Origin of the sequence: Flavobacterium sp. LS1R10 (assembly GCF_003968825.1) — a bacterium.
In the GTDB taxonomy this organism is placed as follows: Bacteria; Bacteroidota; Bacteroidia; order Flavobacteriales; family Flavobacteriaceae; genus Flavobacterium.
The window spans coordinates 51,736-109,406 of sequence record NZ_RYDH01000001.1 but is presented as its reverse complement, the minus strand read 5'-3'; the positions used below and the strand labels follow the sequence as shown (position 1 = coordinate 109,406).

General features: G+C 35.0%; 49 protein-coding genes, 1 pseudogene and 1 riboswitch (1 of these 51 running past the window's edge). Of the genes and pseudogenes, 22 read left to right on the top strand and 28 right to left on the bottom strand.

Going from position 1 to position 57,671, the window contains the following annotated elements; genetic code table 11:
• The 3 genes in view from EKL96_RS00490 to EKL96_RS00480 are tightly spaced (at most 45 nt apart) and all read left to right on the top strand, a layout consistent with a single transcriptional unit that may run on beyond the window.
• A protein-coding gene (locus EKL96_RS00490) for a peptide MFS transporter (protein WP_126457472.1) crosses the window boundary here: on the top strand, positions 1–61 show its final stretch. It extends 1,484 nt beyond the left edge of the window; only the last 61 of its 1,545 coding nucleotides appear in the window; its start codon lies beyond the left edge, outside the window; it ends in the stop codon at positions 59–61.
• 4 nt (positions 62–65) lie between these two features.
• The gene (locus EKL96_RS00485; protein ID WP_126452919.1) at positions 66–1,871 is read left to right on the top strand and encodes a peptide MFS transporter; all 1,806 of its coding nucleotides are present in this window, start codon (positions 66–68) and stop codon (positions 1,869–1,871) included.
• 45 nt (positions 1,872–1,916) lie between these two features.
• Positions 1,917–2,375 carry a thioredoxin family protein gene (locus tag EKL96_RS00480; RefSeq protein ID WP_126457471.1) on the top strand — a complete coding sequence of 153 codons (459 nt, stop codon included), beginning with the start codon at positions 1,917–1,919 and terminating at the stop codon, positions 2,373–2,375.
• 4 nt (positions 2,376–2,379) lie between these two features.
• Here the strand turns inward: EKL96_RS00480 and EKL96_RS00475 are convergent, their stop codons facing one another.
• The 5 genes from EKL96_RS00475 to surE all read right to left on the bottom strand — a co-directional run bounded on the left by EKL96_RS00475 (position 2,380) and on the right by surE (position 7,338).
• The gene (locus tag EKL96_RS00475) at positions 2,380–4,416 is read right to left on the bottom strand and encodes a ComEC/Rec2 family competence protein (RefSeq protein ID WP_126457470.1); all 2,037 of its coding nucleotides are present in this window, start codon (positions 4,414–4,416) and stop codon (positions 2,380–2,382) included.
• A 95-nt stretch (positions 4,417–4,511) separates the two neighbouring features.
• On the bottom strand, positions 4,512–5,030 hold the full coding sequence (locus tag EKL96_RS00470) for a C40 family peptidase (RefSeq protein WP_126457469.1): 519 nt from the start codon (positions 5,028–5,030) through the stop codon (positions 4,512–4,514).
• A gap of 49 nt (positions 5,031–5,079) precedes the next feature.
• The gene (lpxB, locus tag EKL96_RS00465) at positions 5,080–6,192 is read right to left on the bottom strand and encodes a lipid-A-disaccharide synthase (RefSeq protein WP_126457468.1); all 1,113 of its coding nucleotides are present in this window, start codon (positions 6,190–6,192) and stop codon (positions 5,080–5,082) included.
• 101 nt (positions 6,193–6,293) lie between these two features.
• Positions 6,294–6,566 (bottom strand): hypothetical protein, encoded by a 273-nt coding sequence (locus EKL96_RS00460; protein ID WP_126453152.1) that lies wholly within the window; start codon positions 6,564–6,566, stop codon positions 6,294–6,296.
• Positions 6,559–7,338 (bottom strand): 5'/3'-nucleotidase SurE, encoded by a 780-nt coding sequence (gene surE, locus EKL96_RS00455; protein ID WP_126457467.1) that lies wholly within the window; start codon positions 7,336–7,338, stop codon positions 6,559–6,561. Before surE ends, EKL96_RS00460 begins: the two co-directional genes overlap by 8 nt.
• 206 nt (positions 7,339–7,544) lie before the next feature.
• Between surE and EKL96_RS00450 the strand changes: the two genes are divergently transcribed.
• A complete protein-coding gene (locus EKL96_RS00450; protein WP_126457466.1) occupies positions 7,545–9,803 on the top strand; it encodes a carboxy terminal-processing peptidase in 2,259 nt (752 codons plus the stop codon).
• Positions 9,804–10,159: 356 nt separating this feature from the next.
• Here EKL96_RS00450 and rodA read toward each other — a convergent pair whose 3' ends face one another.
• From rodA to purH, 6 genes are all read right to left on the bottom strand, one after another.
• Complete coding sequence (gene rodA / locus EKL96_RS00445; protein WP_126457465.1) at positions 10,160–11,395, bottom strand: rod shape-determining protein RodA; 1,236 nt, start codon at positions 11,393–11,395, stop codon at positions 10,160–10,162.
• A gap of 5 nt (positions 11,396–11,400) precedes the next feature.
• A complete protein-coding gene (gene mrdA, locus EKL96_RS00440; RefSeq protein ID WP_126457464.1) occupies positions 11,401–13,350 on the bottom strand; it encodes a penicillin-binding protein 2 in 1,950 nt (649 codons plus the stop codon).
• Positions 13,347–13,853: a rod shape-determining protein MreD gene (locus tag EKL96_RS00435; protein ID WP_126457463.1), complete on the bottom strand. Its 507-nt coding sequence runs from the start codon at positions 13,851–13,853 to the stop codon at positions 13,347–13,349. Before EKL96_RS00435 ends, mrdA begins: the two co-directional genes overlap by 4 nt.
• Positions 13,846–14,670 carry a rod shape-determining protein MreC gene (mreC, locus tag EKL96_RS00430; RefSeq protein WP_126457462.1) on the bottom strand — a complete coding sequence of 275 codons (825 nt, stop codon included), beginning with the start codon at positions 14,668–14,670 and terminating at the stop codon, positions 13,846–13,848. Before mreC ends, EKL96_RS00435 begins: the two co-directional genes overlap by 8 nt.
• A gap of 106 nt (positions 14,671–14,776) precedes the next feature.
• Complete coding sequence (locus EKL96_RS00425) at positions 14,777–15,805, bottom strand: rod shape-determining protein (protein WP_126452939.1); 1,029 nt, start codon at positions 15,803–15,805, stop codon at positions 14,777–14,779.
• 53 nt (positions 15,806–15,858) lie between these two features.
• Positions 15,859–17,385 carry a bifunctional phosphoribosylaminoimidazolecarboxamide formyltransferase/IMP cyclohydrolase gene (purH, locus tag EKL96_RS00420; protein WP_126457461.1) on the bottom strand — a complete coding sequence of 509 codons (1,527 nt, stop codon included), beginning with the start codon at positions 17,383–17,385 and terminating at the stop codon, positions 15,859–15,861.
• Between the two features lie 197 nt (positions 17,386–17,582).
• Here purH and EKL96_RS00415 point away from each other — a divergent pair, with 197 nt between their 5' ends.
• Positions 17,583–18,833 carry an ABC transporter permease gene (locus EKL96_RS00415; protein WP_126457460.1) on the top strand — a complete coding sequence of 417 codons (1,251 nt, stop codon included), beginning with the start codon at positions 17,583–17,585 and terminating at the stop codon, positions 18,831–18,833.
• Between the two features lie 155 nt (positions 18,834–18,988).
• Here the strand turns inward: EKL96_RS00415 and accD are convergent, their stop codons facing one another.
• The 3 genes from accD to EKL96_RS00400 form a co-directional block, all read right to left on the bottom strand.
• Positions 18,989–19,843: an acetyl-CoA carboxylase, carboxyltransferase subunit beta gene (gene accD / locus EKL96_RS00410; RefSeq protein WP_126457459.1), complete on the bottom strand. Its 855-nt coding sequence runs from the start codon at positions 19,841–19,843 to the stop codon at positions 18,989–18,991.
• Between the two features lie 108 nt (positions 19,844–19,951).
• Positions 19,952–21,019 carry a class II fructose-bisphosphate aldolase gene (gene fbaA, locus EKL96_RS00405; RefSeq protein WP_126457458.1) on the bottom strand — a complete coding sequence of 356 codons (1,068 nt, stop codon included), beginning with the start codon at positions 21,017–21,019 and terminating at the stop codon, positions 19,952–19,954.
• A 59-nt stretch (positions 21,020–21,078) separates the two neighbouring features.
• Positions 21,079–23,646 carry a BamA/TamA family outer membrane protein gene (locus tag EKL96_RS00400; protein WP_126457457.1) on the bottom strand — a complete coding sequence of 856 codons (2,568 nt, stop codon included), beginning with the start codon at positions 23,644–23,646 and terminating at the stop codon, positions 21,079–21,081.
• A gap of 37 nt (positions 23,647–23,683) precedes the next feature.
• Between EKL96_RS00400 and EKL96_RS00395 the strand changes: the two genes are divergently transcribed.
• Entirely contained in the window at positions 23,684–24,409 is a 726-nt protein-coding gene (locus tag EKL96_RS00395; protein WP_126457456.1) for a TrmH family RNA methyltransferase, read from the top strand.
• Between the two features lie 53 nt (positions 24,410–24,462).
• On the opposite strand, the gene EKL96_RS00390 is transcribed toward EKL96_RS00395, so the two are convergent.
• From EKL96_RS00390 to EKL96_RS00370, 4 genes are all read right to left on the bottom strand, one after another.
• The gene (locus EKL96_RS00390) at positions 24,463–25,167 is read right to left on the bottom strand and encodes a porin family protein (RefSeq protein ID WP_126457455.1); all 705 of its coding nucleotides are present in this window, start codon (positions 25,165–25,167) and stop codon (positions 24,463–24,465) included.
• A gap of 1 nt (position 25,168) precedes the next feature.
• On the bottom strand, positions 25,169–25,900 hold the full coding sequence (ubiE, locus tag EKL96_RS00385; protein WP_126457454.1) for a bifunctional demethylmenaquinone methyltransferase/2-methoxy-6-polyprenyl-1,4-benzoquinol methylase UbiE: 732 nt from the start codon (positions 25,898–25,900) through the stop codon (positions 25,169–25,171).
• Positions 25,901–26,497: 597 nt separating this feature from the next.
• A complete protein-coding gene (locus tag EKL96_RS00375; RefSeq protein ID WP_126457453.1) occupies positions 26,498–26,980 on the bottom strand; it encodes a dihydrofolate reductase in 483 nt (160 codons plus the stop codon).
• Positions 26,981–26,982: 2 nt separating this feature from the next.
• Positions 26,983–27,315, bottom strand: a complete 333-nt coding sequence (locus EKL96_RS00370) for a 2TM domain-containing protein (RefSeq protein ID WP_126457452.1) — start codon at positions 27,313–27,315, stop codon at positions 26,983–26,985.
• Between the two features lie 238 nt (positions 27,316–27,553).
• Between EKL96_RS00370 and EKL96_RS00365 the strand changes: the two genes are divergently transcribed.
• Positions 27,554–27,850, top strand: a complete 297-nt coding sequence (locus tag EKL96_RS00365; protein ID WP_126457451.1) for an isoamylase early set domain-containing protein — start codon at positions 27,554–27,556, stop codon at positions 27,848–27,850.
• 22 nt (positions 27,851–27,872) lie between these two features.
• Here the strand turns inward: EKL96_RS00365 and EKL96_RS00360 are convergent, their stop codons facing one another.
• The 5 genes from EKL96_RS00360 to EKL96_RS00340 all read right to left on the bottom strand — a co-directional run bounded on the left by EKL96_RS00360 (position 27,873) and on the right by EKL96_RS00340 (position 32,765).
• Positions 27,873–28,697, bottom strand: coding sequence for a thymidylate synthase (locus EKL96_RS00360; RefSeq protein ID WP_126457450.1), 825 nt, complete (start codon positions 28,695–28,697; stop codon positions 27,873–27,875).
• A 12-nt stretch (positions 28,698–28,709) separates the two neighbouring features.
• Positions 28,710–30,014, bottom strand: a complete 1,305-nt coding sequence (locus tag EKL96_RS00355) for a metal-dependent hydrolase family protein (protein WP_126457449.1) — start codon at positions 30,012–30,014, stop codon at positions 28,710–28,712.
• A 153-nt stretch (positions 30,015–30,167) separates the two neighbouring features.
• Entirely contained in the window at positions 30,168–30,797 is a 630-nt protein-coding gene (locus tag EKL96_RS00350) for a bifunctional nuclease family protein (RefSeq protein ID WP_126452972.1), read from the bottom strand.
• 138 nt (positions 30,798–30,935) lie between these two features.
• A complete protein-coding gene (locus EKL96_RS00345; protein ID WP_126457448.1) occupies positions 30,936–31,916 on the bottom strand; it encodes an electron transfer flavoprotein subunit alpha/FixB family protein in 981 nt (326 codons plus the stop codon).
• Between the two features lie 102 nt (positions 31,917–32,018).
• Positions 32,019–32,765 (bottom strand): electron transfer flavoprotein subunit beta/FixA family protein, encoded by a 747-nt coding sequence (locus tag EKL96_RS00340; RefSeq protein WP_126452978.1) that lies wholly within the window; start codon positions 32,763–32,765, stop codon positions 32,019–32,021.
• Positions 32,766–33,075: 310 nt separating this feature from the next.
• Between EKL96_RS00340 and EKL96_RS00335 the strand changes: the two genes are divergently transcribed.
• The 5 genes from EKL96_RS00335 (at position 33,076) to EKL96_RS00315 (ending at position 40,676) form a co-directional block, all read left to right on the top strand.
• Positions 33,076–34,056 carry a pyruvate dehydrogenase complex E1 component subunit beta gene (locus EKL96_RS00335; protein ID WP_091255586.1) on the top strand — a complete coding sequence of 327 codons (981 nt, stop codon included), beginning with the start codon at positions 33,076–33,078 and terminating at the stop codon, positions 34,054–34,056.
• Positions 34,057–34,277: 221 nt separating this feature from the next.
• Positions 34,278–36,764: a DUF5686 and carboxypeptidase-like regulatory domain-containing protein gene (locus EKL96_RS00330; protein WP_126457447.1), complete on the top strand. Its 2,487-nt coding sequence runs from the start codon at positions 34,278–34,280 to the stop codon at positions 36,762–36,764.
• A gap of 99 nt (positions 36,765–36,863) precedes the next feature.
• Entirely contained in the window at positions 36,864–37,466 is a 603-nt protein-coding gene (locus EKL96_RS00325) for a DNA-3-methyladenine glycosylase family protein (RefSeq protein ID WP_126457446.1), read from the top strand.
• A gap of 107 nt (positions 37,467–37,573) precedes the next feature.
• The gene (locus tag EKL96_RS00320) at positions 37,574–38,104 is read left to right on the top strand and encodes an inorganic diphosphatase (protein WP_126452987.1); all 531 of its coding nucleotides are present in this window, start codon (positions 37,574–37,576) and stop codon (positions 38,102–38,104) included.
• Between the two features lie 112 nt (positions 38,105–38,216).
• Positions 38,217–40,676, top strand: a complete 2,460-nt coding sequence (locus EKL96_RS00315) for a sodium-translocating pyrophosphatase (protein ID WP_126457445.1) — start codon at positions 38,217–38,219, stop codon at positions 40,674–40,676.
• 118 nt (positions 40,677–40,794) lie between these two features.
• On the opposite strand, the gene EKL96_RS00310 is transcribed toward EKL96_RS00315, so the two are convergent.
• Entirely contained in the window at positions 40,795–41,409 is a 615-nt protein-coding gene (locus tag EKL96_RS00310) for a deoxynucleoside kinase (RefSeq protein WP_126452993.1), read from the bottom strand.
• The gene (locus tag EKL96_RS00305) at positions 41,409–42,200 is read right to left on the bottom strand and encodes a hypothetical protein (protein WP_126457444.1); all 792 of its coding nucleotides are present in this window, start codon (positions 42,198–42,200) and stop codon (positions 41,409–41,411) included. Before EKL96_RS00305 ends, EKL96_RS00310 begins: the two co-directional genes overlap by 1 nt.
• A 114-nt stretch (positions 42,201–42,314) precedes the next feature.
• Here EKL96_RS00305 and EKL96_RS00300 point away from each other — a divergent pair, with 114 nt between their 5' ends.
• Complete coding sequence (locus EKL96_RS00300; protein WP_126457443.1) at positions 42,315–43,223, top strand: GLPGLI family protein; 909 nt, start codon at positions 42,315–42,317, stop codon at positions 43,221–43,223.
• Positions 43,224–43,230: 7 nt separating this feature from the next.
• On the opposite strand, the gene EKL96_RS00295 is transcribed toward EKL96_RS00300, so the two are convergent.
• Together EKL96_RS00295 and EKL96_RS00290 are read right to left on the bottom strand one after the other, a co-directional pair.
• Entirely contained in the window at positions 43,231–43,911 is a 681-nt protein-coding gene (locus tag EKL96_RS00295; protein WP_126457442.1) for a response regulator transcription factor, read from the bottom strand.
• A complete protein-coding gene (locus tag EKL96_RS00290; RefSeq protein WP_126457441.1) occupies positions 43,904–45,493 on the bottom strand; it encodes a sensor histidine kinase in 1,590 nt (529 codons plus the stop codon). Before EKL96_RS00290 ends, EKL96_RS00295 begins: the two co-directional genes overlap by 8 nt.
• 117 nt (positions 45,494–45,610) lie before the next feature.
• Here EKL96_RS00290 and EKL96_RS00285 point away from each other — a divergent pair, with 117 nt between their 5' ends.
• On the top strand, positions 45,611–46,459 hold the full coding sequence (locus tag EKL96_RS00285; RefSeq protein WP_126457440.1) for a GLPGLI family protein: 849 nt from the start codon (positions 45,611–45,613) through the stop codon (positions 46,457–46,459).
• A 62-nt stretch (positions 46,460–46,521) separates the two neighbouring features.
• A complete protein-coding gene (locus EKL96_RS00280) occupies positions 46,522–49,272 on the top strand; it encodes a carboxypeptidase-like regulatory domain-containing protein (RefSeq protein WP_126457439.1) in 2,751 nt (916 codons plus the stop codon).
• Positions 49,273–49,333: 61 nt separating this feature from the next.
• Here EKL96_RS00280 and metK read toward each other — a convergent pair whose 3' ends face one another.
• Positions 49,334–50,584, bottom strand: coding sequence for a methionine adenosyltransferase (gene metK, locus EKL96_RS00275; protein ID WP_126457438.1), 1,251 nt, complete (start codon positions 50,582–50,584; stop codon positions 49,334–49,336).
• 749 nt (positions 50,585–51,333) lie between these two features.
• Between metK and EKL96_RS00270 the strand changes: the two genes are divergently transcribed.
• From EKL96_RS00270 to EKL96_RS00245, 7 genes and pseudogenes are all read left to right on the top strand, one after another.
• Positions 51,334–51,543: a hypothetical protein gene (locus EKL96_RS00270; protein ID WP_126453002.1), complete on the top strand. Its 210-nt coding sequence runs from the start codon at positions 51,334–51,336 to the stop codon at positions 51,541–51,543.
• A gap of 232 nt (positions 51,544–51,775) precedes the next feature.
• A riboswitch (SAM riboswitch) is annotated at positions 51,776–51,883 on the top strand.
• A gap of 78 nt (positions 51,884–51,961) precedes the next feature.
• Positions 51,962–52,924, top strand: a complete 963-nt coding sequence (locus tag EKL96_RS14370) for an alpha/beta fold hydrolase (RefSeq protein ID WP_233579242.1) — start codon at positions 51,962–51,964, stop codon at positions 52,922–52,924.
• 18 nt (positions 52,925–52,942) lie between these two features.
• Entirely contained in the window at positions 52,943–55,357 is a 2,415-nt protein-coding gene (thrA, locus tag EKL96_RS00265) for a bifunctional aspartate kinase/homoserine dehydrogenase I (protein WP_126554984.1), read from the top strand.
• Positions 55,358–55,550: 193 nt separating this feature from the next.
• On the top strand, positions 55,551–55,979 hold the full coding sequence (locus EKL96_RS00260; RefSeq protein ID WP_126457437.1) for an OsmC family protein: 429 nt from the start codon (positions 55,551–55,553) through the stop codon (positions 55,977–55,979).
• A 142-nt stretch (positions 55,980–56,121) separates the two neighbouring features.
• Positions 56,122–57,294: a trans-sulfuration enzyme family protein gene (locus EKL96_RS00255; RefSeq protein ID WP_126457436.1), complete on the top strand. Its 1,173-nt coding sequence runs from the start codon at positions 56,122–56,124 to the stop codon at positions 57,292–57,294.
• Between the two features lie 66 nt (positions 57,295–57,360).
• Positions 57,361–57,462, top strand: a pseudogene (locus EKL96_RS00250) (PLP-dependent transferase); the annotation flags it as partial.
• A 72-nt stretch (positions 57,463–57,534) separates the two neighbouring features.
• Positions 57,535–57,630, top strand: coding sequence for a PLP-dependent transferase (locus tag EKL96_RS00245; protein ID WP_126453017.1), 96 nt, complete (start codon positions 57,535–57,537; stop codon positions 57,628–57,630).
• Positions 57,631–57,671 lie beyond the last annotated feature (41 nt).

Here is a 57,671-nt window from a genome sequence, read left to right as displayed (position 1 = left end):
GCTGCTTTCACCAGTAATCAAAAAATTAATGCACGGAGTTGATAAGGAATTAAACAATTAATAGGATGAGTGAAAATACAACAGATCAATTTTTTAAGAATACCGTTTTAGGACATCCTGCGGGATTGTTCGTTTTGTTTTTCACAGAAATGTGGGAACGATTTTCATTCTACGGAATGCGTTCTTTGTTGATATTATTTTTAACCGCTTCCTTTACAGATGGTGGTTGGGAATGGACTCGCGAAAATGCTTCTGCCTTATTTGGATCCTATGTAGGATTGGTTTATTTGTCCACAATGTTAGGGGGGTATTTTGCGGATAAAGTAATTGGTTTTAGATGGGCTGTTGTTGTTGGGGCAAGCTTAATGACTTTGGGGCATGCTTCTATGGCTGTTGAAACAGAATTTTCTATTTATTTAGGATTAGTATTGTTGGTTTTTGGGAATGGTTTTTTTAAACCCAACATGACCTCTATCGTATCTGAAATGTACAAAGACCGTCCTGAAAAGAAAGATGGCGCGTATACTTTGTTTTATATGGGAGTTAATGCCGGAGCGTTCTTTGGGATTTTACTTTGCGGTTATTTAGGAGAAAAAGTGGGTTGGACTTACGGTTTTGGTTTAGCCGGAATTTTTATGTTCTTTGGAATGTTGCAGTTTTGGCTGTCTCAGGATATCTTTGGAGATATTGGTTTAAAACCAAATAAAGAAAGCAAAGCGAAAGCAGAAGCATTAGATACTGACAAAAGAAATCCTTTTTCGCCAATACAATTGGCAGCAATAGCCTTCTCTTCTATATTAGCATTATTATGGCTTATAAATGATCCTGCTTCAAAAATATCCGGGGGCAAAATAAATATTTTTTCTTTCTTAGGTCCTAATGGAAATGCGATTGCAATTGCTTCAGCTCTACTTGTATTTATTGTATTGTTAATCTATAGATTTACTCAATATTCTAAAATTACTAAAGAAAAATTAATAGCGGTTACCTTTTTTGCCTTTCTTACCATTTTCTTTTGGGCAATTTTTGAGCAGTCACCAAACAGTTTGACCATTTTTGCTAGTGATTATACGGATCGTGTTTTAACAGGCAATTGGAGTGTGGTATTTTTAGTGATTAATTCGTTAATTACTATTTTACCGTTGGTTATTATTACCGGGGTTTTAATTTTATTATTTAAGCAAACATTTAAACTTTATGCTGTTGCAAATATGATCCTTAGTGTCAGTTTTATAATTATTTGGGGAATAGCACTATGGATGTTGACTAAAGATTATTACACTGCTGGTTATCTTACTTTATCAGATTCAACATTGCAAGCATTGAAAATTGATAAAGTAACTACTGCATTGACAGAAGTTCCTGCCACTTGGTTTTCTACTTTAAACTCGTTATTCATTATCTCTTTGGCTCCATTGTTTTCAAAATGGTGGGAAAGTAAATACAATCCTTCTGCAAATTTAAAATACGGAATCGGAATGGCATTACTAGCGCTAGGTATGGCTTGTGTCGCTTTTGGGGCAAGCGGAATCGAAGCGGGTGCAAAAACAGCTTCAGTAAGTATGATATGGTTGATTTTAGTCTATCTTTTCCATACAATGGCTGAGCTGTGTATCTCACCGGTAGGATTGTCGTATGTAAGTAAATTAGTTCCTGCCCGTATGATTGCCTTTATGTTTGGAGTTTGGTACTTAGCAGTAGCAATTGGTATGAAAGGTGCAGGTATGTTTGGTGAAAATATAGATAAAATCGCCAATGAACACGGATTGAGTTACTTCTTTTGGATGTTGACTATTATCTCTATTGTAGTTGCTTTGTTCTCTGTTTTGATGACTCCAATAATTAAGAAATTAATGCATGGTGTTCGATAAATTTTAGGCATCATTTTTGATTTGTCCACCGTAAATAATATAGATATGAAGAAAGGTATAATAACGTTGTTATTGTTAGTTGGTTCATTTGCTGCTGAAGCACAAGAATTAGTGTGGGAGACTAATGTCAATAAGGCTCTTGAAGTTTCAGCCTTAACTAAAAAACCATTATTAATGTTTTTTACCGGAAGCGATTGGTGTGGTTGGTGCATCCGGTTGCAAAAAGAGGTCTTGAAGACCCCTGAATTTGCAGCTTGGGCAAAAGAAAATGTCGTTTTGGTCGAATTAGATTATCCAAGACGAGTACCACAGACTGAAGAGGTAAAAAAGCAGAATAATGAATTACAACAAATTTTTGGCATACAAGGGTTTCCAACTATTATACTCGCAAACGGTACTACAAAAGAAGGGAAAGTCAATTTTGAAGGTATTGGCAGTACGGGGTATGTAGCCGGCGGTCCAGCAGCCTGGTTAGCAGTTGCAAATGGTTTTTTGAAAAAATAAAATATTAATTCAATTTATAAAATCCCTTTTCGCCTGTTGCGTGAAAAGGGATTTTCTGTTTCTCGCAACTGGCTTTCCATTGTTTTTGTATGGATTTAAAGTTGGACGCATCAGCCACAACTAATTTTGGCTTCATTATTTGGAGTAGGCGGTCCATATTTATTTTAGAGGATTGTGTCAATACAATAACATCCGGATTGATGTTTTTGGGATACACTCCGGAATGGTCTACAACAAATATTTTTTCTCCTTTAAAATACAGGAAATTTCGGAGTTCTTTTTTCTGTCGTAAAGTGCTCAGGTTTCCAATGCGATAGGATTTTATAAGACTGTTTTCTTGTGCCGTTTTTAAAAGACTGTCATTGGCGTAAACAATGATATTTGCTCCATTTCGTTCAGTGATCAAGGTATTCTTTCGGCTGTTGAAAACAATAAATTCCTGCTCGTTTTGCACGTTCCAATGGGTTGTAAAACAAGAAAATTGCACAACTATAATACAAGTTAAAGCGATTGCTAATTTGAGGAAAGTAGGTTTTTTAAACCAAATGATAAGGCTTATTAGAGCTAAATAACTGCTGAGTAACAGGTATAAATTAAGCGGAATATCTTGAATTATAAACTGTTCTATCGAAGCTATTGCGTTGATAATCTTGTTTAAATAGTAAATACTGGTTTCCAGCAGGTGGGAGAGAAAAACCGGAATAAGGTCAAATGCGGCCAAAATCATTACCAAAACGCCTACTATCATTATGAAACTCAGTACTGGAATAATGATTAGATTGGTCACAAAAAACAAACCCGGAAACTGATGAAAATAATAAATACTCAGGGGTAAAGTACCTATTTGCGCCGCCAAGGAAACGGTGAGAATGTTCCAGACGTATTTTGAAGCTTTGTTTTCTGGTTGCCACACAGAGGCCAAAAGAGGTTGCAGCCAAATAATGAAAAACAAAGCAATGTAACTCAACTGAAAACCAACGTCAAATAGAAACGAAGGCTCAAAAAACAAAATCAATAACACAGAAACTAATAAAGTATGGTAAATATTGACGCTTCTGCGCAGATGATTCCCAATAGCCACAAAGGAAAACATAGTCACCGAGCGAACTACTGATGGTGCTAAACCTGCAATTATACCAAAAATAGACAAAGATGCCAGAATAAGGAGTAGTTTAAGGAACGAGCCCTTTTTTGTATTTGGAATCGGCTTTAGAATATAAGTTACAAAAAGCAAAATGAAGCCAATATGCAGTCCTGAAACGGATAAAATATGTACGGCTCCCGCATACTGGTAATCCCGTATGATATCAGGTGAAATATCTTGTTGTTGCCCCATGATCAGAGCAATGGCAACATTCAATTCCGTTTTATTGAAGTTGTTTTTTTCTAAATTCCGAATAATTCGCGTTCTCAATTTTGAAGAATAGTACCAGATATTTTTCGCTGTTTTATTTCCAATTTTTATTTCATCACCAGCAGCAAACAGTTGTGCATAGATTTGTTTGTTTTCAAGGTATTTGCCGTAGTCAAATTGATTCGGATTCATAGGTTGTTTATTCCTTGACAACGTGCCTTTGATTAGCAAAGGGGTTCCTGCTGCAAATACGGGGTTTAAATGATTTTTTTGAACGTTAAGGAGTAATCGGCCAGACTGTTCTTTTTCATTAATATGGTTGACAAGGACTATATAACGGTCGCTAAATAAGGAGCTTTTCAGCTTTTCTCTAACAACAACAGAAATAGAATGAGGCTGCTCAAAAGCATTTGTATTGTGGGTGTAGTTGTCCTTTTGAAAATAATCCGTGTGGGTTACTTGTGTAGTGGTTCCAATGATAAAAGACAAAAAATAAGTGGCAATACCAAAATAAGCGTTACGGGTGTTGCTTTTTTTGGATAAAAAAAACAACACCCCAAAGAGACTCATAGCGGTTAAAAGTATAACAATGACTGCTGCTAATGGAGGATGAAGGTAAAAAGCGAAAAGAAGTCCTGAAACAAACCCAATTGTTATTCTTGCCAAAGGAAATTGTAGTACTTTCATGACTCTAAAGTACATATTTTTAGTACGTAACGAATTTATTTTTTTTGAAAATAGGTAGAAATAGAAACACAGGGATTAGTAATGAAGAACTCGAGCTATAAAACCCTGTTGAGTTGAGCAAATCTGGTTTTGTAATACACTTCTTTTGTGGAGGAAATCATAACGCCTCTTGAGGTCGACGCATGAATGAATTTTATCTCGTCTTCATTGACTTCAATGACTATTCCTACGTGGTTTATTTGTCGGTTTCTATTGGTTTTAAAGAATATCAGATCCCCTTTTTTAGCTTTTTCTTGTTCATGATCTAAAATAATACCGTGTTTTGATTGTTGAATCGAGGTGCGAGGTAGACTTATTTCATTTGAATCAAAGATGTTGACCATCAAGCCGGAACAGTCAAAACCTGATTTTGTTGTCCCGCCATACCTGTATTTCACACCAATATTTTCAGCAGCGGCATCGATTAATTGTTCGACCAGACGTTGTGCTTTCCTTTTTTCGGATTGAATGGATTGCTCTTTTGGGTCTGCTTTTTTCGAGTTGGTTATCGGGGAAGTTGATTTACAAGCCGTAAAAAAGGTAAGAACCAATACAAGAAATAGAAAATGTTTCAAAAGAGTGTAATTTTTTTGTAAAGGGAGCTATTTATAAATAAGAGATAATCTACAGTAAATCAGACACGATGAGTTTTGCTGTTTTTTCACTAGCGCCAATGCCACCTAATTGCTGTTCTAATAACGCATATTTTTCTAAAAGAGTATTGCGGTGGTTGATTTCTAATATTTTTTTGAGTTCTTCTCGAATGCGTTTTGGATTGCATTGCTCTTGAATTAGTTCGGTCACCACCTCCTCATCCATAATTAAGTTGACTAATGAGATGTATTTCAGGGTAATAATTCGTTTAGCAATTTGGTAGGAAGCCCAGCTGCCTTTGTAGCAAACTACTTCCGGCACTTTGAAAAGCGCTGTTTCCAGTGTTGCCGTTCCTGAGGTTACTAATGCAGCTGTTGCATTACGCAGTAAATCATAGGTTTTATTAGAAATGAATTTAATGTTTTCTTGAGTGATGAATTCTTTATAGAAAGAAAATTCCTGACTTGGCGCCCCTGCAATCACGAACTGATAGTCTGGAAAATCATTTGCCACACTGAGCATGACTGATAACATTTTAGTTATTTCCTGTTTTCGGCTACCGGGTAAAATTGCAATTATCGGTTTGTCGTTTAATTGGTTTTCTGTTCTAAAAAGGATTGAATCAACTTCGGGTTGGTTGTGGATGGCATCAATCAGTGGATGCCCGACAAATTCTACCGGAAAATGGTGTTTGTCTTCATAGAATTTTTTTTCGAAAGGCAAAATCACATACATTTTATCAATATCACGCTTGATAGCTGTAATTCTGCTTTCTTTCCAAGCCCAAATTTGTGGAGAAATGTAGTAGTGCGTTTTCATTCCTAACGCTTTTGCCCATTTTGCAATCCGTAAATTAAAACCAGGATAATCAATGAAAATAAGAATGTCCGGCTGAAATTCAAGAATGTCTTTTTTGCAGACTTTGATGTTGCTTAAAATAGTTTTCAAATTAAAAATTACCTCAATAAAGCCCATAAAAGCTAATTCTCGGTAATGTTTTACTAAGGTTCCGCCTGTTGTATTCATTAAATCGCCTCCCCAAAACCGAATGTCAGCTTTAGGATCTTTTTTATAAAGTGCTTTCATTAAATTGGAACCATGCAAATCGCCTGAAGCTTCCCCTGCTATAATGTAGTATTTCATGTTTGTTGGATTAGAAAGGTATAAATTCAGCATTTAAATTTATAAATTCAGGTCTGTTATAAATGGTATGTCAATTTACAAAGGTAAACTAATAAGCCTTCTTAAATAAACAAAGTGAGTACTGTCATTAGTATGATGGCCAATACGACACCACGCGCCATCATTTCTTTATTCATTTTTAGCAGAATGCCAAAGGCTATCAACGTAAGGATGGATCCCAGTGTGATGATTTTTCCTAAATTTCCCTGCGCTTTTATGATCTGAATTCCAATGATAAACTGGAAGTCAGTAAAAAAGGTAATAAAGAGATAGCAACCAACTAGTGTAGTGAGAAATCCTACCAAAATCCCCCAGACTAAATCGTTCTTATTCATTCCATTTCCAGGTATTAAGTTGCTGTATGGCATGATGTGCTGTCAAGTCAAATTGAACTGGAACAACTGATATGTATCCATTTTCGAGCGCCCATTCGTCTGTGTCTTCGCCTTTGTCCTGATTGACAAATTCTCCTGCCAGCCAATAGTAATCCCTTCCTTGCGGTGTTTTTCTTTTATCAAATTTTTCTACCCAAAGTGCTTTGGCTTGGCGACAAATACGAATTCCTTTGATGTCCTTTTCGTTTAATTTTGGGAAATTAACATTTAAAACGACCCCTTCTGGAAGTCCATTTTCTAAAACTTCTAAAGAGATTTTGCGTATAAAGGTTTTGATCGTTTCAAAATTGGCGTTCCAGTCATAATCTAAAAGAGAGAAGCCTATAGCTGGAATTCCCTCTATTCCTGCCTCGACTGCCGCACTCATGGTTCCGGAGTAAATTACATTTATGGATGAATTTGAACCATGATTGACACCGGAAACACATAAATCTGGTTTTCTTTTTAGGATTTCATTTACAGCCAGTTTCACACAGTCCACTGGAGTTCCGGAGCAGCTGTACTCTAAAAATGGATCACTATCTTTAGAGATTTTATTCAAATACAACATGCTGTTTATGGTAATGGCATGCCCCATGGCACTTTGTGGATTGTCAGGAGCAACCACGACGATTTCGCCTATTTCTGCCATAACGGCAATTAAGGCTCGAAGTCCCGGTGCCGAAATTCCGTCGTCATTCGTTATTAGAATTAAAGGTCTTGTTTTTTTCATTATATCTGTTTGTAAAAAGATTGATTATTTTTGATTTTCGGAGTATATGTAATCCCCCTGAATGAAATCACTAAACAAAATATAAAAATAGGTTATGTTGGTTGATTTAACTTAAAATAATAAAAACAATTTATATCTTTAACAAAAATTTATGGGGCTACTGCTGCGGTTGGCATAGTTTTTACCATAATTTAGATTAAAAATTCATGAATACAATTCTTAGCTTTATGAAAAGAAATTATAAAATCATACTTGTTGTTGTATGCCTTTCGTTAACATTGTTTGCTTTTAAATATAATGCATCAAAAGAGAACGACCCTGAAAAAGATAAATTGCTCTTAGAGTTATTGACTTTTGTAATCCAGAAGGGACATTACAGTCCTGCCGATATTAACGATACTTTTTCAAAAGGAATCTATAAAGATTATATTGAGGCTTTAGATCCATCTAAACGTTTTTTCCTGCAATCCGATATCGATGAATTTTCGAAATTTGAGTTGTTGTTAGACGATCAGTTGTTGAATAAAGACTTGTCTTTTTTTAATCTTACCTATGATCGTTTGATGAAAAGAATGGAAGAGAGTAAAAAGATTTATAAGGATGTCTTGAGTGAGCCTTTTGATTATTCTGTTGATGAAAGCTTTAATATAGATTATGAAAAGGCTCCCTATGCTAAGAGTGCAAATGAATTAAAGGATAAATGGCGCAAGCAAATTAAATTATCAACTCTTTCTTCTCTAGTAGATCGTTTGGCTTTACAAGAAAACAAGACTAATGAGGCAAAACTGGATGCTGCAATACTGAAAAAAGAGGAAAAATTAAAAGAAGAACTTTCTAAAGAAACAGCAAAGGACAGCACGGTAACCCCAGATAAACCAAAGACTTTTGAAGAATTAGAAAAAGAAACCAGAAGAAATTCTGGAAAATCATTAGATGAATATTTTGGGTTTATAAAAGATTTGGATAGAAATGATTGGTTTTCTGTGTATATAAATTCTATTACGGCTCGTTTTGATCCGCACACGAATTATTTTGCTGCCGAAGAAAAAGAACGATTTGATGTAAGTATAAGCGGAAAGTTAGAGGGAATTGGTGCCCGTCTCCAAAAGAAAAATGATTTAACTGAGATTTCGGAACTTATTTCCGGTGGTCCCGCATGGAGAGGGAAACAACTGGAAGCAGGAGATTTAATAATGAAAGTAGGGCAGGGCTCCGGAGTTTCAGTTGATGTTGTTGGGATGCGGCTTGATGATGTGGTAAAGAAAATTAAAGGACCAAAAGGTTCGGAAGTCCGACTTACAGTTAAAAAAGTAGACGGAACAATCAAGATTATTTCTATTATCAGAGATATTGTTGAAATTGAGGAAACGTACGCCAAGTCAAGTATCGTGAATAAAAACGGGATGAAATATGGGATAATTTATTTGCCTAAATTCTATATTGATTTTGAAAATAAAGACGGTAGAGATGCCGGTAAAGATGTTGCTATTGAAGTCGAGCGACTGAAACAATCCGGTGTTGATGGAATTGTTCTTGATGTTCGTGATGACGGAGGCGGATCATTATCCACGGTTGTAGATATTGCAGGCTTATTTATTGAGCAGGGTCCCATTGTTCAAATTAAATCAGCAGGAAGAAAAAAAGAAGTGTTGTACGATCGAGATAAAAAAATAGAATGGGATGGCCCTTTAGTAATTATGGTGAATAGTTTTTCTGCCTCAGCTTCTGAGATCTTAGCCGCTGCAATTCAAGATTACAAAAGAGGAATTATAATTGGGAGCAAACAAACGTACGGTAAAGGAACCGTTCAAAATGTGATTGACCTGAACCAGTTTGTGCGCAGTAGCTCCGTTGGGGATTTAGGTGCTATTAAGACCACCACACAAAAATTTTATAGAATCAACGGTGGTTCTACTCAACTAGATGGTGTACGAAGTGATATCGTTATGCCGGATCGTTATGCCTACTTGAAAATGGGAGAGCGCGATATGGATAATGCAATGCCTTGGGACAAAATTGATCGGGCTGACTACAGTGTTTGGACTAATAATGACAACTTTAATCAGGCGATAACAAATAGCAAAAACCGTATTAGTAAAAATGCACAGTTTCAATTAATTGAAGAGAATGCGAAGTGGATTGATAGTAGAAGCGAGGAGAATGTGTATAGTTTGAATATTGATACATTTAAAATCGCACAATCTGAAATTGAAGAAAAAGCTAAAAAATACAAACCAATTGTAGATTACAAAAATCTACTTACGTTTACTTCACTGCCTCATGAAGCAGATGCAATTAATAAAGACGCTTCTTTAAAAGAAAAAAGAGAAAGATGGCATGAAGCTTTAGCAAAAGATATTTATGTTGAGGAAGCACTGAATGTATTAGAAGATTTGCAATCAAAAGCAATTTCTAAAAAAAGCATTCCTGTTAAAATTAAAAAAGATAAATTAGCGAAATCTTAGGTATTTTTTTAACAAGTTTCAGTCAATAATAATAGAAAAACCCTGTACATTCTTAAGAACGTACAGGGTTTTTCTATTTGGGTAATTGTTTTTTCGAGTTTTGTAACTCAGTGAAGGAGACTAGATAAGTAAATCAATGCTGTTTATCTATCAATTTAGTGTGCTAAAATGTTACTGAAAAAGACCGGATTTATTGCAAATTACCATCTGAATTTTGGTATTAACGTATAACTTTAGGATTCAATTCAATGTAACAATAAGATAAATATATTTATTGTTTAGGTCTTTGATTCAAAAACAAAGAGTAATAATCCATAGTGAGGTTCGTGGATTACTTTTGTCTTAAATTTGTCAAATTACCATTCATTTACTTTATTGGCATCCATTTTTATAAATATAAAAAGCAATATTGTAAATCCCCAAAGACCGGAACCTCCGTAGGAAAAGAAAGGCAAGGGTACGCCAATGGTGGGGAAAATACCGGCTACCATGGCTATGTTTACAAAGAAATGAGTAAAAAGTACGCCTGCAACACAGTAACCATATACTCTGCTAAACTTTGTTTTTTGTCTTTCGGCAAGGTATATTATTCGAAGAAGTAAACAGGCAAAAAGGGCGATTACAGCCAGAGAACCCAGAAATCCCCATTCTTCGCCTACAGTTGTGAAGATGTAATCCGTGTGTTGTTCCGGTACAAAACCACCTTTGGTTTGTGTTCCTTCTAGGAATCCCTTTCCAAACCAGCCTCCAGATCCTATGGCTATTTCGGATTGATTGGTGTTGTATCCAATTCCTTTGAGGTCAACAGTTTTTCCTAAAAGAATATTAAAACGATCTCGGTGATGTTGTTTGAACAGGTTGTCAAATACATAATCTACAGATAGCACAAATCCAGAAATCAGGGCAAAGATAATACTGCTCAAAACAATATTTCGGTCTGCCAGTCTTGATTTGAAATGAACCAATATTATAATTGCTAATCCAATAAGTATTACATATTCTGGTTCTAATAATAAGGTAAACACAAATAAAAGAATTGTAATAAATCCAGTCCAAACATACCAAGCCGGAAGTCCTTCACGATACAAAACAATGATGAATATGCTGTATATCAATGCGCTTCCAGGGTCTGGCTGAGGCAAAATGAGTAGCACAGGTAGGAAGATTATGGCAAGAGCCTGTATTTGTCTATTGACTTCTTTTAAATTAATTTGTGTGTCACTCAAATATTTGGCTAATGCTAATGAAGTGGCTGCTTTTGCAAATTCAGAAGGCTGGATCGTGAAGCTTCCAATAGCATACCAGCAACGTTGACCAGCAATTGTTTTGCCAAATAAAAACAGCCCGGCTAATGTGAGTAGTGATACTCCAAAGATGATACTCGCATATTTCTCATAAAATTTCCCGTCAACCGAGAGTATTATGAATATTAATGGAATGGTCAATACGATGAAGATCAGTTGTTTTTCATAGGTGTCTTGCATCGATGACATCGAGGAGGAATAGATATTTAACCAGCCCAAAATAACTAATACCGCATAGATGATTATGCTTATCCAATCAATATTATTTGTGATACTTTGGTTTTTCATTGCAATTAAATAACTTGTTTTTTTACTTTTGAGGTATCTGTTTTAATCCTTACGGCAGGAATTGTCTTTTTATTTAAAAGCGAGTCACTAATGCGTAATTGCAATTTGACTGCGTCAGAAAGTCCACCTAATTTGGCATATTGACTTTGTAAGCTGGTTGCAAGTATTCTTTTTTCCAGATCTATCCTTGTGATTTTTTGTCTTAGGTATTTTTCAATCATCAAACTGGCAATTGGTCCCGCTATTGTTGATCCAAAGCCCCCATTTTCAACCATGATAGCAATGGCAATTTTCGGATTGTCTTTTGGTGCAAAAGCTACAAATATGGAATGATCTTTAAGTTGAATTCTTTTGCCTCCAATTTTAGCAAAATTTTCAGCTGTACCGGTTTTACCACAAATATCTATTCCTTCGACTTTAAGTGCGCTAGCAGTCCCCATGTTGTACACATCAAACAAACCGCTAATTATGGGTTTGAAGTGTTTTTTGTCGATGGTAGTGGTGTGTTTTGTCGTGAATTTTTTATCAATTTTGTGGCCTTCAATTTTTTTGATGATGTGAGGGGTGTAATAATAACCTTCATTTGCAACAGTTGCCATCATGTTAGCAAGTTGTATGGGTGTCATTAGAACTTCGCCCTGTCCTATTGAATTAGAAACGATCGTGGTACTTCTCCACCCTCCATTTGGATAGATGCGTTTGTATGTTTTAGAATCCGGAATATTTCCTCTTTTACCTGTTGGTAAGTCATATCCCATAAATTGTCCCAGTCCAAAGCTTTTTATGTGGTTGCTCCAAACATCAACAGCTGTGGCCGGTTTTGTATATTTGTTTATTGTCTTCATATACGCTGTGGCAAAATAGGAATTGCAAGATTCATATATACCTCTGTGCAGCTGAAGAGAACCTCCTCTACAATGGCATCTCATAAATCGACCTCTTGCATAACTAAAACCATTATTGCAGGATACGCTTGTGTTTTCATCTATTACACCTTCTTGTAGAGCAACTAAGCCAGTTAAAATTTTAAACGGTGATCCTGGCGGATATTCAGCTAGTAATCCTCTGTCATACAGTGGCTTTGCTATTGAATCATGGTATAGTTGGGTGTAGTTTTTAGAGCGTTGTCTTCCTACCAATATTCCTGGATCATAAGAAGGAGCGGTTACCAGTGCTAGTATTTCGCCAGTGCGAGGTTCTATAGCAACAATTCCGCCTCTTTTATTAATCATCAATTCCTCTCCGTATTTTTGAAGTTCGGCGTCAATAGTAAGATTTATATCTTCTCCTTGCACGGCTATAGTGTCGTATTTCCCTTCTTTATAGGAGCCAATTTCCCTATTGTATTTGTCTTTTTGAATGTATTTAACCCCTTTTACCCCGCGTAAAAGATCTTCATAGCTTTCTTCAACTCCCTGTCTTCCAATTAAATCACCGCTATTGTAATATGGATTTTTGGCTACTAGTTTTTCATTTACCTGAGTGATGCCCCCAAAAACATTGGCTCCAAAATTTACTTCATAATCACGAAGGGAACGTTTTTGAAAATAAAAACCTTCATATTTTCTTATTTTTTCTTGAAAAGCTGCAAATTCACTTTTATTCAATTGTGATAAAAAAACAGAGGGTAACCGCGGACTATATATTCTAGCTTTTTCAATTCTTTTAATGAAATCTTCTTTTGAAATTTTCAACAATTGACAAAGTTCTAAAGTATCTGTGTTTTTTAATTCTCTAGGAATGACCATAATGTCATAAGATGCTTGGTTCGCAACCATTAATACGCCTTTACGGTCATAGATGTAGCCTCTTTCAGGATATTCATATTTTTTTTTAATTGCGTTATTTTCAGATTTTAACTTTAAGGTGTCATCCACTATTTGCAAATAAAAAATACGCAATATTAGTAAAGAAGTAGCAAGAATGATTAGGGAAGGCAATAGTGCTTTTCTCATCTTTTATTAGGCTTAATAAGGTATATTATAATTATGCAAATAAGGAGTGTGAATATGGTACTCAATAAAGTTCGTAATACGACATCTAAAATAAAGCTAAATTGAAAAGCTTCCAGCAAAAACATCGTAAAATGATGAATGGTAACCGATAGTAATAAAAAAGAAAATCTTTCTGGGGTTAATACATCATTCAGTTTTATAGTTTGGTATTCATAACTTAACCCAAAGGAGAACTTAAAAACAGAAGGTCTAAAGTAGGCTAATACTAAGCAAGCGGTCGCATGTGTTCCTCCAGAATTACTGAACATATCCATGATAAGGCCTAGTAAAAAACTAGCAATTAGTAGTCCTGATTTATTTCCATTTACGGGATAAAGTATGATAAATAACACATAAGGAAATGGGCTTATATACCCAAAAAAATTCATGTTATTAAATATGATAATCTGAATTGCTAATAACAAAAGGAATCGGGAAATATTGACTAATAGTGCGCTATTCATCCTTATTTCTTTTTTCTAAATTAATAATTTCTTCACGATCTTTACGCGTTATAATATAAACGTGACCTAGATTTGTCATATCGTTAAATAATTTAACATTTATGGTGTAATAATTAGTCTGATTGTCTATTTCTATTTTGTCAATAGTTCCTATGTTGATGTTTTCTGGAAATATTACAGATTGCCCCCCTGTTACAATGGTATCTCCTTTTCTAATAGCGGCTAATCTAGGAACATCTATCAATTGTACAAAGCCAGTACTTTTTCCGTTCCATATCAAAGATCCAAAATGATTGGATTTTTTGATTTTAGCATTAATTTGAAATTTCTTATTTAAAATGCTAATCACAGTGGCATAATTAGGGGAGGTATTTTCTATGATTCCTATAATTCCTAAGCTGTTTATAACGCCCATGTCTGGTTTCACACCTTCTAGTTCTCCTGAATTTAAGGTTAAATAATTTTCGTGAGTACTATAAGAATTGTGTATTACCTTAGATACTAATATATCTCCTGATTCGATCCCTTTTAGACTGTCTAGTTTTTTTATTGCAGTGGTATCTTTTTTGTTAAATATAAGACTCTTTAATTTTGCGTTTTCAAGCGCGAGTGCTTCATTTTCAGTTTTTAAATTCAAATATTCATTAAGGTTGTTTACCTTTTCATAGACACCTCCGCTTAGAAAATTTGCAGAACTAATTATTTTACTTCTGTGAAAGGAGTGGGATTGAATGGTAAGGGATAATGAAATACCCAAAAGCAGCAAAAACAGTAACCGATTACTGTTTTTAAAAATAAAATTAAATATTTGCTGCATTTTCTAACGGTATAATATAAATAGCTGTCTGTTTTATTTTGGAATCTAATAGTTGTTGCTGGATGCTATCTCAGTCCTGTAAATTGACAAGAGTAGCTATAACAAATTACTTGATTAAAATACTTTTAAATTTAGCAATGTTTTTTAGTGCCATTCCTGTCCCTCTTACTACAGCTCTTAACGGATCTTCTGCAATGTAAACTGGTAAATCAGTTTTTTGTGAAATTCGCTTGTCAAGACCTCTTAACATGGAGCCTCCACCGGCAAGGTAGATTCCTGTGTTGTATATATCGGCAGCTAGTTCTGGGGGAGTTTGTGATAACGTTTCCATAACGGCATCTTCAATTCTTTGAATTGATTTGTCTAATGCTTTTGCAATTTCTCGGTACGATACTTCTACCTGTTTTGGTTTACCAGTAAGTAAATCTCTACCTTGAACGGACATGTCTTCAGGAGGTGTTTCTAAATCTTCTATTGCTGCGCCAATTTGAATTTTTATTTTTTCAGCTGTACTTTCTCCAACAAAAAGATTGTGTTGGGTACGCATATAATATACGATATCATTTGTGAATACATCACCAGCTATTTTTACTGATTTGTCACAAACAATACCACCTAAGGCGATTACGGCAATTTCAGTTGTTCCACCACCTATATCTACAATCATGTTTCCTTTTGGTTGCATAATATCAATACCAATACCTATTGCTGCTGCCATAGGTTCGTGTATTAGGTATACTTCTTTACCGTTTACTCTTTCACAAGACTCTTTTACGGCTCTCATCTCCACTTCGGTAATGCCAGAGGGAATACAAACGACCATTCTTAACGCAGGAGTAAACATTCTTTTCTTTAGCGCGGGTATGCTTTTGATAAACATACTTATCATTTTTTCTGAAGCATCAAAATCAGCAATTACACCATCTTTCAAAGGGCGTATTGTCTTAATGTTTTCATGTGTTTTACCTTGCATCAAGTTGGCTTCTTTGCCCACAGCAATGATTTTACCAGAAACTCTGTCTCTGGCAACAATTGATGGACTGTCTATTACAACTTTATCATTATGTATGATTAAAGTATTAGCGGTACCAAGGTCTATCGCGATATCCTCAGTCATGAAATCAAAAAATCCCATAAATTTTTTGGGGTTAAAATGTTATAAATTTGAAACGCACAAAGTTAAACAAATTAATGTTTAAAATGACGCGTTCCCGTAAATACCATTGCAAGTTTATTTTCATTGCAATAGTCAATGCTCAAATTGTCTTTGATGGATCCGCCTGGCTGAATTACCGCAGTAATACCTGCTTTTTTAGCTATTTCAACACAGTCTGGGAAAGGGAAAAATGCATCACTTGCCATTGAGGCTCCATGTAAGTCAAATCCAAAATTTTTAGCTTTTTCTATCGCCTGTACTAAGGCATCAACTCTGGATGTTTGTCCTGTACCGGATGCAATAAGTGTTCCGTTTTTAGCAAAAACAATCGTGTTTGATTTGGTGTTTTTACAAATTTTGGAAGCGAAAATTAAATCCTGAATTTCCTGTTCAGTAGGAGCTGTTATGGTAACGGTTTTTAAGGCTTCTTTATTGTCAGTTACCGTATTTCTTTCTTGAATTAAAAGTCCGTTCAAGCAGGTTCGTGCCGTTTTTTGGGGTAACGCAACCTCGTTCTGAACTAATAGGATTCGGTTTTTCTTTTCTTGTAAAATAGTCAGGGCCTCAGTATCATATTCGGGGGCAATGACCACCTCACAAAATAATTTGTTTATCTCTGTTGCAGTCGCTGCATCAATTTTAGTATTGGAAATTAAAACACCTCCAAATGCAGATGTCGGGTCACAAGCTAATGCGGCTAAATAGGCCTCAGTAATAGTTGTTCGTGTCGCTAAACCACAAGCGTTGTTGTGTTTTAATATGGCAAATGTAGGGCCGTCATTGTTGAATTCAGCTATCAAATTTACAGCCGCATCTACATCCAACAAATTATTGTATGATAATTCTTTTCCGTGCACTTTGTTGAACATGGCCTCAAAATCTCCAAAGAAAAATCCTTTTTGATGTGGGTTTTCACCGTATCTCAGCACTTGACCGTTAGGAATACTTTCTTTGTAAATGGTTTCGTCAGTATTAAAATAATTGAAAATTGCAGTGTCATAATGCGATGAAACATGAAATGCTTTTGTTGCCAATAATTTTCGGTCTTCCAATGTTGTGGCGCCATTTTGATCGATAATTAAATCTAAAAGCAAGCCGTATTGATCTACCGAAGCCACAATTACGGTATCCTTGAAGTTTTTTGCAGCAGCACGAATTAAAGAAATACCACCAATATCTATTTTTTCAATGATGTCTGCTTCACTTGCTCCTGAAGCAACCGTTTTTTCAAAAGGATATAAGTCAACAATGACTAAATCAATTTGTGGAATGTTGAATTCTAGCATTTGTTGTGCATCACTCTCATTATCTTGGCGATTTAGTATTCCACCAAAGACTTTTGGGTGTAATGTTTTTACTCTTCCACCCAAAATAGAAGGGTAAGAGGTCACATCTTCAACGGGTATTACGGGAATTCCTAAATTTTTTATAAAATCCTCAGTCCCTCCAGTAGAATAAAGTGTAACATTTTGACTGTTTAGTTGTCTTACTATAGGTTCTAATCCTTCTTTTGAAAAGACGGAGATTAATGCAGATTGAATTGTTTTAGTTGTGCTCATTATGTAGTTATAGTTATAAAATGCAAAAATAGTTTTTTAATGTCAAAATTAAGCCATTTGAAATTGAGATAATTGTAATTTTTACGGCTATTGCAACGGGAAACATAAAAATAGCGCTTTCACAATGTAACGAAACGATTTTTCATTAGGTTTCTGATTAATATTTATAGAATTTTACTTAACACTAAATAGATTGTATGTTAGTTTACCTTCGATTATTAAAAGAGAGTTTTAGCTTTGCGATGAATGCATTGCGCAACAATAAGTTACGAACGCTGCTTTCTTTGTTAGGCGTTACTATTGGGATTTTTTCTATTATAGCGGTACTCGCTGCTGTAGATTCTTTGGACAGAAAAATCACTAAAGATTTGAGTAGTTTAGATAAAAATACGATTTATTTGATGAAATTTTCTTTCGGGCCTTCGGAAATTCCACAATGGAAAAGAGAACAGTTTCCTAATGTGAAGTATGATGAATACACCTATATGAAAGGTGCAATGACTAACACGGATCAAATGGCCTATCAAATATTTATCAGAAGAGAATCTATTAAATTTGATTCAAAAACAGTTAGTGATGTCAATATAGTTCCTGTTTCTCAGGAGTTTATAGATATTCAGGGTCTTGAGTTTGAAAGCGGACGATTTTACAATGAATCCGAAGCCAATTCCGGAGCTACAGTTGTTGTTTTGGGGAATGAAATTGCAAAATCACTTTTTGATGATGCAGAACCCATTGGAAAAAACGTGCGGTTGTATGGAAATCGTTTTACGGTCATTGGGGTTTTGAAGAAACAAGGAGCGGGTTTGTTTGGGGATAGTAATGACACCTCAGCTTATATTCCAGTCAATTTTGTGCGACAACTATACGGGGATAATAATACTGCTTTGACAAATGTTATTATTTTTAAACCTGAAAATGGAGCTGACATGGCAGCTTATAAAGAAGAAATAGCACAAAAATTAAGAAGCTTTAGGGGATTGAAAGCAGGTGAAATAGATAATTTTTTCATTAATGTTTTTTCTGGATTTACTGACCTTATTGATGGTATCCTTGGGCAAATGAATCTTGTAGGATGGGTTATCAGTGGCTTTTCTCTGCTTGTAGGTGGTTTTGGAATTGCTAATATTATGTTTGTTTCTGTAAAAGAGCGTACGAATTTGATTGGGATCCAAAAATCATTGGGAGCCAAAAACAAGTTTATATTATTTCAGTTTTTATTTGAAGCGATAATATTATCAGTTATTGGTGGTTTGATAGGATTGCTCTTAGTTTGGATTATTGCGCTTATTGTAACAAAAGCCTTAGACTTTGAGTTTGTCTTAAGTATGGGTAATATTGTCCTAGGAACAGGATTAGCGGCTATAATTGGTCTAATATCCGGAATTCTACCCGCAATTGCAGCTTCTAAATTAGATCCGGTGGAGGCTATTCGTACCGGGATATAAAAAACTCAGGTTTGTGTAATCCTTTTTTGTAAACACTTAATTTTAAATATAATGGCATAACAAAAAACAGCTTCCAATATTTTTTTGGAAGCTGTTTTGTTTGGTATAAAGAGAATGTAGCGCAAATATAAAATCCCAATTGCTTGGGATTTTATTTATCGAATATCATTGTTCTGAATCAAATCAATGTACAAGTTGATCTTGTCTTTCAATTCTTTTCTTGGTGTGATAAAGTCTAAGAAGCCATGTTCGAGTAAAAACTCAGCAGTCTGAAAACCTTCTGGTAAATCTTTACCAGTTGTGTCTCGTACTACCCTTGGGCCAGCAAATCCTATTAATGCGCCTGGTTCAGATATGTTGATGTCACCTAGCATCGCGTAGGAAGCAGTTGTTCCTCCAGTTGTTGGATCTGTGCATAACGAAATATAAGGCAGTTTTGCTTCGGCAAGTTGTGCTAACTTAACAGATGTTTTGGCTAATTGCATTAAAGAATAGGCAGCTTCCATCATTCTGGCTCCACCTGATTTTGAAATCATCACAAAGGGCATGTTGTTTTTGATGGCGTGATCAATTCCTCTCGCTATTTTTTCACCTACAACTGCACCCATAGAACCACCAATGAAGGCAAAATCCATACAGCAAATAACTAAATCTTTACCTTTTGATTTTCCAACTCCCGTGCGTACTGCATCCTTGAGTTTGGTTTTTTCCATTACATCTTTCAAACGATCTGCATATTTCTTGGTATCAACAAAGTGCAAAGGATCTTTAGATGTCATATTCTTGTCTAATTCAACAAATTCATTGTTGTCAAATAAGATTTGAAAATATTCAGCACTTCCAATTCTGACATGAAAACCATCTTCGGGACTCACAAATAAGTTGCGAGCTAGTTCATCGGCATCAATGATTTTTCCGGTTGGAGATTTGTACCAAAGTCCTTTTGGAATATCCATTTTGTCTTCGGTAGCGGTAGTAATCCCTTTTTCTTTTCTTTTAAACCAAGCCATTTCTTTAGTATTCAGTGTTCAGTAATCAGGTATTCAGTGTTTTGTAATCAGTTTTAGTGTTCCATTATCAGCATTTGAGATCTGAACACTAAAAACGGACCACTATTTTTATAATGTATTCACATTGTTCAAGTCAGCAAATGCTTGCTCAAGTCTTGTGTTGAAAGTAACTTCACTTTCACGCAACCATTTTCTTGGGTCGTAATGTTTTTTGTTTGGAACATCAGCGCCTTCTGGGTTTCCAATTTGAGTTTTCAAATAGTCAATATTTTTAACCATGTAATCACGAATTCCTTCTGTAAATGCAAATTGCAAATCAGTATCGATATTCATTTTTATTACCCCGTAGCTGATCCCTTCTCTTATTTCTTCTAATGTAGAACCAGAACCACCGTGGAAAACGAAATCTACTGGATTAGATCCTGTATTGAATTTATTTTGAACAAAATCCTGAGAATTTTTCAAGATTTTTGGAGTCAATTTTACATTTCCGGGTTTGTACACTCCATGTACGTTTCCAAAAGCAGCAGCAATTGTAAATCTTGGGCTTACTTTTGAAAGTTCTTCGTATGCGTAAGCAACTTCTTCCGGTTGTGTATATAATTTAGAACTATCAACATCAGAGTTGTCTACACCATCTTCTTCACCACCTGTGATTCCAAGTTCGATCTCTAATGTCATTCCCATTTTACTCATTCGTTCTAAATAGCCTTTGCAAATTTCGATGTTTTCTTCGATAGGCTCTTCAGATAAATCAATCATGTGAGACGAAAACAATGGTTTTCCGGTTTTAGCAAAATGTGCTTCGGAAGCATCTAATAGGCCGTCTATCCAAGGTAATAATTTTTTCGCACAATGATCCGTGTGCAGTATTACGGTTGCTCCGTAAGCTTCCGCCAAAGTATGAATATGTAATGCACCAGCAATTCCGCCAGCTATAGCTGCTTTTTCACCAACATTCGAAAGTCCTTTACCTGCATTAAATTGTGCTCCTCCATTAGAAAACTGAATGATAACAGGAGCATTAAGTTTTGCTGCAGTTTCAAGGACACCATTGATTGTATTTGATCCAGTAACGTTTACTGCCGGAAGTGCAAATCCTTTTTCTTTTGCGTAATTGAAAATTTCTTGTACTTGATCTCCTGTAGCTACGCCCGGTTTAATAGTATGTGCCATTGTGTTTTTTTTAGTTATTTTTTAGTTTTTAGTTTTGCAAAAATAAGAATTATTTAGCATTAGAACGGGTAATTTATTCCAAAATTTAAAACAGAGTTTCCAAAATTATATTCTTGAAACCATCTTTTACGGGTTTCGTTGGCAGGATTATAGGTTTTAAATCCTAAATCAAAACGAATTACAAAAAAACTCAGGTCATATCGAAGGCCGAATCCCGTGCCTAATGCAATGTCTTTTAAGTCGCTGAAACTGGTAAATGTTGATTTCTCATCCACCACATTATCCAATACGTTCCAAATGTTCCCGGCATCAGCAAAAAGGGCCCCTTTTAAATTGCCTAATATTTTAAATCTAAATTCACCACTAATGGCAATTTTCATGTTGGCTTCATTAAAATCATCTACAGCTCCGCTACTCCCGGGACCTAAGCTGTATGGTTGCCAGGCTCGGTTGTCATTTGAGCCCCCAGAAAAATAACTCCTTGAAAAAGGAATGTAATTTGAATTGCCAAATGGGACTGCAATACCAAAAAAGGATCGAAAGGCAAAGATCTTTTCTTTAGATAAATCCCAATGTTTGATGTATTCAAATTCTGTTTTTAGGTATTCAGAGTATTCTAAATTAAATATCTCATAATTACCGGTGACATTTTCTTTTTGATTTGTCGTTTTTGCAAAAGCTGACAATAGTGTTCCCGCTGATTCTATTTTTGTTCTAAAGAGATAAAAATCATTGTCTAATAAGTCTTTCTTTGTTGTTTTTGAAAACGTAAAACTTGTAGCGAGTATAAAATCGTTTTCCGTAAGTCGGAGTCTTCTTTCCTCAATGCTTTTTACACTTTCTATATCAGCACTTTCTAATGGTTTTAAGAAACTCGCATTGCCTGATAAGACATCACGGGTAAATCCAGTTGTGCCTCTTTCAATGACTAAATTCCTATCGATATCATTGTTGTAGTAGTTAGGGTTGGTGTTGTATTGCTTCCCTATGGCATTCAATGCTCTGTAAGAAGAGTTGTAAACAAAGAAATAATTATTGGGATTTAGATTGCGAACAAACTGGGTGTTGAACAGGTCAAATCGGGCAGTATGGTTTCTTTTTGGAGTCCAATTGTACGATAGTGCTCCCGTGAAATTTTCTTTGTCTAACCCCAGATTTCTTTGTTTTGCAAAACCGACTGTGATTAGTGTGGAGGGAATCATGCTTTTTGGAATGATTTTTTCAGTGCTAAAGGGAATGAAAATTCTAGGAATATTTAATTTTAAATCCAACCCGTACTCGGATACATTAAAAAAATTATTATTTGGATTGGCAAGATCTTGTGAGGAACCTATATTGCCACGGGCTGCAATTTCCAGTGTTTCAGCACCATTAAAAACATTTCTGATTGTTTCTGAAACACTCAATCCGATACCAAAATCCTGAATGTTTGAATGAGTAACATCTAGTGTAGTCCCAAAACTATATTTTTTGCGGGGAGTCAGGTATACTTTAGCGATCAGCGATTGTGCAGTACTGTCTCTTTTGTCAACTTCATATTGTATGGAGGGGTAGTTGAATACTTTGAGGTTGTTCAGGTAGCGTGTGGTCAAGACTGTTTTGTAATCAGCATACAAACCTCCCTTTGTAATGAATATGGCGTTAGTTATCGCGCGAGGTTTGTATTTTAATTTTTGATGGCTGTATAAATTGAAGTTTTTGTAGGTTGTACTATCTGTAATAGTCCGGTTGTTATTCTCTGAGGAATAGTCCGTATAAATATTTACATCACTTATTTTATAAATTTTAAAAGGCACCGTTTTGCTAGAATCCTGATCTTGGTACGAATAATTATTAATGACCAGGTTTATATTTGCTTGATTTACTTTTTTAATCGTGTCAATATCAAAAGTAACGTAGTTGGACTGAAAATAATAGGCTCCGTTATTTCTGAAATGAGTGGTAATTCGGTTTTTTTCATTCTCAAAATCTTCTGTTTTGTATTGATTGCCTGATTTTAGAAAGGTATTGGATTTATTGGTTTGGTATAAAGAGTCTAATGCTGGAGTTAAAATAGTGGTTTTTAAAGTATCTAGGAAAAAGGCATTTCCGGGCGTTATGGCGTATTTTATTTTAGCTTTTTTAAGGCTCAGGGTGTCTATGTTGTAATTTGCATTTACATTAAAATAGCCATTGTTGAAATAGTAATATTTCAATCGCAATACTGATTTGTCAGCTCTTTCTTTGTCGATAATTACAGGAGGCTCTCCTGTTTTTTTTAAAAAATTATGGATGCCATAATATAAAAAAGACTTTCCGAGTCTGTTGACTTGTTTTTCAGACAGCCATTTGGATTGTCTTTTGTATTTTTCGGGATTGTTAGCAAACTTAGCCTGATAGGTTGAATCTGGATTTAGATTGGCAAGATTGTAAAGGTTCAAGCGCAAACGATAGCCCAGCAAGGTACTGTTTGGTTTTTGATACAACTGATTAAAAATAGTTTCCTCCTTAATGGATTTGCCATTGGCCTCGATTTCATTTTTTGTAAGCAGCAATTTCCCGTCAGGAACTCTTTTTACAGCGTCACAAGCGCAAATTAGTATTGCAATTACAATAAATGCAGTTATTTTTGTAGAAATTTTTTTCAAGTGTTCTAAAATATTTAATTCAAAAGTACATTATTTTATGGTTAGTAAAAACCAAATAAAGCTTATAACGAGTTTGCAGCAAAAAAAATATAGGATAGCCAATAAATTATTTTTTGCCGAAGGTGTCAAAGGAATTGAGGAACTATTGGATTCTAATTTTGAATTGGAACATTTGTTTACCACCCAAAATGATTTTGATTCGGTAAGCCAAGAAAAAAAAACCATTATTTCAGAAAATGATTTAAAAAAAGTTACAGCATTGGCTACTCCGAATACGTGTTTAGCCGTTTTTAAGATGCCAGTAGAAAAATCAATTACTGAAACCGGTTTGATTCTAGCGCTTGATTCTATTCGGGATCCTGGAAATTTAGGGACTATATTGCGTTTGTGTGACTGGTTTGGGATACAACAAGTCTTGTGTTCAAAGGAAACGGTGGATCTGTATAATCCAAAAGTGGTTCAAGCAACCATGGGTTCCATTGCCCGGGTGAATGTTAATTATGTTGATTTGAATGTTTTTTTAGCGCAGACAAAACTTCCAATTTTTGGGACCTTCATGGATGGAGAAAATATTTATAAAGCAACTCTTCCTCAACAGGGAATTATTATCATGGGGAATGAAGCTAATGGAATTTCTCCGGCTCTTGAAAATGAGGTCCACAACCGACTCACAATTCCTCGTTTTGGGAATCTTCAAAAAACGGAAAGTCTGAATGTGGCTGCAGCAACAGCAATTGTCTTAAGTGAGTTTTGTAGAGGCTGATAGCAACGCGCAGTCATAGTTTACGGGAGAACTTAAAACGGCCAAACTACTTTTTAATGGAAAGTAAAATTAATTAAAATGGCTCTGGTCTTTAAGGCTTCAATGTTTCCTGTCCAAGGACTGCTGGGGTCATTGTCTCTAATTAGTTCGTCATTAAGTCCAAAAACACCTCTTATGGAAGGCGAAAATATAAAATATTCGGAAAAAAGGTCAATTCCAAAGCCTAATTCATAATTAGTAGTCCATGATTTAACTCGAAAGCGTTCCTGCAAATTATCATCCATCAACTTAGAGTTGCTGGATAAGTTTAAAGTAGCTGACAATCCTCCCACTAAATAGGGGCGAATATTGCCCGTTCTTAGGGAGGAAAATTTCAACAATAAAGGAAAATGAATGTACGTGCTGTTCACTTCTCTAAGCGCATCGCCACTGTTTGAAAAATTAGGGTAATACAAGTCTCTTTTTGTGTAATACAATCCAGGTTCAAATCGCAAGTTAATGTATTCCTGTAATTTTACATCACCAATAATTCCCACATTGAAACCGGTTGTTTTTTTGACCAGTATATCAGGGCCTTTCATTTTATAATCAATTTTAAAATCATAGGAATTGAATCCTAAGTAAAAGCCATAATAAACTTTCTTTTTTTGAAAATTTTCCAAATTAACAATGGGATCTTTGCTGAAAATAGTTCGAGACTTTTGGGCGTATCCGTTTAGAATAAAAGCAAAAAAGAGTAAGGCAATTATTTTTTTCATGTTATTTTTTAGAAGCTGAGTAAATGGTGGCCACACCAAAGGTTTGCGGTAATGCTACAACATCTATAAACCCAATTTCTCTTAAAATATTGTTTAACGCCTCACCATAAGGAAAAGCGGCAGCTGATTCAGATAAATAACCGTAGGCAACGTTATCCTTAGAGAATAATTTACCTATCAAAGGCAGGATGTTTTGACTGTAAAAAGTATAGCCTTGTTTGTAAGGCGTTTGGTCTGGCACTGACGTTTCTAAAATTACAAATACACCATTTGGTTTTAAAACTCTTAAAATTTCAGCTAATCCTTTTTCCAGCGTTTCAAAATTTCGAACACCAAAAGCAACGGTAATCGCATCAAAATAATTGTCTTCAAAAGGCATGTTTTCTGAGTCGCCCAAAATCATTTCAATAGTAGCAGTAAGGTTTTTGGCAGCAATTTTTTGGACGCCAACTTCCAGCATTCCGGCAGATATGTCTAAGCCAATGATTTTTTCAGCATTGGTTTGTGCCATTAAAATCGCTAAATCTCCGGTGCCCGTAGCAATATCCAGGATTATTTTTGGATTGGATTTCGCAACCATCTGCAAAACTTTTTTACGCCATTTTATATCAATTCCAAAAGAAATGACACGATTCAATTTATCATAGTTGCCTGAAATGGTGTCAAACATTTGAGCAACCTGTTCTTTTTTACCTAAGGCAGAACCTTTATAAGGAGTTATCTTTTCTGACATTTTTTTTATGCAAATATAATACAAACGGGATGAACTAAAAACGAGTTCTTTAAATTAGAAGCAAGTTTTGTTTTATGTGCCGGAATGATTTTTTGCGTATTAAATAAGACTAAGTCCGTTAAAATAAGAAACATTTTTTTATTTGAAATATCACTAAAAGTGGGTATTGTATCTCCGATTTTTATTGCGCAAATTTGGTATTCAAGAAAGAACCATATTAAATGATTAAAAAAGAGTCAGTGAACCTAATCAAATGGATATTTTTAGCGCTATTTATCTCATTTGTTCTTGTTAGCTGTTTTGAAAATGCTGTTTTACAAGGCAGTATTGTAGTTAAAGCGCATCATACGTTCTTAGGATTAAATTTGTTTTTGGAAATTTTAATTTTTTTCGTCTTTAGTACCTTCGTGGTATTTGGTATTAAAGGCTTTTTTGAGATGTATTCTCAAAAAACATCAAACATTATAATCTTCGTTTCTGGAGTGTTACTAGTGTTTGTAATTTTTATATTAGTTTATCAAATACTGTTTCAAGACTAGGTCATTGCTCTTAATCAATGGTTAAAAAAAAACATCCCCAAAAGGATGTTTTTTTATTTTATTTCCTAACGAATGTCTGGTAGGAATAATCGTAAAGATGCTTTTCATCCTTCTCATTAAATTCCGAAACTATTATTTTCCATTCGGACTCATTAATCGCAGGGAATCTGGCATCGCCTTCAAAGGAGTGATGTACCCGTGTGATTTCTATTTTATCAGTAAAAGGAAGTCCCAAAGTATAAATTTCGCCGCCACCAATTATAAAGGTGTCTTGGTCTTTTGGACAAACTTCTAGTGCTTTTTCAATACTATCAACAATTATGCATCCTTCAGCGTGATACTCTTTTTGTCGGGTGATTATGATGTGGGTTCTGTTTGGTAATGGTTTGGGAAAACTTTCAAATGTTTTTCTCCCCATTATGATATGATGCCCGGAAGTAAGTGATTTGAATCTTTTAAAATCGTTGGGCAAATGCCAGATTAATTCATTGTTTTTTCCTAGCGTATTATTCTCGGCTACGGCCGCAATCATTACTATCATAATTATTTAGGGTCGTCGTTAGATACTTGCGTCTGTAATTGGTCTATTTTCTTTTTTTGCAAAGCGACCAGGCGGTCTATTTGTTCTCTTTCCCAATCTTTATTCATAAATCGATCCGTGATGAAAATTTTTATAAAATGCAAAATAAAAAGGAATAGCCATATTGTAATAACCCAAAGATACCAATACGAGACTACCGTACTATCAAGGAAATTATGAGCAACAAATAGCAATAAACTTCCCAATACAAAAAGAACAAAATGAAAATACAATCGTTTCTTTTGTTTTATTCTTCGTCTTGCATATTCATATTGTTCGTGTAATTCTTTTTCCATCGCTCTGATTTTAGTTTATAAAGGTAAAATTTATTTTGCAAAGTCACTATTTTGCCTCAGGATTATTTCAACAGAAAACGTATTCTGATTTTTGAATAGTAAATTTACGATCCTTTAAATTATTGAATTTATCAAAAATTAACATAGTTTACGGCATTCCATTAAAACTTCACAGGAGCCATTGAAACTTCAATATATTACATTTACTTTGTTTTATAAACCTATAAATGAATATGTTATGCCGATTAAAAAACAATTTGTAAAAACAAAGCCAGTTTGTAAAGTTACTTTTTCGGTAGCGGCAAAGGCAGCAAGTCATGCTTCTGTTGTGGGTGATTTCAACAATTGGAATGTTGTTGAAGGGGTTTTAAGCAAATTAAAAAATGGAACTTTCAAGGGGGTATTTGATGTGGCCAAAGACGCCGCTTACGAATTCAAATACGTTATCGATGGTGTATTTGTCAATGAGCCAGAGGCAGATTCTTTCAAATGGAATGCGTTTGCAGGAAATGAAAACGGTGTTTTAGTAGTATAGCTAAACACCGTTTTTTATTGTTTTATACCGCAACACTTCCTTTTATCGCGGCATGAGGTTCATAGCCTTCAAGGGTAAAATCTTCAAAACCAAACGCGAAGATGTCTTTTATATTGGGATTTAAAATCATTTTTGGTAATGGTTTTGGCTCACGGGTCAATTGCAATTCCAGTTGTTCAAAATGGTTGTTATAGATATGTGCATCGCCAAAAGTGTGAATGAATTCACCAGGTTCTAGATCACAAACCTGTGCAATCATCATGGTGAGTAACGCATACGAAGCGATATTAAAAGGAACTCCTAAAAAAATATCAGCGCTTCGCTGGTACAACTGACAAGATAGCTTACCCTCAGAAACATAAAACTGAAAGAACGCATGACAAGGCGGCAAGGCGGCTTTATTGTTGCTTACATTTTCGTCAAATGATTTTGTCGTGTCAGGCAGAACCGAAGGATTCCATGCTGAAACCAGCATTCTACGGCTGTTAGGATTCGTTTTTAACTCTTTAATTAATTCCGATATTTGATCAATTTCTTCACTATTCCAATTGCGCCATTGGTGGCCGTAAACAGGTCCTAAATTTCCATTGGCATCAGCCCAAGCATCCCAAATTTTAACGCCGTTTTCTTGAAGATACTTAATATTTGTGTCTCCTTTTAAGAACCAAAGCAATTCGTAGATAATGGATTTTAGGTGTAGTTTTTTAGTAGTGACCATCGGGAAACCTTCATTTAAGTCAAAACGCATTTGGTAACCAAAGACACTTTTTGTCCCGGTTCCCGTACGATCTCCTTTTTGACAACCGTTTTTCATTACGTGTTGTACTAAATCTAAATATTGCTTCATTGTCTCTTGATTCTATTGTGCGGTAAGCGGTTGTTCGTTTTTATATACTTTTCCGTCTTTCATTACAAATACGACCTTTTCCAGAGTTTTGATCGCATTCAAAGGATTTTCATCCACTGCAATGATGTCTGCCAAAAAGTTTTCTTTGATTTGACCTGCTTCATTTTCAAGCCCTAATAACATAGCATTCGTAATCGTTGCTGATTGTATCGCGGCTAATGCAGGCATTCCGGCTTCAACCATATATCCAAATTCTTTTGCATTTGTACCATGAGCAAAAACGCCGGCATCAGTTCCAAAAGCAATTTGGACTCCTTTTTTATACGCCTTGGCAAAAGTAGCTTTCAGTTGTGGGCCAACTTCTCTGGCCTTTGGAACTACGATGTCAGGATAAAAACCAGTAATTTCTGCATTTTTTTCTACTTCTTTTCCAGCCGTTAAGGTAGGAACTAAATAAGCATCGTATTTTTTCATTAATTCCATTGTCTCTTCACTCATAAAGGTGCCGTGCTCAATGGTTTTTATACCGCCCAATATGGCTCTTTGCATTCCTTCGTCGCCATGGGCATGGGCAGCGGTGAGCATGTTGTAATCTTTGGCTGTTGTGGTGATGGCTTTAATTTCCTCTAGAGAGAACTGCGGATTTTTACCGCTTTTTGCCACGCTCAAAACACCACCTGTAGCTGTAATTTTAATAACATCAGCTCCTTCTTTATAACGCTCTCTCACTGCTTTTACTCCTTCTTCTGGAGAATTGATTACGCCTTCATGTGGACCTGGATCGCCTACCAGTTTTCGGTTGCTTCCGTTAGTAGGATCTGCATGACCGCCTGTTGTAGCAATTGATTTTCCGGCAGTAAAAATTCGAGGACCTTTTACGATTCCTTTATTGATGGCATTTCTTATGGAGATATTTACTCCGGTTCCACCTAAATCCCTCACCGTAGTGAATCCGGCTAGAAGAGTGATTTCGGCACATCGAACGGCTTGAAATGCAACATCAGCTTCGTTGTCTATATATTTTGACATGTAGCTCTTAGTGTCATGTTCGCCTTCTATGTGAACATGTAAGTCAATAAGACCCGGTAAAACATATTTGTTTTTCAGGTTGATCTCAATGTCTTCAGGCTTGACTTTAGCGATAAAACCCTCTTGTACTTTTGTAATTTTGTTTTTAGAAACAAGGATCGTTTGGTTTGTTAATTCTTTACCTGATAGTGTATTTAAAATTTTTCCACAATGCAGATAATAGTCTTGGGATGAGGCAGCTGAACAAATAAATAATGTTGAGAGAAGTAGGAAGTGGTTTTTTTTCATAGCTTATTTTTATCAATTTTATAAAAGAAACATGGTACTAAGTGTTTTTGGTGAATTTAAGTGTATTTATTCAAAAACAAGCGATTCAATCCTTTGAAATTTAGTAACAATCTGATTTCATTTCAATCCTACGGAAAGTAAAAATGGGTACAATTACAATTCTCTCTTTGAGATTTCATCTCTAATTTTTGCGGCTTTCTCATAATCTTCGTGCGACACGGCTTGATCTAACAATTCATTTAATTCCGGCAGACTGTGTTTAGAATAGGTTTCTCCGGATTGATTGCTTTCTTCTTCACGACCAAAAGTGTCCGGATTAGAAAGTACATCGTCAATTTCCTGCGAGTCTTTATTAGGATCTAAAGGATTTGATTTTAAATAAATTCCGGCTTTGTCCAGAATGTTTTTGTAAGTGAATATAGGTGCGTTAAAACGCAATGCTAACGCAATGGCGTCTGAAGTTCGGGCATCAATAATTTCTTCAATTTTATCCCTTTCGCAAATGATACTCGAATAAAAAACACCGTCCACAAGTTTGTGAATAATGACTTGTTTGACTACAATGTCAAATCGTTCTGCGAAGTTTTTGAACAAATCATGGGTCAGAGGACGTGGTGGTTTTATTTCTTTTTCCAATGCTATAGCGATGGATTGGGCTTCAAAAGCACCAATGACAATGGGTAATTTTCGTTCTCCGTCAACCTCATTCAAGATTAATGCGTAGGCTCCGTTTTGAGTTTGACTGTATGAAATTCCTTTTATAGATAGTTTAACTAAGCTCATAATTGATGTAATGGGAAAGTACGAGGTACTTTTTTTAATAAAAATTAAGCAGCAATTATAAAAAAGAAATGCTACTTAAAAGCAAAGATACAAATATCTTGTTTTTAAGTAGCATTTAAATTAATGGGATGCTATAATTTATGAATTGTGAGCTTTGAAAGCTTTAAATTTTTCAATTAATTGTGGTACGATTTCAAACGCGTCACCTACAATTCCGTAATCCGCTACTTTGAAAAAAGGCGCTTCGGGATCACTGTTGATGACCACTTTTACTTTAGAAGAGTTGATTCCCGCAATGTGTTGAATCGCTCCTGAAATTCCAATTGCAATATAAAGGTTTGTAGCTACCGGTTTTCCTGTTTGTCCAACGTGTTCTCCGTGAGGTCTCCATCCTAAATCAGAAACTGGTTTTGAACAAGCAGTTGCAGCGCCAAGAACAGTTGCTAACTCCTCTACCATTCCCCAGTTTTCCGGACCTTTCAATCCGCGTCCAGCCGACACTACAATATCCGCATCAGCGATTGAAACTTTTCCAGAAACTTTTTCAACTGATTCTACTTTTACACCAAAATCAGCTTCTCCAATATTTGGGTTAAAATCTTCCTCGGTTAATGTTGAAGGTGTTTCAAAAACCCCATACGAGTTTTTGGCAAGCCCAAGTACTTTTACGTCTGTGGCAATTTCAGTGATATTGAACGCTTTGTTTGAAAAAGCATTTCTTTTTACTTGAAAAGGCGACGTTGAAACTGGTAATCCAACCACATTTGACGCATAACCGGCTTCTAAAGCTACTGCAACAAGTGAGGAAAGATAAATACTGTCTGTAGTGGATGAAAGTAAAACTAACTTTACGTTTTCTTTTTGAGCGGCTTGTTTGATCACATCAGCGTATGCTTTTGCAGTAAACCCGGATAATTTATCGTTGGTTACTTTTAATACTTTGTCTACTCCGTATTTTGATAATTCCGAAACATCTCCAGCATTTACGGTTACAGCCGTAACAGTGGTTCCTAGACTTTCGGCTACTTTTTTTGCATAGGAAGCCAATTCGAATGCTACTTTTTTAAATTTTCCTCCCGAAGCGTCGGGAGCGTATTCCGCGTATATTAATATTGACATGATTTTTTTATTTTAGTCTTAAAGTTTAAAAGTCTAAAGTCGAAAAGGGAAATTAGTGTAAACTTCTATTCATTTGACTTTTGACATTCCGCTTTATGACAGTTAGATTACTTTTGCTTCGTTGTGTAATAAATTGATTAATTCATCTAAATTGTCAGCAGCAATCAATTTTACGGCTGATTTAGGAGCTGGTTTTTCAAATTTTACTGCTTTTGTATTCACAGCAGCGTCAACAGGCTCCAGTATTGTTAATGCTTTTGTTCTTGCAGTCATGATTCCTCTCATGTTTGGAATACGCAAATCTTTTTCTTCCACCAATCCTTTTTGTCCTCCAATGATTAATGGTAAAGTTGTAGCAACGGTTTCTTTTCCACCATCAATTTCACGAACTGCTTTTACATTAGTTCCATCAACAGTAAGACTTGTACAAGAATTAAGGAAGTTGTATCCTAAAATCCCGGCTATCATTCCAGGAACCATTCCGCCATTATAGTCTAAAGACTCTTTTCCGGCAATGATTACATCGTAACTTCCGTTTTTAATTACTTCAGCAAGTTGTTTGGCTACGAAAAATCCGTCAGTAGGAGTTGCGTTCACACGAATGGCTTCGTTAGCGCCTATTGCCAGCGCTTTTCTTAAAGTAGGTTCGGTTTCTGGACCTCCAACATTTACAACAGTAACCGTTGCGCCTTGTTGTTCTTGGAACCAAATAGCGCGTGTCAAACCAAATTCGTCATTTGGATTGATTACATATTGAACTCCATTGGTGTCAAATTCAGAATCGCCGTTGACAAAGTTAATTTTTGAAGTAGTATCAGGAACGTGACTGATGCAAACTAATATTTTCATACTTATATTTTTTATTATTCGTAATTTCTTTTACAAATTTAAAATATTAATTTGAATAATATACTATGCACGCATAATATTTTACTTAACTACTACGTTTTCGTAGCCCGGATAGCAGCGGCATCCTTCTTGTGGCTCCTTTAGCCACAGGAAGATACAGCGGAGAGCCGGAAATAGCTCCTGAAAATTATCGCTATAAATCCTGAATTAATTTAGAGTAATTTATGCTTTTAAATGATATTAAATATTTATTTTTGCTTTTCGAAAATTATCCTTCGACTGCGCTCAGGAGGACAAAATATAAAAAAATATGAGAACGATACAATTTAGAGAGGCCATTTGTGAAGCGATGAGTGAAGAAATGCGTCACGATGAGTCCATATACTTAATGGGTGAAGAAGTTGCAGAATATAATGGTGCCTACAAAGCATCTAAAGGTATGCTAGCTGAATTTGGCGAGAAAAGAGTCATTGATACTCCTATCGCAGAGCTTGGTTTTACTGGTATTGCAGTAGGATCAGCCATGAATGGATGCAGACCGATTGTGGAATACATGACGTTCAATTTTTGTTTAGTAGGTATTGACCAAATTATAAATAATGCTGCCAAAATGCGTCAGATGACGGGTGGACAATTTAATGTGCCAATCGTTTTTCGTGGTCCAACAGCTTCGGCAGGACAATTAGGAGCAACGCACTCACAAGCGTTAGAAAACTGGTTTGCGAATACTCCGGGTCTTAAAGTGGTAGTTCCCTCTACGGTTTATGATGCCAAAGGTTTGTTGAAAGCGGCTATTCGTGATAACGATCCTGTGATTTTCATGGAATCTGAACAAATGTATGGCGATAAAGGTGAAGTTCCAGATGGCGAATATGTAATTCCGTTAGGAGTTGCTGATATCAAGCGTGAAGGTACGGATGTGACAATTGTTTCTTTTGGAAAAATTATCAAAGAGGCGCATATTGCCGCTGACGAATTAGCCAAAGAAGGAATTTCTTGTGAAATTATCGATTTGCGAACTGTACGTCCTATGGATTATGAGACGATTTTAACATCGGTTAAAAAAACAAATAGATTAGTAGTTCTTGAGGAAGCATGGCCTTTTGCAAGTGTGGCTTCTGAAATTACCTATATTGTTCAAGAACGTGCTTTTGATTTCTTGGATGCGCCTATTCAACGTATTACGACTGCAGATACGCCAGCGCCGTACTCTCCGGTTTTATTGAAAGAATGGTTGCCTAATGCTGGTGATGTAGTAAAAGCGGTTAAAAAAGTACTGTATAAAAAATAGTCAGTTGGAATCGTTTGATTTGGAATAAGGGCTAATAACCCGTTTTTTAATAATCAATTAATCCTGCGGTCTTAATTAACTATATTTGAAACTTCATCAATTCTTTAATTTGATGAAGTTTTTTTTTGAATGACTATGAAATCGCCATGACAGAAGCTGTCTCAAACACCAATTAAGATCTGGCGATACCATATTCCTACAAAAACAAATATTATCTACATATGAAAAAGAATCTCTTATTGTTTCTGCTTTTGTTGTTGGTCTCAGCAACTACTAGTTTTGCGCAAACAAAAGTGAGTGGTGTTGTGGTTGATAAATCCAACCTGCCCATTCCATTTGCCAATGTAGTTTTCAAAGGTTCCAGTGAAGGAATTGTGACTAATGAGGACGGTAAGTTTTACCTGGAATCCAAAAAAACATATACTACTTTACTCATATCCTCCGTTGGGTTTTCTGAAAAAGAAATTTACTTAGATAAACCGGTAAATTATAATTTCAAAATTCAGTTGAATGAAGCCGAAAGCTTAAACGAAGTAGTGGTTTTTGCCGGAAAAACATCAAAAAAGGACAATCCTGCGCTCGATATTCTGAGGAAAATCTGGGAAAGAAAACGTAAAAACGGGTTGTATCAGTTTGACCAATACCAGATGGAAAAGTACGAGAAAATAGAATTTGATATGAATTCTATTGACAGTGCTTTTATGAAAAGCAAACTTTTTAAAGGGATGGAATTTATATTCGATCAAATGGATACGTCCCGAGTAACCGGGAAAACCTATTTGCCTATTTTTATAAATGAATCACTCCATGATGTTTATGGAGACAACAAATTAAAGAAGGTAAAAGAAAAAATAAAAGCCAATAAAACGTCCGGATTTGATGGGAATCAACAGATTTTATCTTTTGTAAAAGACTTGTATTCAGATTATAATATCTACAATAATTACTTGACTTTTTTTGACAAAAGCTTTACCAGTCCGCTGTCTAAAACAGGGATTGATGTCTACAATTATGTACTAAAAGACAGTTCGTATATTGATGATAAATGGTGCTATAATATTGTCTTTTATCCAAGACGAAAAAACGAATTGACTTTCAAAGGAGATTTTTGGGTGAATGATTCCACATTTGCCATCAAGAAAATCAATATGGCAGTGACCAAAAGTGCCAATATCAACTGGGTAAAAGATATTTACTTAGAGCAGGAATTTGAAGTAGTCAGTGACTCGGTTTTCTTGTTGACCAAGGATTATTTGATGTCTGACTTTGCTTTGAACAAAAAAGAAAATTCGAAAGGTGTTTATGGAAAAAGAACTAGTTTTTACCGGAACCATCAGTTCAATACAGAATTGCCTGTTGCTTTTTATAAAGCCGAAGTCAATTATATGGATGACGAAGTCTACAATAAATCCGAGGAATATTGGAATGAAAACCGTTTTGAAAACTTAAGCAAGGATGAATTGGGCGTTTATAAAATGCTTGATACCCTGCAAACCGTAAATAAATTCAAACAATTGTACAGCTTAGTATCCATACTAGGAAGTGGTTATGTGGAGTTTAATAACTTTGATTATGGACCTGTTTTTTCTACATTTGGATACAATGAAGTAGAGGGTGTACGGTTGCGAGTAGGAGGAAGAACCTATTTTGGTCCTAACGATCCTTGGCGCATTCAGGCGTATACTGCGTATGGGTTTGATGATGATAAATTTAAATACGGACTTTCCGGAAAATGGATGGTCGACAAGAAAAATAGGATCATTTTATCCGGCGGAAATAGGCGAGACATTGAACAAATAGGAGCCAGTTTAACTACTACAAATGATGTTTTAGGCCGAAGTTTTGCTTCGTCGTCCGTATTCTCATCTGGCAGTAACGGGAAGTTAACCAACATCAATTTGACTAATGTTGCCATAGAAATGGAGCCAGTAAAAAACTTGACTTTTCAGGCTGGGATTTCGTATCGTACGCTGGAGTCTGCATCGCCTACTTTTAGCCTGGATTATTATACCAACATAGCCAATTTAGCTACTAAAAGTGATGTAAAACAATCCGAAGCGAACATTCAGATCGAGTATTCTCCAAAGCGAAAAACGATTGGTTTTGGGGTTGAAAGAAGCAATGTTGACAGTCCTTTTAGTCGTTTTTTTATTAATTACAGCCATGGATTCAAAGGGCTTTTGAACAGTAATTTCAAATATGACAAAGTACAATTATATTACAAACAGCCTATAGTTATTGGTCCATTGGGGCGAACCAATATTATTATGGAAGTAGGAAAAACTTTTGGAACAGTTCCGTTAGGATTGATAAATGTGATTCCGGGAAATCAAACTTTTTTCACGATTGAAAACACCTTCAGTAATCTTAATTTCTATGAATTTGTATCGGATCAATATGCTACTTTACAGTGGAATCACAATTTCAACGGGCGTCTTTTTTCCAGAATACCGTTCATGCGCAAACTCAATTGGAGAGAAATTATATCCGTAAAAGGGGTTTATGGAAGCATCTCTGATGAAAACAGAGCTATTAATGCTTCGGGTTTAATTTACAATGCACCTGAAAAAGGCTATTGGGAATACAGTGCTGGTATTGGAAATATCTTCAAAGTATTCCGTATTGATTTCGCCTGGCGAGGCAATTATCTCAACGTGCCGGAAACGAATCGTTTTACTGTAAAAGGGTCGTTTGGGTTCAGTTTTTAGGAGCTATTCCGGCTGTACACTATATCTTTTTATAAGGCGAATAAAAATCGCCTTATAAAAAGGATGCCGTTTCCATCCGGGCTAAAAAAACATCAGATTATGCAAGAAGCCATCGACTACCTTTTAGAAAAAGATGCTATTTTCAAAGCAATCATTGAACAATACGGAATGCCTGTTATTCCCAAAAGACCGCAAGGTTTTGAGACTCTGGTATTGTTGGTTTTAGAGCAACAAGTATCGATAGAGTCCGCTAAAGCTACTTTTTTGAAAATAAAAACTACTCTAAAAACGGTAACACCGGAAATTCTTGTTCTCATATCGGATGCTGAGTTTAGGAATCTTGGCGTAAGCCGTCAAAAAACGTCTTATATCAAAGCTTTGGCGACAGCCTTAATAAATAAAGAACTTGATTTAGAAAGTTTGCCAGCCAAAACGGCTCTGCAAGTGCGCGAAGAACTCATCAAAATCAAAGGGATAGGAAACTGGACCATCGATATTTATTTAATGTTTTGTCTGCAAGAGCCTGATTTATTGCCATTAGGCGATATTGCCGTTGTACACACAATCAAGGAATTACTGGATATTCACGACAAAAATGAGATGCAAGTTCATACGTTGAAATGGAGTCCGTATCGCTCTTTTGCAACCTATCTTTTATGGCATCATTATTTAAAGAAAAGAAATAGAACCGTTTTTTACTAAAGTGCTGTTTCTTAAAATTTAATCAACAGATAACATAGATTTTTCATTGTTGAAAGGGATTCTTTACTTATTTTTGCAACCATAAAATATAGAAAAGAAAAACTAAAATGACTGCAGACAAATTAACAACTTTCGATGTTTTAATCGAAATACCAAGAGGAAGTAGAAATAAATACGAATATGATTTCGAAATAAAAAGAATGCGTTTTGACAGAATGTTATTCTCGTCAATGATGTATCCTGCGGATTACGGATTTATTCCGGAAACATTAGCCTTAGACGGCGATCCATTAGATGTATTGGTTTTGGTAAACGAACCTACTTTTCCCGGTTGTGTTATGGAAGTAAAACCCATTGGTGTTTTCCACATGGCGGATGATAAAGGACCGGATGAAAAAGTTATCTGTGTACCGGTTTCAGATCCAATCTGGAATTCATTGAATGATCTGTCAGACATGAATCCACATTTATTAAAAGAAATTGAACACTTTTTTCAAGTGTACAAAGATCTTGAAAACAAGAAAGTAGATGTAGGCGGCTGGGGAGATGTAAATGAAGCCTATGCAATTATCGCAGAGTGTACGGAGCGATTTAATCAAATTGAAAATAAACCAGAGGGATTGTTTAGTATTAAATAATTTTACGTCATAATTTTTACAAAAAAAGCAACATTCTGTTAAGAGTGTTGCTTTTTTTGTTTAAATTCGTTTTGTTACACTATTAATTTTAACCAAAAACCAAACCGAAATTATGAATACAATTATGATTTATTTGCCTATTGCGATGGCATTTATTGGACTGGCATTTATGTTTGCTAAAAGAAAATGGGTATTAAAACAGGATCCGGGTGATGGTAAGATGAAAGAGATTTCGGATTACATTTACGAAGGAGCCTTGGCTTTCTTGAAAGCAGAATATAGGTTGTTGACGTTTTTTGTCATTGGAGCTAGCATAGTTTTAGCCGGAATTTCTTTTTTCGTTCCTACTACACACATATTAATAGTGGTTGCTTTTGTTTTTGGTGCTTTTTTCTCGGCTTTAGCTGGGAACATGGGAATGAAAATTGCAACAAAAACCAATGTTAGAACCACACAAGCCGCCCGTACCAGTTTACCTCAAGCTCTAAAAGTTTCTTTTGGCGGCGGAACAGTAATGGGATTAGGGGTTGCGGGATTGGCTGTTTTAGGATTGACCACTTTCTTTATTTTCTTTTTTCACTTTTTTATGAATGGCGTTTGGACTTCTACGGAAGATATGACCATTGTTTTAGAAACACTAGCGGGATTTTCTCTTGGAGCAGAATCAATAGCCTTGTTTGCAAGAGTTGGTGGAGGAATATACACTAAAGCGGCCGATGTTGGAGCTGATTTAGTAGGGAAAATAGAAGCTGGAATTCCGGAAGATGATCCCCGTAATCCGGCTACAATTGCGGACAATGTAGGGGATAATGTAGGCGATGTTGCCGGAATGGGAGCTGATTTATTTGGTTCTTATGTCGCAACCGTTTTAGCGGCCATGGTTTTAGGAAATTATGTAATTAAAGACATGGGCGGAACTATTCAAGATGCTTTTGGAGGAATAGGACCTATCTTATTGCCAATGGCAATCGCCGGTTTTGGTATTTTATTTTCGATTATCGGAACGATGGTGGTAAAAATTACAGATGATAATGCAAAAGAAGCGCAAGTGCAAAGCGCTTTAAATAGGGGAAACTGGCTTTCAATAGGATTAACCCTTATTGCCTGCTATTTTTTAGTGCAATACATGTTGCCAGAAACCATGAAAATGGATTTTTTTGGAGAAGGAACTAAAGAAATTTCATCCATGCGTGTTTTTTATGCTACAATTGTAGGTCTGGCAGTAGGTGGACTCATTTCGTCAGTAACTGAGTATTATACAGGATTGGGTACAAAACCTGTTATGGCAATTGTTCAAAAATCTTCAACTGGAGCAGGAACAAACGTAATTGCAGGATTGGCAACCGGAATGATTTCTACGTTTCCAACGGTTTTATTATTTGCAGCTGCAATTTGGACTTCCTACGCATTAGCAGGATTTTATGGTGTGGCTTTAGCTGCTTCAGCGATGATGGCAACAACGGCCATGCAATTGGCAATCGATGCTTTTGGACCCATATCGGATAACGCCGGTGGAATTGCTGAAATGAGCGAATTGCCAAAAGAAGTACGTACCAGAACGGATATTTTAGATGCTGTAGGTAATACAACTGCAGCAACCGGAAAAGGCTTTGCTATTGCTTCGGCAGCATTAACTTCACTAGCTCTATTTGCTGCGTATGTAACTTTTACAGGAATTGACGGAATCAATATTTTTAAAGCACCAGTTTTAGCAATGCTATTCGTGGGTGGCATGATACCTGTAGTTTTCTCGGCATTAGCGATGAATTCTGTCGGGAAAGCCGCAATGGACATGGTGTATGAAGTACGTCGTCAGTTCAGGGAGATTCCCGGAATTATGGAAGGAACCGGAAAACCGGAATATGCTAAGTGTGTTGATATTTCGACGAAAGCTGCATTGCGCGAAATGATGTTGCCGGGAATATTGACAATTGGTTTTCCAATTGCAATTGTTTTGCTTGGCAAATTAGTTTACGGAGACAACAACCAGCTAATCGCCGAAATGTTAGGGGGTTATATGGCCGGAGTTACCGTTTCGGGTGTGCTTTGGGCTGTTTTTCAAAACAATGCCGGTGGTGCTTGGGACAACGCTAAAAAATCTTTTGAAGCGGGAGTTCTTATTAATGGTGAAATGACCTATAAAGGTTCTGATGCGCATAAAGCGGCCATTACTGGCGATACTGTTGGAGATCCGTTCAAAGATACTTCTGGACCATCAATGAATATTTTAATTAAATTGACCTGTTTGATTGGTTTGGTAATTGCACCAATTTTAGGTAGTGGCAATCATACATTGGCTAATAAAGCCGCATGTTGTGCTGCTTCTGAAATGTGTACTTCAATATCTAAAGAAGAGTGTCTTGCTAAAGGATGTGACAGTAAAACGTGTAGATTTATGAATGCTTCCGCAGCAGTAACTGAAATGGTTTCGGAAAAAGTTACGATAGAAAAAACCAATGTTGATGGAGAAGTAAAAGCAACTATTAAAACTAATATTAACGGTAAAGAAGACATTCAAAGTTTTGAGGGAACTGATGCCGAAGTTCAGGCTAAGATTGATGCTTTAAAGTAATCAATATCTTGTAAATAAAAAATGCCTCGCAATTTAGACTGCGAGGCATTTTTTGTTTTTATGTATTTTATCACCAGTTTCTACTCCCTCTCCTTCGGAGAGGGTTGGGGAGAGGATTCTAAAACAATCCATTTAATTCTGCGTCGATACGGTTAAAAATAGTTCCTAAATCTTCGGGATTATCAACAAAATTCATGTTATCCACATCAATGATTAATAGTTTTCCTTTGTCATAGGTTTGAATCCAGCCTTCGTAGCGTTCGTTCAAACGACTCAAATACTCAATGGATATTGAGTTTTCATATTCACGGCCGCGTTTATGTATCTGTCCAACTAAATTAGGAATAGAACTCCTTAAATAGATCAATAAATCAGGGGCTTTAACAGTAGATTCCATTAATTCAAAAAGAGACGAATAATTCTGGAAATCACGATTGGTCATCAAACCCATTGCATATAAATTAGGAGCAAAAATATGGGCATCTTCATAAATAGTTCGGTCCTGAATGATTTTTTTGCCACTTTCACGAATTTGCATCACCTGACGGAAGCGACTATTCAAGAAATAAATTTGTAAATTAAACGACCAGCGCTCCATTTGGTGATAAAAATCATCTAGGTACGGATTGTCTACTACGTCTTCATAATGTGGTTCCCACTTAAAATGTTTCGCTAATAAGCGTGTCAAAGTTGTCTTTCCAGAGCCTATGTTTCCTGCTATTGCTATGTGCATTACGGTAGTATGATTTTATAATTTGTAATTCCTTCAGCTGTAAAAATAGATAAAATTTGGTCTTTGTAATAGAATTTTTTAAAGGATTTTTCTGAAATTTCAATTTCAGTTTTTTGGTTTTTTTCCAAATCCTGCAAAATTAAAATCCCATTTTTAGAATAGATGATCTGATTTTCATTTATAATTTCAATCGAGTCAAAATCAGAAACTTTTTCTTTGTTTGCTATTCTGCCAAAAATATCGCAAGTGTACCAGTTGTTTTTACCGTCCATCCAATAGAAGATGTTGAAATCTGAAGCGTAATTCTTAATACTTTCAGTAAAAGGAACTGAAATAGTTTTGTAATCCTTGTTCAAATAATCATATAATCCCAGTTGCTGATTCATACTGTTGTAAACCCACAACTGATTTAGAGCAGCAATACCAATTGCAGTGGCTACGATTGGAATTGTATTTTCTGAAAAATTGATTTTCTGAGTTTCATTCAATTGATTGTCCAAGATGATAACTGTATTGAAATTTTCGTAAAATAAAACAATTTTCAAAGGGTTATGCAAATCTATTTTTGTGATTCTACCCAAAGAAATATTTTTGTATTCTAAAGTATTCCGTGTTCCAATTTTAGAAAAAACATTGTTATGGATGGTGTAGTAAAAACCAAATGAATCATAACCTAAAAACGCATCTCCATCAAAACGAATAGAATCGATTTTAATGGCTGTTAGTTTTTGGTTCTGACTAAAAATTACTGAAAATGAAGCGATAAACAGCAATAATATTACTTTTTTCATACAGCGAAATTACAATTAAACGGTATATAATTTTGATTGTTTTATTAATATTTTAACAGAATACTTGTAACAAAAATAGTATTTTTCACTCTTATTCATTAAAACCCAATAGTTATGTATAAAGTAATTTACGCAATAATAGTAACAATTGCATCGTTTTTGGGGCTTCGCGCTCAGGAATTTCAAGGAATGGCAGTGTATGAATCAAAAAGCAGTACCTCCGATTTCAAAACACGAATGGAAGGCAATAAGGATATGACTCCTGATATGCAAAAAATGATTGAGGAAAGAATGAAGAAAATGTTCGAAAAAACATTCATTCTTAATTTTGATAAATCGACATCAATTTATAAAGAAGAAGAAAAGTTAGAGGCTACAGGTCAAGCTGGAGGTGGAATGCGCATAATGAATGCAATGAGTGGCGGCGGCGGAACTTATTACAAAAATGTAAAAGAGAAAACCTATACGGTTGATAAAGATTTTATGGGAAAAGAGTTTTTAGTAAAAGATTCTTTGCCAAGTCTAAAATGGAAAATGGAAGCTGAAACGAGAGTAATAGGCGGATATACCTGTTACAAGGCAACCGCAATTAAGGCGGCAAGTGCTACTGATTTTAGAAATTTCCGACCTAAAAAAGAGGAAGCCAAAAAACAGGGTACTGAAAAAGCAGATGATAAGGCGGCTTCAGATAAGAAAACGAACTTTATGGATGCCATAGAACTTCCCAAAGAAGTTACAATAACGGCTTGGTACACTCCGGAAATTCCTGTTAGTCAAGGACCAGAAGGATATTGGGGTTTACCGGGATTAATTCTAGAAGTTAACGATGGGAAAACCACAATTTTGTGCTCTAAAATTGTCTTGAATCCAAAGGAAAAAATAGAAATTAAAGCATTAACAAAAGGAAAAGTAGTTTCTCAAAAGGAGTATGACGATGATGTCATAAAAAAAATGGAAGAGTGGAGAGAAATGAATCAAGGGCGTGGTGGTAGTTCTACGGGAACCTTTCGAATAGGCGGATAAGATAGTTTTAACAAATTAATTTGCAGCCTTGACCACGAACATTTATAATTTGAATGTTGGGATCAAGGCTTAATTTTTTCCTCAACTTAGTAATAAAAACATCCATACTCCTACCATTAAAAAAATCATCTTCTCCCCAAATTTTATTTAAAATTAAAGAACGTTCAACTATTTTATTTTTATTTTCAGATATTATATTTAATAGAATTGCTTCACGATGCGTTAAGGAGATTGTTGTGTCAAGGTACTGTAAGGTTTGTTTAGTAAGATTAAAAATATAGTTGCCAATCACTATGTTATCCTCGTTTTTGATAGCAGTATTTCTGCCAAGAAGAGAATGAATTCTAACGATTAGTTCTTCCATGCTAAAAGGTTTTTTTAAATAGTCATTACCTCCAAAATTAAATCCATCGACTACATCTTGTGTTTGTGATTTAGCAGTGAGGAAAATTATCGGAGTTTTATTATCTAATTTTCGAATATCTTTAGCTACTGAAAAACCATCTTTTTTAGGCATCATGACATCTAAAACAAGTAATTCTATTTTTTCATTTCTAAAAACTTCAATAGCCTCTTCGCCATCTTTACAATGAATGACCTCAAAATTTCTAGTTTCTAAACTTTCCTTAATGATTTGTGCTAAAGCAGGTTCGTCTTCGGCTAGGATTATTTTTATTTTTTTAGACATGAGCTAATGTTATTTTAAAAATGTTTTTGGAGTTTACGATTAGTTCAAGTGTTCCCTGATGTTTCTCTATGATTTTTTTGGAATAATATAAACCTATTCCAAAGCCTTTTACATCGTGAATATTTCCTTTCGGAATTCTATAAAATTTTTCAAAAATCTTTTCATGTTGGTTTTTATCAATTTCAATTCCATTATCTTGAACTGTTATTTCTATCTTTTTTTTGTCTGATGTTAAGCAAACTTCAATCTGAGGACCTCCATATTTTAGGGCATTATCGACCAGATTTGAAAATGCATTTTCAAAATGAAATGAATCCACCTTCAAAATTAATTTTTCCTGATTAGAAATAAAATTAATTGTTTTGTTTGAAGTGTTCAATAGGTGTTTTTCAACATTTTTCTTTAATAATTGAACTATATTAATTGGTTCTTTGTTTAGCGTAAGATTGTCAGATTCTAACGAAGCAGTCTCCAAAAGTTTTTCAACCATAATGGCTAATTTTTCTAATTGCTGGTATGCTATGTCTAAGTAACGATTTGTTTTTTTAGGATCATTAACGGAATTAAAATTCTTGATTCCTTCTATTGCCGAAGAAATGGTGGTGATTGGCGTTTTAAATTCATGAGTAATATTGCTGATTAAATCGTTTTTGATTTCATCAATTTTTTTCTGACGGTTTATAATTCTTAAAAGATAAAATAAAGATCCGACAATGGAAAGCGATAACAGTAACGAAAGAATTATTTCAATCATGCTTCTTTTTAAAAGTAGTACCGTAGGATCAGAAAATGAAATTTTCAGTTTATCGTTAATGGGAAGGTAGACTGATTTTGAAAAAGTAGAAAGAGGTAATTTCACTGATTTGAAGGAAGTGTTTTTTTTAAATTTATCAAAAAGAGTGTTTAATTTAAAATGCTCTAAAGTATAATCTACAACAATTTTTTTTCGAGAAAGTTCATTATCTAAAATTTTACTTAATTTATTGAATGCAACGGAATCTGTAACCATAGATATTACAATTCTACTTCTTGAATCTTTTATTTGTAAGAGGCTATCTGTTGCTTTTTTTCCTCGTAATATTAAAACTGAGGAATTCGTTTTAGATTTTGGTTTAGTATAGGTAACTATTTTATTGTCATTTTCTTTCTCGTTTTTAATGATTTTCGAATCCAATTTTATCAAATTACTTGTGTCTGGAACCGAATGAATTTTGGATTCTGAAATTTTTAAAGATGTAGTTACAGATGCTGTTTTTTTAGATTTTATTGAATCAACTTTTGGAATTTTATTTTGATTCCTTTTTGCTTTATAATTTTTAAAAACTGTATCAAGTTTTAAGTCATCCATAAATTGCTCTTCGGATATGGAATCATCTCGGTTTACAAAAGCGATATAATTTTCTTTTGACTGTTCTATATAATAGTATTCAGTACTGTTGTCAAAAGCAATTTGTACATCATTAATTAATCGTTGTTTGTTTTCTTTGTAGTTTTTAATATTCCAATATACTTGTAAACTGATGGTTGCCAAAATAGTTAGGCTTACAAAAAAAATAATAGCGGCGTAATTTTTCACTTTCATTTTTCAAATATAAGAACTAAATGCTTTTGAATTGACCCATTAACAATCGTTAACTTTGGTTAACTATTATTGTGGTTATTTAGAACTTTATTTGTCATCTAACTAAAAAGCTATAAAATGAAAAATTTATTCAAAGTAATTTATTTAACAATAATTTTAACTACTGTCAATTTAACCGTTGCTCAAAACTTTAAAGGCAAAGCAATTTATCAATCTAAAATTAAATCCGAGGAAACTGACGGTGAGATTAAGTCTGAAAAAGATGCAGAATTTGAGAAGGCAGTACAAAAAGAATGGGAGAAAGTTTCCCAAAAAACATATTCATTAAGTTTTAATAAAACAGAGTCTTTATTTGAAGAAGAACAAAAGCTTGAGCCTGTGGGACAAAGTGATAGCGGAATGATTATTAGTATTACCATTTCAGGAGATGGAAAGAAGTACATGAATCGGAAGGTGCAAAAACAAATTTTTGAAGGCGAAATCTTCGAAAAAAAATATCTTATCACTGATGAATTAAAAAATTGGGATTGGCAATTAAAAGAAGAAACTAAAAAAATAGGGGATTACCTATGTTATAAGGCTGAGGTTGTAATTCAGGTTACTGCTGCTCAAAAAGAAGAGTATCAGGATTATTTAAAAAATAAATTTAAACAGAAAACAAATTTATTTGAAATGAATGAGCCCCAAAATAATATTGTTACTGCTTGGTATACCTTAGAAATCCCGGTTAATCATGGACCAGATAAATATTCAGGTCTACCAGGTTTAATTTTGGAATTAAATAATGGAGAAGTTAAATTTTTATGCTCTAAAGTAGTTTTAAATAGTGAGGATAAAGTAAAAATTAAAACTCCAAACGCAGGAAAAGTATTAACTCAAAAAGAATTCGATAAAGAAGAAAAAATGAAAATGGACAGCATGAAGGATAAGGATGGAAATATCATTTTTAGAACCTTCACGAATTAGTTGTTTTTTGTAACGAATTAAACCTTTTTATGACCAACTAGTCATACTCATAAAACCAGTCAATGAAAAACCAGTACCTTTTTTTATTTTTCTTTATAACTTCATTCTCCTTTGCTCAATCCATTAAATTTGAAGGTCTCATAACCGATTCAAAAGCGACAGGTCTTGAAATGGCCAATGTTATGGCAATAAATAAAGAAACAAAAGCAATGGATGCCTATGCCATAACAAATGACAAAGGAAAATTTCTTCTTAATCTAAAACCAAATACAGCGTATAATATCAAAATCAGTTATTTGGGAATGCAGAATAAAGAGTTGGAAATCACCACAACTTTAGAAAACAGCATTAAAAGCATTGCGCTCGAAGAAGGAGGAATTGAACTCGACGGTGTTGAGATTGTCCGTGAAATGCCGGTTTCTATAAAAGGCGATACCATTGTTTACAATACTGATTCTTTTAAAACGGGCGAAGAGCGAAAGTTAGAAGATGTCTTTAAGAAACTACCCGGTTTTGAAGTCATGGCCGATGGTCAAGTGCAAGTTGAAGGAAAAAAAGTAACCAAATTATTTGTCAATGGCAAACCATTTATGGATGGCGATACTAAACTAGGATCCAAAAACATTCCGTCGGATGCAGTTGATAAAGTGCAAGTATTGCGAAACTTCAATGAGGTATCTCAGATGAAGGGATTAGAGAACAATAATGACGACATCGCACTAAATATTAAACTCAAAAAAGGAAAAGATAAGTTTTGGTTTGGGGATGTGAGTGCCGGTTTAGCAAATGATAAAGGGTATATTTTTAATCCAAAAGTATTTTATTATTCTCCTAAAACTAGTATCAACTCCATAGTAAATTTGAATAATATTGGGGAGGTTTCTTTGACTTCAGCTGATTTTTTCAGGATAAATGGGGGTGCTAGGAATACTATAGGCAGAAGCGGAACTTCTTTAAATCTGAATCGGAATTTCTTTGGGCTTTCTGGTGGTGATAATGTTGCTAAGGCAAATGACAAATTCGGAACTTTAAACGTGAATCATTCTGTATCAAAAAAATGGACCTTGATTGGTTTTGCAGCGTATTCTTCTACATTCAATCAGTCGATTACGAATTCTGATCGTGGTATTTTTGAACCCAATACAACGAATATTGCAACGCTAGAAAATAGAAAAAACAAAACCGATTCCAGAAATAATGCTTTTATCTCTAAGGTAGGTTCAAAGTATAAAGCCAATGATAATTTTCAACTGGATTACGATGTTTTCTTTAGAAAAAACGATCAACAGGATGTTAATAACAGTCAAAGTAATTTTAGCTCTTTTGCTAATGGAAGTTCTTTTAGCAGCTCTAACACAGTTATAGCATTTCAAAATCAAGCGCCAGTTTCTTTCAATCAAAGTTTGAATTTATTTTATACACAAAATCCCAAAAGTACATGGGTAATTGAAATACAGCATCAATATGAGGATGAAGATCCCTTTTACAATCCGCAATTATCGGTTAATCCATATCAAAATAGTAGCTCTCAAGATCCAAATGATCCAAGCGCTGTTTTTGTCAATGAAAATAGTTTAAATATTGAGCAGTCTCGATTTGTAAAAACCAATAAAGTGGATGCAAAAGCAGATTATTATTACCAAATTTCTAATAAAAGTATATTGAATGTAACAGCAGGAAATTCAAATGCTTTTCAAACATATAATTCAAGTCTGTTGCAAATCTTAGAGGACAAATCTGTTAATTCAGTAGAACAAGCGGCGTACAATAATGACGTGCGGTATGCGTTTAATGATGTTTTTTTAGGACTTCATTACAAGTTTATGGTTGGTAAGTTTACTTTTAATCCAGGATTTTCGGTTCATCAATACAACACCAACAATCAGCAATTAGGTAATCCGTATCAATTAAATTTTAGTCGCTTTCTTCCTGATATGTTTGCCCGTTGGGATTTAAAAAAATCAGAAAATATAACCTATAATTTTAATGTTCAGAATGGTTTTAATGATATAAACTCTTTAGTCGAAGGGTATATTTTTACTAATTTCAATAGTATTGTAAAAGGGAATTCCCAACTGCAAAATTCACTGGTTACCAGTCATAGATTGAATTATTCAAAGTACAATTTGTATAATTTCACTACAATTTTTGGAAATATTTCATACACAACCACAAAGGATCCAGTGGTGAACGGTATATCATTTCAAAGTATTTATTCTACTTCAGACCGTTTAAATTTAGACGCAGAAAATGAAAACTTGAACGGGAATTTGTTTTATAGCAAGAGTTTTAAGAAGTATTATAAATTAACAGGCGGTGTTAATGCAAGCTGGAATAAAAATTTCGTTTTAAACCGAAGAGTGACTAGTGGTACTGCGCAGGAGTTTATTCAAGGAATCGAAAACGTAAATCATAGTTACAATCTAGCATTTGCAACGCAATTCAAAAAATATCCAAATATTGATTTAGGATATCGAATTAATTTTTCTGAGCAAGCTTCAAACAAGTTTATTACGCAAACGCCAACGGTTAAGCTGAACTACTATTTTTTGAATGGGTTAAATGTTAATTGGGATTATTCATTTAATCGCTTTAAAAATGAAACTTCAGGGTTAACAAACGATTTTGAAATCATGACGGCAAGCTTAAATTACATCAAAAAGGACTCGAAATTTGAGTATAGAATACAGGCAAATAACCTTTTAAATACGAGATCAAGATTAAACAATTCCTTTAGCGTAAATGGCTTTAATGCGAATGAAACGATTATTTTACCACGATTTGTGACCTTTATTTTAAAGTACAATATATAGCCAAATTAAAAAGGGGATTTTGCATTGCAAAATCCCCTTTTTCTATACTATAAATGTTGTATTACAATCCAAAAGCAACTTTTACTTGATCTACAAAATCTAATTTTTCCCAAGTGAATAAATCAACAGTAACCGTTTTGGTTAATCCGCCTGGTGCAGAAAATGTTTTAGTTACTGTTTCTGGAGTACGCCCCATGTGTCCGTAAGCAGCCGTTTCGCTATAGATTGGATTTCTTAATTTCAAACGTTGCTCTATAAAGTACGGGCGCATGTCAAAAATAGCTTCTACTTTTTTAGCAATTTCTCCATCGGTTAAGGTTACTTTTGAAGTCCCATAAGTTTCTATAAAAATCCCCATTGGTTTAGCAACACCAATTGCGTAGGAAACCTGTACTAAAATTTCGTCAGCAACACCTGCTGCAACTAGATTTTTAGCAATGTGACGAGTCGCATAAGCCGCACTTCTGTCTACTTTACTAGGGTCTTTACCAGAGAATGCACCACCACCGTGAGCACCTTTTCCACCGTAAGTGTCTACAATAATTTTTCTACCTGTTAGTCCAGTATCTCCGTGAGGTCCTCCAATTACAAATTTTCCCGTTGGATTGATGTGGTATTTAATTTGATCATTAAATAAATGAGCACTCGTTGGATTTTTTGCAATGATTCTTGGAATCAAAATTTCGATGATGTCTTTTTTGATTTTAGCAAGCATAGTAGCTTCTTCGTCAAAGTCATCGTGTTGTGTCGAAATTACAATAGCTTCAATTCGAGTTGGTTTGTTGTCATCACTGTATTCTAACGTCACTTGAGATTTAGCATCCGGACGCAAATAAGTGATTTCGTTATTTTCACGTCTTAAAACAGCTAATTCTTTTAATAATTTATGAGATAAATCAAGTGCCAAAGGCATGTAATTTTCTGTTTCATTTGTTGCGTAACCAAACATCATTCCTTGATCACCAGCACCTTGCTCTTCAGGATTTGCTCTATCAACACCTTGATTGATGTCAGCAGATTGTTCGTGTATAGCAGAAAGAATACCACAAGAATCCGCTTCAAACATATAGGCGCTTTTGGTGTAACCAATTTTCTTGATTACATCGCGAGCGATTTGTTGCACATCTAAATAGGTATTTGATTTTACTTCACCTGCCAAGATTACTTGACCTGTAGTTACTAAAGTTTCGCAAGCTACTTTTGAGTCAGCATCAAATGCCAAAAAATTATCAATTAATGCGTCTGAAATTTGATCTGCAATTTTGTCTGGATGTCCTTCGCTTACAGATTCTGACGTAAATAAATAGGCCATAATAATTATTATTTTAAATTAAGCGAGAAAAAATAATTGCTAAAAAGGACTAAAGAAGAGTTTCTGCTTTAGCATTTTTTCTACTGAAAAACGTTCAGTATTCATAATGAATTTGTTTCATTATGAAGAGGTTGCAATCAGTTCAAATTTTTCCTCTTGTATTTGGTTGCAAATGTATGAAACCATTTTGAATTGCAAATTAATCTTTTGTTTTTTTTGAGAATAAATATTTTTCGGGTTCTAAATTATTAAGAAAAAATAATATTTAAAATAGTTTCGCTATTATTTTCTTAAACTTATTTGGATATTTAAAAAATAATTTGCAATTTTGAAATTCTAATAAAGTAAAAATGAAATTTAATATTTGTAATATGTTTAAGGTCGCACAGGAAAATTCCTGAGGGTTGCTTATTGCATAATTTAAATCAAATTATATATCAAAAGCTTCCCGGATAACGGGAAGCTTTTTTTTTGAATAGTAATAAATAGAATAGATTTTTTAGTCACAAAAAGCCTCGATGAATAACCTAAAAAGCCAAAAAATAAATAACGCAACAGTCAATAACATGATTTGTGTCAATGCCATTATGTGTATTCGCGGCTGTTGATTCCAAAAGTAAGTGTATAACTTAAAACCCTTTTGGATATGGATCTAAAAGGGTTTTTTGTTTTTCTGATTTTTTTCAAATCTCACAACAATTCATACAAGGAGACCAAAAATGAATATTAACACCTAAAACCTAAAAATTATGAGCACAACAAAGTATTTTACAAAGACATTTCGGTTATTAAAAAGTATTAATTTCAGAAATAAAAAAGAAAAGGAAAACGATTCTAAGAATGAATTGATTCATCCTAGATTTGAGATCTCAAAGAACGATGTTTTGGCACAAAAAATAGTACCTAATTCATTGCTTTTCCTAATGTATTCCCAAGAGAATGAAGCGCTTTTTATTTAATAAATCCGAATTTATTTTTGGTTTTGAGATTTTCAAAGGATGTTTAAAAGTGTTGTTTTGACGAAGTAAGAAAACGGGATGAATATCCTCATTACTTCGTCAGAATAACAATTGCGTGTGAATTGTTTTTTGTATTTATGGAGCCCAAAGAAATAAACGAATCCACATAAAAATTTGGTTGTTACAAAAAATAGTGGTTAATTTGCTTCTTTAAGTTCAAAAACGTATTGAAATGTTATAAAGAAAGGCAGAGGGATTAGACCCGATGAAGCCTTAGCAACCCTTCGATTTATCGAAGAAGGTGCTGCATTCTACCACGCTCATCGTGGAAAGATAACACTAAGAATTAGTCTAGATAACGCCTGACTTTCTTTATAATATTTCCAAACACAGATCAAAAATCATAAAAGATTTGCCATTGGAAAATAAACCAACCTCTATTACATTTCAAAATTTCACCACTAAAAGTGGCGCTTTTTATCCTACCTTAAACGTAAGTTTTCAAGTTTTTGGGCCAGAATTGCATACGGCACCAATTGTTTTGGTCAACCATGCTTTAACCGGAAATTCACAAGTTGTGGGTGAAAACGGTTGGTGGAATGATTTAATTGGAGCACACAAAACCATAGATACAACAAAATATACAATACTCGCATTTAATGTTCCCGGAAATGGTTTTGATGGTTTTGAGATCGAAGATTATTTGGATTTTACTGCCAGAGACATTGCCAGGATTTTTATTGAAGGGATTCGGGTTCTGGATATTAAAAAACTATACGCTATTATTGGGGGTTCTGTAGGTGGCGGAATTGCTTGGGAAATGGTCGCTTTAGAGCCAAAAATCACACAGCATTTAATTCCTATCGCAACGGATTGGAAATCGACGGATTGGCTAATTGCCAATTGCTTTTTGCAGGAACAAATTCTCAACAACTCTTCAAAACCTATTGAAGACGCTCGCACTCATGCTATGTTATGCTATAGAACTCCGGAATCATTTGCTGCAAAATTTCAGCGAACCACCAATGAAGAATTGGAGATTTTTAATGTAGAAAGCTGGTTGCTACATCACGGCGAAAAATTGCAGAAACGTTTTCAAATTTCGTCATATAAAATGATGAATCAACTGTTGAAAACAATCGATATCACCAGAGACCGCACATCATTCGAAGAGATAACTTCAAAAATTGAAGCCGAGATTCATATTATTGGAATCAATTCCGACCTGTTTTTTACTGCAAATGAAAATAAAGCAACGTACAAGGATTTAAAAAAATATAAAAAGAGGGTTACCTATCAGGAAATAGTTTCCATCCACGGACACGACGCTTTTTTGATAGAATACAAACAATTACACAATTTGCTTCAGGATATATTCTAAGCCAAAAAACAGAACACAATGAAAATATTAAAATTTGGAGGTAAATCGTTATCGAATGGCGATGGAATAAATAAGGTGGTTGCAATTATTATTGATAAAGTAAATCAAGGCGAGGAAATTGCTATTGTGGTTTCGGCGCGAGGAAATGCTACGGATGAATTAGAAGAAATTTTAAGTATTGCCGCTAAAAACGGAGTTTATAAACCTCTTTTTGATGATTTCAAAAAATACCAACAAGACGAATATCAAGACGTAGATTTATCCGAAGAGTTCCATGTTCTTGAAAAATTATTCGAAGGCGTCAGTTTAATTGGTGATTACAGCAACAAAATAAAAGACCAAATTTTATCAAAAGGGGAACTACTTTCGGCAAAATTACTGACGGCAATTTTGGTCGAAAATGGGATAAATGCCCGTTTTGCAGATACTCGGGAATTGATAAAAACCGATTCGAAATTTGGTGATGCACAACCTTTGGAACAAATTTCGAAGAAAAATGTCATCAATTATTTCAAACAAAATAACGGAACAACCGTAAATATTGTTACAGGTTTCATTGGTTCAAACACAAATAATGACACGACCACTTTAGGAAGAAACGGTAGCAATTACACCGCTTCGTTGATTGCGAATTATTTGAATGCGGACGAATTACAGAATTATACGCATGTAGACGGAATTTATACCGCTAATCCGGATTTAGTAGTTGATGCAAAGAAAATTGACCATTTGTCGTTTAATGAAGCCAATGAAATAGCCAATTTTGGTGCTACGATTCTTCATGCCAAAACGATCATTCCTTTGTTGGAAAAAAACATTCCGCTTCGTATCTTGAATACGTTCAACCATGAAAATAAAGGAACATTAATCACTTCCAATTCAAACAAGGAAGGGATCAAAACACTTTCGGTGCTTGAAAATGTTTCGTTAGTGAACCTGGAAGGAAGAGGATTACTGGGAAAAACAGGTGTTGATGCCCGTATTTTCAGAGTGATGGGCGATAATGATATTAGCGTAAGTATCATTTCTCAAGGTTCGTCAGAAAGAGGAATTGGTTTAGTTGTTGCCACTGATAAAGCGACAAAAGCAATGATTGAATTAGAGAAAGAATTCGAAAATGATTTCTATTCGAAAGATGTAAATAAAATCACGGTGACGGATGATGTTTCGGTGATTTCTATCATTGGTCAGGATTTAAGTACTTTTCACAAGCCATACACGGCGTTGATAAAAAATAAAATTGTCCCGATTCTTTTCAATAATACCGTTACGGGTAAAAACGTGAGTTTGGTGGTCAAAAAATCGCAATTGAACAAAGCCTTAAACGTAATTCACGGAGAGATTTTTGGAGTAGCTAAGAAAATCAATATCGCTATTTTCGGACATGGATTAGTTGGTGGAACGTTGATTAACCAAATATTGGAATCAGCAGCAACTATCGAGAAAAGAAAAGATATCAAACTGAATGTTTTTGCAATTGCCAATTCAAGTAATGTACTTTTGAATAAAAATGGCGTTACTCCAAATTGGAAAAATGAAATCCAGAACAATGGCTTTTCTTATACTATAGATGATGTAATTGCCTACGCAAATGAGCATCACTTGGAGAATTTGATTGCGATTGATAACACGGCAAGTGCTGAATTTGTTGGGAATTATATAAAATTAGCTGAAAACAGTTTTGATTTGATTTCGTCTAATAAAGTGGCTAATACGTTAAGCTATAGTTTTTATAAAAAATTACGAAAAGTGCTGGCGGATAATCAAAAGAGTTATCTTTATGAAACTAATGTGGGTGCAGGATTGCCATTGATTGATACGATTAAATTATTGCACCTTTCGGGTGAAAATATCACGAAGATTAAAGGTGTTTTCTCTGGAACATTGAGTTATTTGTTCAATAATTTTTCTGCAAAAGAGGCTTCGTTTAGCGAAATATTGAAGGAGGCCATTGACAATGGGTATACCGAGCCGGATCCAAGAGAAGATTTGTGCGGGAACGACGTAGGTAGAAAATTATTGATTTTGGCAAGAGAATTAGACTTGCAAAATGAGTTTGAAGAAATTGATATTCAAAATTTAATTCCAGAACATTTGCGTGAAGGCGATGTTTCGGATTTCTTGAATAAATTGACCGAGTTTGATCCAATTTATGCTAAAATAAAAGCCGACCAAAAGCCCAATCACGTCCTGCGATACATAGGCGAATTGTCAGGCGATTTGCAAAATGACAAAGGTAATCTAGAAGTAAAATTAGTTTCCGTACCTTCGGATACTGCTTTGGGAGGCTTAAAAGGTTCTGATTCTTTCTTCGAAATTTACACTGAATCGTATGGCGACAGACCAATCGTAATTCAAGGTGCAGGTGCAGGATCTGCGGTAACGGCGAGAGGTGTTTTTGGTGATATTTTGAGATTGTCGGATAAAGGGTAGCCCCCATACCCCTGAAGGGGGAATAAAAAGATTGCAGATTGCTTCGCCAGTTCGAGCAAGCTCTCGGGTGACGATTTTTGATTTAACATATATAAAAGTAAAATCTGCGTCCAAATAAATATAAATAATAAAAAAGGGACTGCCTCCAGTCTTGGCTCCCTTCCCTTCGGGGAGGGTTGGGGAGGGGAATAATATGAAAATAACATTAAACAGAGTAAACGACAATTTCCACTTTGAATTAAAAAACGAGCGTGGTCACTTAGTAAATGTGGATAGCCGACCAGAATTTGGCGGAGACGATAAAGGCGCAAGTCCAATGGAATTAGTATTGATGGGTGTTGCGGGTTGCAGTGCGATTGATATGATTTCGATTTTGAAAAAACAGCGTCAGGAAATCACTTCTTTCAAAGCTGAGGTCGAAGGAGAACGGGTACAAGTAGGAGAAGCAAAACCATTCAAGGATATTACTGTAGTATTCTTTTTGGAAGGACCTATTAATGAAGAAAAAGCAGCGAGAGCCGCACAACTTTCTTTCGAAAAATACTGTTCGGTTTCTAAAACATTAGAGCCAACAGCAACCATACACTATAAAGTAGTTTTGAACGGAGTTGAATTGGCGTAAAGCTAAAATAGTCAACTTCTAAAACTTTAATTTTAAACAATAAAGAGCTTTTTTTTATAGAAAAATTATGCGGAAAAACTTTGTGAATCTCTGTGATTCCTTTGCGAATCTTTGTGAAACAACTCTTTGAAATCTAATAATAATGAACGATCAAGAATTTGGTTTTGAAACCTCAGCCATCCGTACCCAATTAGAAAGAACACAATATTTAGAGCACTCGGTTCCTTTGTACTTAACTTCTAGTTTTGTATTTGAGGATGCCGAAGATATGCGTGCTTCTTTTGCCGAAGAGAAAGACAGAAATATATATAGCCGTTACAGCAACCCAAACACGAACGAATTTGTTGATAAAGTGTGTATAATGGAAGGTGCGGCAGCTGGTTTTGCCTTTGCTTCAGGAATGGCAGCAGTGTATTCAACCTTGGCAGCTTTATTGAAATCTGGAGATCATATTGTTTCTTCGAGTAGTGTTTTTGGAGCGACACATTCTTTATTTATCAATTATTTTCCAAAATGGAATATTGAAACCTCCTATTTTGATATTAATAAGCCGGAAACAATTGAAAGTTTCATCACACCAAATACAAAGATTCTTTTTGCGGAATCACCTACCAATCCTGCTGTTGATATTATCGATTTAGAACTTTTAGGAACGATTGCTAAAAAACATAATTTGATTTTGGTAATTGATAACTGTTTTGCAACACCTTATCTGCAACAACCAATAAAATGGGGTGCGCATTTAGTGGTGCATTCCGCTACAAAGTTAATGGACGGTCAAGGTAGAGTGTTGGGAGGAATAACAGTTGGTGATGCTGAATTGATTCAAAAAATCTATTTGTTTTCTCGACTTACCGGTCCTTCTTTATCGCCTTTTAATGCTTGGGTATTATCAAAAAGTTTAGAAACTTTGGCGATTCGTTTAGACAGGCATTGTGAAAATGCGATGAAAGTAGCTGAGTTTTTAGAGCAGCATCCGAATGTGAATCGCGTGAAATATCCGTTTTTGAAATCGCATCCACAATACGAAATTGCTCAAAAGCAAATGAAGTTGGGCGGAAATATTGTTGCTTTTGAAATAAAAGGGGGGCTTGAAGCCGGAAGAAACTTTTTGGATAAAATAAAATTATGTTCTTTATCACCAAATTTAGGAGATACCAGAACAATCGTTACGCATCCAGCATCGACAACACATAGCAAATTATCTGTTGAAGAACGTTTAGCAGTGAGTATTACCGATGGTTTAGTTCGTGTTTCAGTAGGATTGGAAACCGTAAAAGATGTGATTGCTGATTTGGAGCAGGCGCTTTCGTAAAGTTCATGACGATTAAAGCCATACAATAGTCCAGGGTTTAAACCGTGGTCAATGTGGTTTATTTAAGAACGTTTGTCAGTTAGTATTACCGATGGTTTAGTTCGTGTTTCAGTAGGATTGGAAACCGTAAAAGATGTGATTGCTGATTTAGAGCAGGCGCTTTCGTAAAGTTCATGACGATTGAAACCATACAATAGTCCACGGTTTAAACCGTGGGCAATGTGGTTTATTTAAGAACGTTTGTCGGTTAGTATTACCGATGGTTTAGTGCGTGTTTCAGTAGGATTGGAAACGGTGAAGGATGTGATTGCTGATTTAGAGCAGGCGCTTTCGTAAAGTTCATGACGATTGAAACCATACAATAGTCCACGGTTTAA

Bases quoted from the DNA above. Each gene is read 5' to 3' on its own strand.
- EKL96_RS00480 (WP_126457471.1), top strand. From the start codon at position 1,917: ATGAAGAAAGGTATAATAACGTTGTTATTGTTAGTTGGTTCATTTGCT.
- thrA (WP_126554984.1), top strand. From the start codon at position 52,943: ATGAAAATATTAAAATTTGGAGGTAAATCGTTATCGAATGGCGATGGA.
- EKL96_RS00335 (WP_091255586.1), top strand. From the start codon at position 33,076: ATGAGAACGATACAATTTAGAGAGGCCATTTGTGAAGCGATGAGTGAA.
- EKL96_RS00355 (WP_126457449.1), bottom strand. From the start codon at position 30,014: ATGAAAAAAAACCACTTCCTACTTCTCTCAACATTATTTATTTGTTCA.
- EKL96_RS00255 (WP_126457436.1), top strand. From the start codon at position 56,122: ATGAACGATCAAGAATTTGGTTTTGAAACCTCAGCCATCCGTACCCAA.
- EKL96_RS00345 (WP_126457448.1), bottom strand. From the start codon at position 31,916: ATGTCAATATTAATATACGCGGAATACGCTCCCGACGCTTCGGGAGGA.
- EKL96_RS00330 (WP_126457447.1), top strand. From the start codon at position 34,278: ATGAAAAAGAATCTCTTATTGTTTCTGCTTTTGTTGTTGGTCTCAGCA.
- EKL96_RS00340 (WP_126452978.1), bottom strand. From the start codon at position 32,765: ATGAAAATATTAGTTTGCATCAGTCACGTTCCTGATACTACTTCAAAA.
- EKL96_RS00435 (WP_126457463.1), bottom strand. From the start codon at position 13,853: ATGAATAGCGCACTATTAGTCAATATTTCCCGATTCCTTTTGTTATTA.
- EKL96_RS00305 (WP_126457444.1), bottom strand. From the start codon at position 42,200: ATGAAAAAAGTAATATTATTGCTGTTTATCGCTTCATTTTCAGTAATT.
- EKL96_RS00295 (WP_126457442.1), bottom strand. From the start codon at position 43,911: ATGTCTAAAAAAATAAAAATAATCCTAGCCGAAGACGAACCTGCTTTA.
- mreC (WP_126457462.1), bottom strand. From the start codon at position 14,670: ATGCAGCAAATATTTAATTTTATTTTTAAAAACAGTAATCGGTTACTG.
- EKL96_RS00320 (WP_126452987.1), top strand. From the start codon at position 37,574: ATGACTGCAGACAAATTAACAACTTTCGATGTTTTAATCGAAATACCA.
- EKL96_RS00485 (WP_126452919.1), top strand. From the start codon at position 66: ATGAGTGAAAATACAACAGATCAATTTTTTAAGAATACCGTTTTAGGA.
- mrdA (WP_126457464.1), bottom strand. From the start codon at position 13,350: ATGAGAAAAGCACTATTGCCTTCCCTAATCATTCTTGCTACTTCTTTA.
- EKL96_RS00370 (WP_126457452.1), bottom strand. From the start codon at position 27,315: ATGGAAAAAGAATTACACGAACAATATGAATATGCAAGACGAAGAATA.
- EKL96_RS00350 (WP_126452972.1), bottom strand. From the start codon at position 30,797: ATGAGCTTAGTTAAACTATCTATAAAAGGAATTTCATACAGTCAAACT.
- EKL96_RS00395 (WP_126457456.1), top strand. From the start codon at position 23,684: ATGGTTAGTAAAAACCAAATAAAGCTTATAACGAGTTTGCAGCAAAAA.
- EKL96_RS00365 (WP_126457451.1), top strand. From the start codon at position 27,554: ATGCCGATTAAAAAACAATTTGTAAAAACAAAGCCAGTTTGTAAAGTT.
- EKL96_RS00290 (WP_126457441.1), bottom strand. From the start codon at position 45,493: ATGAAAGTGAAAAATTACGCCGCTATTATTTTTTTTGTAAGCCTAACT.
- EKL96_RS00315 (WP_126457445.1), top strand. From the start codon at position 38,217: ATGAATACAATTATGATTTATTTGCCTATTGCGATGGCATTTATTGGA.
- EKL96_RS00270 (WP_126453002.1), top strand. From the start codon at position 51,334: ATGAGCACAACAAAGTATTTTACAAAGACATTTCGGTTATTAAAAAGT.
- lpxB (WP_126457468.1), bottom strand. From the start codon at position 6,192: ATGAAATACTACATTATAGCAGGGGAAGCTTCAGGCGATTTGCATGGT.
- EKL96_RS00360 (WP_126457450.1), bottom strand. From the start codon at position 28,697: ATGAAGCAATATTTAGATTTAGTACAACACGTAATGAAAAACGGTTGT.
- EKL96_RS00300 (WP_126457443.1), top strand. From the start codon at position 42,315: ATGTATAAAGTAATTTACGCAATAATAGTAACAATTGCATCGTTTTTG.
- EKL96_RS00450 (WP_126457466.1), top strand. From the start codon at position 7,545: ATGAATACAATTCTTAGCTTTATGAAAAGAAATTATAAAATCATACTT.
- EKL96_RS00325 (WP_126457446.1), top strand. From the start codon at position 36,864: ATGCAAGAAGCCATCGACTACCTTTTAGAAAAAGATGCTATTTTCAAA.
- ubiE (WP_126457454.1), bottom strand. From the start codon at position 25,900: ATGTCAGAAAAGATAACTCCTTATAAAGGTTCTGCCTTAGGTAAAAAA.
- purH (WP_126457461.1), bottom strand. From the start codon at position 17,385: ATGAGCACAACTAAAACAATTCAATCTGCATTAATCTCCGTCTTTTCA.
- metK (WP_126457438.1), bottom strand. From the start codon at position 50,584: ATGGCCTATTTATTTACGTCAGAATCTGTAAGCGAAGGACATCCAGAC.
- rodA (WP_126457465.1), bottom strand. From the start codon at position 11,395: ATGAAAAACCAAAGTATCACAAATAATATTGATTGGATAAGCATAATC.
- EKL96_RS00375 (WP_126457453.1), bottom strand. From the start codon at position 26,980: ATGATAGTAATGATTGCGGCCGTAGCCGAGAATAATACGCTAGGAAAA.
- EKL96_RS00460 (WP_126453152.1), bottom strand. From the start codon at position 6,566: ATGAATAAGAACGATTTAGTCTGGGGGATTTTGGTAGGATTTCTCACT.
- EKL96_RS00310 (WP_126452993.1), bottom strand. From the start codon at position 41,409: ATGCACATAGCAATAGCAGGAAACATAGGCTCTGGAAAGACAACTTTG.
- fbaA (WP_126457458.1), bottom strand. From the start codon at position 21,019: ATGGCACATACTATTAAACCGGGCGTAGCTACAGGAGATCAAGTACAA.
- EKL96_RS00285 (WP_126457440.1), top strand. From the start codon at position 45,611: ATGAAAAATTTATTCAAAGTAATTTATTTAACAATAATTTTAACTACT.
- EKL96_RS00415 (WP_126457460.1), top strand. From the start codon at position 17,583: ATGTTAGTTTACCTTCGATTATTAAAAGAGAGTTTTAGCTTTGCGATG.
- EKL96_RS00390 (WP_126457455.1), bottom strand. From the start codon at position 25,167: ATGAAAAAAATAATTGCCTTACTCTTTTTTGCTTTTATTCTAAACGGA.
- EKL96_RS00475 (WP_126457470.1), bottom strand. From the start codon at position 4,416: ATGAAAGTACTACAATTTCCTTTGGCAAGAATAACAATTGGGTTTGTT.
- EKL96_RS00260 (WP_126457437.1), top strand. From the start codon at position 55,551: ATGAAAATAACATTAAACAGAGTAAACGACAATTTCCACTTTGAATTA.
- surE (WP_126457467.1), bottom strand. From the start codon at position 7,338: ATGAAAAAAACAAGACCTTTAATTCTAATAACGAATGACGACGGAATT.
- EKL96_RS00280 (WP_126457439.1), top strand. From the start codon at position 46,522: ATGAAAAACCAGTACCTTTTTTTATTTTTCTTTATAACTTCATTCTCC.
- accD (WP_126457459.1), bottom strand. From the start codon at position 19,843: ATGGCTTGGTTTAAAAGAAAAGAAAAAGGGATTACTACCGCTACCGAA.
- EKL96_RS00425 (WP_126452939.1), bottom strand. From the start codon at position 15,805: ATGGGATTTTTTGATTTCATGACTGAGGATATCGCGATAGACCTTGGT.